We start from the raw sequence: 56,096 nt of genomic DNA on the forward strand, positions 1-56,096 counted from the left end.
CCATCATCACGTACGACCGGGCCACGAGGACGCCCTCGAGGCGGCGCCGGAACACCTCGAAGCCCGTCGGTACGGCGGAGCCGGCGCGCGTGACGAGCACGGCCTCAGACTCCAGGATCGTCTCGCCGAACACCTCGAGCCCGGCCTGCCGCAGCGTGCTGCCGGTCTCGACGACGTCGGCGATCACGTCGGCGACGCCGAGCTGGACCGACGTCTCGACCGCGCCGTCGAGCCGGGTGACGGTCGCGTCGATGCCGCGCTCCTCGAGGTAGCGCCGCACCACCCCGTCGTACGACGTGGCGATGCGCGTGCCCGCGAGGCCGTCGAGGTCACGGACGGTGCCGGCCGGGGCGGCGAAGCGGAAGCGCGAGCGGCCGAAGCCGAGCGGCAGCACCTCCTCGGCCTTCGCGCCGCTGTCGAGCAGCAGGTCGCGGCCGGTGATGCCGACGTCGAGCGTGCCCTCCCCGACGTACAGCGCGATGTCGCGCGGCCGCAGGTAGAAGAACTCGACCGCGTTGTCGGTGTCGGTGAGCGTGAGCTGCTTGCTGTCGGTGCGCTGCTTGTAGCCGGCCTCGCGCAGCATGTCGGAGGCGGACTGCGAGAGCGAGCCCTTGTTGGGGATCGCGATGCGGAGGGTGTCGCCTCCGTTGGTGATGCTCATGGGGTGTGGGTCCTCGGGATCAGAGGTGGGCGTAGACGTCGTCGAGCGACAAGCCGCTGGCCAGCATCAGCACCTGCGCGTGGTAGAGCAGCTGGCTGATCTCCTCGGCCGCGCGCTCCTTGCCCTCGTGCTCGGCGGCCATCCACGACTCGGCGGCCTCCTCGACCAGCTTCTTGCCGATGGCATGGACGCCGGCGTCGAGCGCGGCGACCGTGCCGCTGCCCTCCGGTCGCGTCTGTGCCTTCTCGGAGAGCTCGGTCCAGAGCTCGTCGAACGTCTTCACGGCATGAACCCTACGGCCACGGTCCGTTGGGCTAGCTCCGGACGTCCCGGAGCGTGGTCGCGGTCACCAGGGCGGCCGACGTGGCCTCGTAGCCCTTGTCCTCCGAGGACCCCTCGAGGCCGGCCCGGTCGAGCGCCTGCTGCTCGTCGTCGCACGTGAGCACGCCGAAGCCGACGGGGATGCCGGTGTCGAGGGTGACCCGGGTGAGCCCGTCGGTCGCGGCCTGGCAGACGTAGTCGAAGTGTGGGGTGCCGCCCCGGATGACCACGCCGAGCGCGACGACGGCGTCGTAGCCGCGCTCGGCCAGCGCCTTGGCGACGACGGGCAGCTCGAACGACCCGGGGACGCGCACGACCTCGGGTGCTTCGACCTCGTAGGCGTCGAGGGCGCGCTGCGCGCCGGCGAGGAGGCCGTCCATCACCTGCGTGTGCCAGCTCGACGCGACGACGGCGACGCGCAGGTCGCTGCAGTCGAAGGGCTGGTCGGTGGGGGCGCCGTGGCCGCTCATGCTGTCGCTCCGGGGGTCTGGTCGGTGAGGTCCGGCAGGTGGTGGCCCATCCGGTCCCGCTTGGTCAGGAGGTACCCGATGTTGTGGTCGTTCGGGTGCGGCGTCAACGGCACCCGCTCGGTGACGGGCACGCCGTAGTCCTGCAGGTTGGTGACCTTGTCGGGGTTGTTGGTCAGCAGCCGCACGGAGCCGACACCGAGGTCGCGCAGGATCTGCGTGGCGGTGCCGTAGTGCCGCGCGTCCGCAGGGAGGCCGAGCTCGAGGTTCGCGTCGACGGTGTCGCGACCGCCGTCCTGGAGCTGGTAGGCCTGCAGCTTGGCGACAAGCCCGATGCCGCGGCCCTCGTGGCCGCGCAGGTAGACGACGACACCGCGGCCCTCCGCCACGATCCGCTCCATCGCCTCCTCCAGCTGGGGCCCGCAGTCGCAGCGGTGGGACGCGAACACGTCCCCGGTCAGGCACTCGGAGTGCACCCGGGTGAGCACCGACTCGCCGTCGCCGAGGTCGCCGTGCACGAGCGCGACGTGCTCGGTGCCGTCGATGGTCATCCGGTAGCCGTACGCCGTGAAGTCGCCCGCCCGGGTCGGGAGGTGGGTCTCGGCGACGCGCCGTACGTGGCTCTCGTGCCGGCGGCGGTAGTGGATCAGGTCGTCGATCGAGATCATCGCCAGGTCGTGCTCGTCGGCGAAGTCGCGGAGGTCCTGGCCGCGCTTCATCGTGCCGTCGTCGTTGACGATCTCGGAGATCACGCCGGCCGGGGTGAGCCCGGCGAGCCGGGCCAGGTCGACGGCCGCCTCGGTGTGCCCGGGCCGCGCGAGGACACCGCCCTCGGCGTACCGCAGCGGGAACACGTGGCCGGGCTGGGTGATCTCGAACGGCTCGGTGGCCGAGTCGTTCAGGACCCGCACGGTGTGCGACCGGTCGGCGGCCGAGATCCCGGTGGTGACGCCGTCGCGGGCGTCGACGGAGACGGTGTACGCCGTCCGGTGCCGGTCGCGGTTGTGCGGGGTCATCAGCGGGATGCCGAGCCGGTCCAGGGTGGCAGCCTCCATCGGGGCGCAGATCACGCCCGAGCTGTAGCGGATCGTGAACGCCATCAGCGCCGGGGTCGAGCGGCTGGCGGCGAAGACCAGGTCGCCCTCGTTCTCGCGGTCCTCGTCGTCGACCACGACGACGGCCTTGCCGGCCGCGATGTCGGCGATCGCGCGCTCGACGGTGTCCAGCCGCACGCTCATGCCACGGTCTCCACGGTCGGCTCGTCGGGCTTCGGTACGGCGGCTGCGCGCGACGCCTTGAGCCAGACCACGAAGCCGAGGATGACGAACCCGCCGTACACGAGGTACATCGCCGCGGTCGGGTAGTAGCCGGCCTGCACCAGCGTGGTCACGCCGACCACGTCGACGAGGATCCAGACCAGCCAGAACTCCACCCAGCCGCGTGCCATGCCGTAGGTCGCGAGCATCGAGCCGGCCAGGATCCAGGCCTCGGTCGTCGGGCCCCAGGAGCCGATCCGGGTCAGCACGGCGTACGCGACGGCGTAGCCGACGACGCCGAGGCCGACGAGGAGCAGCCGCTCCCGGCCGGTCGCCCAGCGGGGCGTGATGGCGCGGCCGTCGGCCGAGCCGCCCTGGCGGCGCAGCTGCGACCAGCGCCACCAGCCGTAGATCGACACGGCGGCGAAGAACACCTGGCGGCCGGCCTGTCCCCACAGCGGCTCGGTGACGGCGCCGCTCAGCTCACCGGTGGCGAAGACGGTGAACAGCAGGACGTTGCCGACGAGACCGACCGGCCACGCCCAGACGACCCGGCGCATGCCGAGGACGGCGCTGGCGAGGCCGAACAGGTTGCCGACGACCTCGGGGACGCGCAGCTCGCCCCCGGGCACCGCGAAGGTGCCGTGGATCAGCCACTCGATGATGCTCATGCGTTCTCCTGGGGGTCCTGGGGGGACTGTCGGTGCTCGAGCAGGCGCTCGACGTACTTGGCGATCACGTCGACCTCGAGGTTGACGGGGTCGCCGGGCTGCTTGAAGCCGAGGGTGGTGCGGGCCAGCGTCTCGGGGATGAGGCTGACGGTGAACGAGGCGTCGTGGACGTCGACGACCGTGAGCGAGATGCCGTCGACGGTGATCGAGCCCTTCGGCACGAGGTAGCGGGCCAGGTCGGCGGGCAGCTCGACCTCGACGACCTCCCAGTGCTCGCTGGGGGTACGGCGCAGCACGGTGCCCGTGCCGTCGACGTGCCCCTGGACGACGTGTCCGCCGAGCCGGGTGGTGGGCGTGACGGCGCGCTCGAGGTTGACCTTCGACCCGATGTCGAGGACGCCGAGCGAGGTCTTGCTGAGGGTCTCGTGCATGACGTCGGCGGTGAACGTCTCGCCGTCCCGCTGTGCGACGGTGAGGCAGCAGCCGTTGACGGCGATCGAGTCGCCGAGCGAGGCGTCGGTGGTGACGAACGCGCCGCGCACGGTGAGCCGGATCGCGTCGTCCTGCTGCTCGATCCCCTCGACGACGCCGAGCTCCTCGACGATCCCGGTGAACATCAGTCGTTGTCTTCCTTCCGGTCCTGCGGCGTCATGGTGAGCCGGACGTTGGTCTCCTCGCCCTCGCCGAGCACGGTCACGTCGGTGACGGCGAGGTGCCAGGCGTCGGCGATCGTCGTGACCCCGAGGTCGCCGACGGCCGAGCGGCCGGTGCCCAGCAGCATCGGGGCGACGTAGGCGACGACCTCGTCGACCAGCCCGGCCCGGAGGAACGCCGCGGCCAGGGTGGGGCCGCCCTCCAGGAACACGTGCTGCCGGTCGCGCGCGAACAGCGCGCCCAGCGCCTCGTGCGGGTCGCGGGTGCGGAGATGGACGAAGTCGGCGGCGTCGTCGCGGACCCGTCGGTCGGCGGGCACGTCGCGCAGCCCCATCACCGCGCGGAGCAGCTGGCGCTCGCGCGGGAGGTTCTCGTCGGCCTCGTCCCTGACGGTGAGCTGCGGGTCGTCGACGAGCACGGTCTCGGTGCCGACCAGGATCGTGTCGCACCGGGCGCGCAGCCGGTGCGTGTCGATCCGCGCCGGCCGTGACGACACCCAGCGCGACGTACCGTCGGCGGCGGCGCTGCGACCGTCGAGCGTGGTGGCGAACTTCCAGGTCACGAAGGGGCGGCCGTGCTCGACGGCGAAGGTCCACTCGCGGTTGACCGCGCGCGCCTCGTCGGCGAGGAGCCCGCCGACCACCTCGACGCCGGCGCGCCGCAGTGTCGCGGCGCCGCCCTCGGCGACCGGGTTGGTGTCTGCCTGGGCGTACACCACCCGCGCGACCCCGGCCGCGACCAGCGCCTCGGCGCAGGGTCCGGTGCGGCCGGTGTGGTTGCACGGCTCGAGCGTCACGACGGCGGTGGCGCCACGGGCGCGGTCCCCGGCGCGAGCGAGCGCGTCGACCTCGGCGTGCGGCGAGCCCGCGCCACGATGGAAGCCCTCGGCCAGCGTCGTCCCCATCGGCGACAGCAGCACGCAGCCGACGCGCGGGTTCGGCCCGAGCGGGACGCCGGGCGAGGTGGCCAGCGCGAGCGCACGCGTCATCGCGGCCTGCTCGGCGGGGCTGGTGCCCGGCCCGCTCCCGGTGCTCAACATCTGACCTCTCGTCGCGTCTCGCGCGACCGGGTCGGCACTGCAGGGAAGACAGGGGCGGCACCGCAGGCGGACCGGGGAACGGTCGTCGTGCGGAACCGGCCGCGTGCGCTTCCCATCCGGACTCTCACCGTCGGTCCAGGAGTTCCACCTGGTCAACCGGCTGCTGGCTGCAGCCGGGTCGCGGACTTTCACCGCCGGCTCGGAATTTCACCGACCCCAGAGCACGCGAGCTGTTCACTCGTCGGCGACCAGCCTGCCACACCCCGAGGGACGAGCGCTGTGAGGTCCACCACCCGAGGTGGTCGTCACCGCCTATGCTGCGATGACCAGCTCGGCCACTCGGGAGGCCCACCACCGTGGGGGGACCCGGTATGGCCCGACCGACCATCGTCACCGTGGACGACGACCCGCAGGTGTCGTCCGCGATCACGCGCGACCTGCTGACGAGGTACGGCCAGGACTACCGGGTCGTGCGCACCACCTCGGGGCCTGAGGCCCTCGACGTGCTGGCCCAGCTCGCGCTCCGCGACGACCCGGTCGCGCTGATCCTGACCGACCAGCGGATGCCGGAGATGACCGGCACGGAGATGCTCGAGCAGGCGTCGACGCACGCGCCGCAGGCGAAGAAGGTCCTGCTCACGGCGTACGCCGACACCGAGGTCGCGATCACCGCGATCAACGAGATCGGGCTCGACCACTACCTGATGAAGCCCTGGGACCCGCCCGACGAGCGGCTCTACCCGGTCGTCGACGACCTGCTCGGCGACTGGCAGCGCGAGCACCCCGACCACACCGGCGACCTTCGGGTCGTGGGGCACCGGTGGTCCGAGCGCAGCCACGAGCTCAAGACGTTCCTGGCGCGCAACCACGTGCCCTACGTCTGGTACGACGTGGAGCGGGACGACGAGGGCGCCCGGCTCGCGGGTCTGGCCGGGGCCGGTCCGGACGAGCTGCCGCTGGTGCTGATGCCGTCGGGCAGCACGCTGCGCTCCCCCACCACCCTCGACCTGGCGGGCGCGCTGGGCCTGAACACGGCGGCCCAGCAGCCGCTCTACGACGTGTGCATCGTCGGCGGCGGGCCGGCCGGGCTGGCCGCGGCCGTCTACGCGGCGTCGGAGGGGCTCAGCACCGTCGTGGTGGAGCGCGAGGCGCCCGGCGGCCAGGCAGGGCAGAGCGCCGCGATCGAGAACTACCTCGGGTTCCCGCGCGGCCTGAGCGGCTCCGACCTGGCCCAGCGGGCGCTCGCCCAGGTGCGCCGCTTCGGCGCCGAGCTCGTCGTCGCCCGCGACGTGGTGGCGCTCGAGGAGCGGGGCCCGGTGCGGGCGGTGGTGCTCGACGGCCAGAGCGTCGTGGAGGCTCGCACGGTGATCGTGGCGACCGGCGTGTCCTACCGGCGGCTGCCGGCCGGCGGAACCGACGCGCTGACCGGCCGGGGCGTCTACTACGGCGCCAGCGCCTCGGAGGCGGCGCAGTGCCAGGACGACGTCGTGTACGTCGTCGGAGCGGCCAACTCGGCCGGCCAGGCGGTGCTGAACTTCGCCAAGTACGCCAAGCGGGTCGTTCTGCTGGTCCGCGGCGCTTCGCTGGAGGCGTCGATGTCGCGGTACCTCGTCGACCGGATCGAGGCGCACCCGGGCATCGACGTGCGGCTGCGGACTCAGGTCACCGAGTGCCGCGGCGACGGCCACCTCGAGTCGCTCGTGCTGCGCGACGAGGCGGCCGGGCTCGAGGAGCAGGTCGACACCGACTGGCTGTTCGTGTTCATCGGCGCGGCTCCGCGCACCGACTGGCTCGACGCGACGGTCGCCCGGGACGGCAACGGGTTCGTCGTGACCGGGCCCGACCTGGCCGCCGCCTGGCCGCTCCCCCGGGCGCCGTACGCCCTGGAGACGAGCCTGCCCGGCGTGTTCGCCGCGGGCGACGTGCGGCTCGACTCGATGAAGCGCGTGGCCTCGGCCGTCGGGGAGGGCGCGATGGCCGTGCACCTGGTCCACCGCTACCTGGCGACGGTCTGATGGGCACCCTGCTCACGGTCGACGAGCTCCGGCCGCTGCCGATCTTCGCCAAGCTCGGCGACGACCAGCTCGCCCAGCTCCTCGAGGCCGGCGAGGCGGTCGCGACCGAGCCCGGCACCGAGCTGTTCACCGAGGGCCTGCCGGCCGAGCAGTGGTGGGTGCTCGTCGAGGGCGCGATCGCGCTGTCGCGCCGCGTCGGGCAGCGCGAGGAGGTCGTCGCGCGGATGGACGTGCCGGGCCGCTGGGCGGGTGGGTTCCGGGCGTGGGACGACCACGGCACCTACCTCGCCACCGGACGCGTGGTGGAGCCGGGCCGCGTGCTCCGGGTGCCGTCCGAGTCGCTGCGCGCCCTGACCGACGAGTGGTTCCCGCTCGGCGGACACCTGATCACCGGCGTCTTCCACACCGCGCGCTCGATCGACGCCACCGCCCGTCAGCACGGCGCGCTGGTCACGCTCGGCACCCTCGCCGCCGGCCTCGCGCACGAGCTGAACAACCCCGCGGCCGCGGCCACCCGCTCGGTCGACGAGGTGCAGGTGCTGGCCGGCCAGGTCCTCGACTCGCTGCGGGACCTGGCCGTCGCCGGGATCACCGCCGACCAGTACACCGCCCTCGACGCCCTGCGCACCGACCTGCGCCCACCGGCCACGCCGCTGTCGGCGCTCGACCACGCCGACCTCGAGCAGGAGCTCGGGCTCTGGCTGAGCGGCCGCGACGTGGCCGACCCGTGGCGGCTCGCCTCGGCGCTGGTGCCGGCCGGCGCGGACGCCGCCTGGTGCGCGCGGGTCGCCGACGTGGTCGGGCCCGGCGCGGCGCTGACGCCGGCGTTCGCCTGGGTGGCCCGCACCGCGCAGGTCGGGCTGGTGCTGCGGGAGGCCGGCGAGGCCGTGCGCCGGATCTCGACGCTGGTCAACGCGGTCCGGTCCTACTCCCAGGTCGACCGTGCCGCCACGCAGGACGTCGATCTCGTCGACGGCATCGAGAGCACGCTGGTCGTGCTCGGCCACAAGCTGCGCGACGGCGTGACGGTGGTGCGCGACTACGCCGACGACGTACCGAAGATCGCGGCGTACCCGGGCGAGCTCAACCAGGTCTGGACGAACCTCGTCGACAACGCGGTCGACGCGATGGAGGGCGCCGGGACGCTGACGATCACGACCCGGCTCGACGGTGACCACGTGGTGGTGGCGGTCGCCGACACCGGCCCGGGAATCGCGCCGGAGGTGGCGGCGCGGGTGTTCGAGGCGTTCTTCACGACCAAGGACGTCGGCAAGGGCACCGGCCTGGGGCTCGACATCGCCCAGCGGATCGTCGTCGAGCGGCACCTGGGCACGATCGAGGTCGACAGCGGGCCCCGCGGCCGCGGCACCGTGATGCGGGTGCGGCTGCCGGTACGGCGCCCGGACTAGCTAGCGCGCCGCGGCCTCCGCCGTCGCCCGCAGCTGCCGCACCATCGCGTCGGGGTCGTCGGCGCCGAACACCGCCGAGCCGGCCACGAACATGTCGGCCCCGGCCTCCGCGCAGCGCTCGATCGTCTCCATCGAGACGCCTCCGTCGACCTGCAGCCAGAGGTCGAGGCCGTGCTTGTCGATCAGGTCGCGGGTGCGCCGGATCTTCGGCAGGCACACGTCGAGGAACTTCTGGCCGCCGAAGCCGGGCTCGACCGTCATCACCAGCAGCATGTCGAGCTCGGGCAGCAGGTCCTCGTACGGCTCGATCGGCGTCGCCGGCCGCAGCCCCATCCCAGCCCGGGCGCCCTTGGCCCGCAGCTCGCGCGCGAGGCGGACCGGCGCGGTCGCGGCCTCGACGTGGAAGGTGACGCTGCCGGCGCCGGCCTCGACGTACGCCGGGGCCCAGCGGTCGGGGTCCTCGATCATCAGGTGGCAGTCCATCGGGGTGGATGACGCCTTGCCGAGCGCCTCGACGACGGGCAGGCCGACGGTGAGGTTCGGGACGAAGTGGTTGTCCATCACGTCGACGTGCAGCCAGTCGGCGCTGGCGATGCGGCCGGCCTCGGCGCCGAGGTCGGCGAAGTCGGCGGACAGGAGGCTCGGGGAGATCTGGATGCCCATGATGCGGCCGAGCCTAGTGGCGTCGCAGGAGCGCCAGGAACATGGCGTCGGTGCCGTGCCGGTGCGGCCAGAGCTGGACGGTGCCGGGCAGCGGGCCGGCGGCGTCGGTGACACCGGGCAGGAGCGGCGCGGCGTCATCCAGGCGTACGTCGTCGCGCCGGGCCAGCACGGCCGCCACGACGCCCCGGGTCTCGGCGAGCACCGGGGAGCAGGTCACGTAGGCGACGACGCCGCCGGGCCGGGCCGCGTCGAGCGCGCGGTCCAGCAGGGTCTCCTGGAGCGGCACGAGCCCGTCGACGTCGGCGGCCTGCTTGCGCCAGCGCGCCTCAGGCCGGCGGCGCAGCGCGCCGAGCCCGGAGCAGGGCGCGTCGACCATGACCCGGTCGAAGGTGCCCGACCGCCAGGCCGGCCGCGTGCCGTCCACGGTGACCACGCGCGGGACGGCGGAGCGGACGAGCACCGCACGGTGGTGCTGCAGCTCGGCGGCGAGGAGCAGGCCGCCGCGCTCGGTAGCGAGGGCGGCGAGCAGGGCGGCCTTGCCGCCGGGCCCGGCACAGGTGTCGAGCCAGCGGGCGTCGGTGCCGTCGAGCGCAGCGTCGGCCAGCGCGGTGGCGACCAGCTGCGAGCCCTCGTCCTGCACGCCCGCGCGGCCCTCGGCCACGGCCGGCACCGCCGCCGGGTCGCCACCGGGCAGCGTGACGGCGTAGCGGGACTGCCGGGACGCCGTTCCCCCGGCCGCGACGAGCTCGTCGACGGTGGCGAGCCCGGGCCGGGCGACCAGGGTGACCCGCGGAGCGTCGTTGTCGGCGGCGAGCAGGGCGTCGAGCTCGTCGCGGCGGTCGCCGAGCGACTCGGCCAGCGCCTCGACGACCCAGCGCGGGTGGGCGTGCGCGACCTCGGCGTACCCGAGCGGGTCGCTGCCAGGGTCCGGGGCCACCCGGCGGACCCAGCCGTCGAGGTCGTGCCGCGCGACCTTGCGGAGCACGGCGTTGGCGAAGCCGGACGGCCGGTGGCCGACCTTGCGGCGGACGAGGTCGACGGTCGTGCCGACCGCGGCATGGGTCGGGACGCGCATCGCGAGCAGCTGGTGGGTGCCGAGCCGTAGCGCGTCGAGCACGCCCGGGTCGACCTTGGCGAGGGGGCGGTCGACGTTGGCGGCCAGGACGGCGTCGTACAGGCCCTGGCGGCGGATCGTGCCGGACACCAGCTCGGTGGCGAAGGCCGCGTCGCGACCGGTGATCTGCCGGGCGCGCAGGAGCGGCGGCAGCACGAGGTTGGTGTACGCATCCTGCTCGCGGACGGCGGTGAGGACGTCGTACGCCGCGCCGCGGACCCGGTCCGCCGGCACGTCAGCCGCCTTCGCCGAAGCGCGCCCCCGACTCGACGCGCACCCCGCGCGCCCAGTCGGCGGCCGGCATCTGCTTCTTGCCGAACGCCTTGACCTCGCCGAGCCGGACCGGCAGCGAGCCGGTGCCGACGAGGACGGCGTCCTTCTGCACCCGCAGCTCTCCGGGGGCGAGGGAGTCGACGTTGGCCTCGATCAGGACAGGGCCGACCTTGAACCGCGCGCCCTCGAAGGTCGTCCACGGGCCCGGACCGGGCGTGCAGGCGCGGATCCGCCGGTCGACGGCGGCCGCCGGCTCCGTCCAGTCGACCTCGGCGTCCTCGACCCGGATCTTGGGTGCTGTGCTCACGCCGTCCGTGGGTTGGGGGCGCGCCTCGATGCCGCCGCTGTCGATCCCGTCGAGGGTGGCGACGAGCAGCTGCGCGCCGCCGGTGGCGAGCCGGCCGAGCAGGTCGCCGGCCGTGTCGGTGGGCCGGACGCCCTCGGTCATCACGCCGTACGTCGGCCCGGCGTCCATCTGCTGGACGATCCGGAACGTCGTGGCGCCGGTGACCTCGTCGCCGTGCCAGATCGCGTGCTGCACCGGGGCGGCGCCGCGCCAGGCCGGGAGCAGCGAGAAGTGCAGGTTGACCCAGCCGTGGCGTGGGATGTCGAGCGCGGACTGCGGCAGCAGCGCCCCGTACGCGACGACGGGGCAGCAGTCAGGTGCGAGGTCGCGCAGCGCGGCCTGGAACTCCGGGTCGCGCGGGTGGTCCGGCTTGAGCACCGGGACACCGAGCTCCTCGGCGCGCTGCGCGACGGGCGAGGCGACGAGCTTCCGGCCGCGGCCCGCCGGGGCGTCGGGGCGGGTGACGACACCGACGAGGTCGTGCGGGCTGGCCGCGATGGCGTCGAGCGACGGCACGGCCACCTCGGGCGTGCCGGCGAACACGACCCGCATCAGAAGCCCAGACCTCGCGTCGCGTGCGGGGAGATCTTGACCGTCGGCGCCGGCTCGCCGAACCACTCGGCCTCGCGGATCGCCTTCATCGCCGCCTTACGCGCCTCGCGGTCCAGCCGGTCGACGAACAGGATGCCGTCGAGGTGGTCGGTCTCGTGCTGGATCGCGCGGGCGAGCAGCTCGGAGCCCTCGATCATCACCGGGTCGCCGTACATGTTGAAGCCCTTGGCCACCACCGACAGCGCGCGCCGGCAGTCGAAGGTCAGCCCGGGGATCGACAGGCAGCCCTCGTCGCCGTCCTGGGTGTCCTCGGAGAGGTCGAGGACCGGGTTCACCAGGTGGCCGGTCTCGTCCTCGACGTGCCAGGTGAACACGCGCAGGCCGACGCCGATCTGCGGCGCGGCGAGGCCGGCGCCGGGCGCGGCCATCATCGTGTCGGTGAGGTTCTCGACGAGCCGGCGCAGCTCCTTGTCGAAGTCGACGACGGGGGTCGCCGGGGTACGGAGGACGGGGTCGCCGAAGAGTCGGATGGGCTGGACGGGCACGGCGCGAGTCTACGGAGGGGTTACTGGTGACTCCCGGTGAGGTGCTCGACGACGAGTTCGGGCACGAGGTGGCTGTCGACACCGGTCGACCACTCGGGGAAGTCGAAGACGGCGACCATCATCTGCATCGGGTACGTCGGTGGGTCCGGGCAGGTGCGCACCTCCTGGCCGTCGACGGTGAACACGCAGCGCTCGGCGGTCCAGTCGACGGCGTAGTCGTGCATCTGTGTCACGTCGATGTCCAGGCGCGGCGCCGCGAAGTCCTCCTTGATGTCGGGGTCGCGGAACCGGTGCAGCCCCATCCCGACCTCCGCGGAGCGGCCGGGCTCGAGGGCGTTGCCGAACACCTCGACCACGCAGATCTCGGCGGACTGCTCGGGCGTCGTCTCGCGGCCGACCATCCAGAACGCCGCCATCGAGCGCGGCGAGATCCGCATCGCGCAGCGCATCTCGATGCGGCCGCCGGCGGGCGTCCAGCCCCAGTGGGCCGGCTGCTCCTCCTTGACGGTCTGGTCGGCGTAGATCTGCTGCTGGCCGACGGTGCTGCCGACCGGTCCGGAGAAGTTGCCGGACATGATGCCGCTGACCCGCAGCGGGGTCGGGTGGTCGTCGGGGCACCAGAGCGGGTGGTCGATGGGGACCCGGAGCGTGAGGCGGGAGTCGCGCACCTCGTAGGAGGCGGCGGTCGCGGCCCGGGAGCTCCAGGCCGGCAGGTAGTGCGGCACCCAGACGCCGAGGTCGAGGTCGGTGCCGCCGAAGTCGTCGCGGAAAGCGGTCACATGTCAAGGGTTACCCGTCGCGCGCGGGTCATTCGAGGGCGACCGGGTCGATCTGCACGCGGAGGGCGGGCAGCTTCTTGGCGTCGCGGACGCCCTGGAGCTCGACCAGGGCCCGCGACAGGGCGGGACCGGCAGCGCGGGGCACCCGGACGACGAGCCGGAGCTGGTCGTCGTCGGCCGGGACCGGGCCCAGCAGCTCGGCCCCCTCGGGCAGCGTCAGCGCCGCGGTGGCGGCCTCGAGGTCGTCCTCGGCACCGGTGAGCGTGGCCAGCCGGGAAGCGGGCGGCAGGTGGGCGGACTGCCGTTCCGCCATCTCCCGGCCGGCGAACCCGGACGGGTCCCAGCGCACCAGGGCCTGCAGCGCGGGGTCGGCGGGGTCCCCGACGACCACGACGCGTCCGTCCTGCTGCCCGGGACGAGCCAGGGCGGCCGCGTTGAGCCAGCGGCGCAGCGACTCCTCGGCCGTGCGCAGGTCGGGTCGGGACAGCATCAGCCAGGTGTCGAGCAGCACGACGCAGGCGTAGCCGCCCTCGGCCACCGGCTCTGCCCCCGGCGTGGCCACGACCAGCGACGGCTTCGCGTCGACCTGGGCGAGGACGTGGTCGCCGCCGGAGGTGCGGACCGGCACGCGCGGGAACGCCCGGCCGAGCTCCTCGGCGGTGCGCCGCTCCCCCAGCACGGGCGCCCGCAGGCCGCGGTTGCCGCACTCGCCGCACGCCCACTGCGGCTCCGGCGTCCCGCACCAGCGGCACGTCGGCGGCTCCGCCGGCCGGGGCAGGTGCAGCGGCCCCTGGCAGGTGCGGCAGCGCGCGGGTGTGCGGCACCGGTCGCAGGCGAGGCTGGCGGCGTACCCCTGGCGGGGGGTCTGCAGCAGCACCGGCCCGTGCTCGAGACCGGTGCGGATGGCGTCGTACGCCGTGCGGGGAAGGCGGGCGGTGCGCGCCCCGGGGTCGCGCTCGAGCTCGCGGTCGGTCGCGCCGGTGACGGCGACCTGGGGGGCGGTCGCGCGGACCACGGTGCGCGGGGCGGCGAGGTCGGCGGCCCAGCCGGTGCGGACGAGGTACTCCCCCTCGACCGTGCGCGCGAACCCGCCGACCACGGCCGCGGTGCCCTCCTCCTGGGCGCGGGTGAGGAGGACCTCGCGGGTGTGGGGGTACGGCGCGCGCGGCTCGGCGTAGAGGTCGTCGCCGTCGTCCCACAGCGCGACGAGGCCGAGGCGGTGGACGGGGGCGAAGGCCGCGGCGCGGGTGCCGAGCACGACCTGCACCGCCCCGCGGCTGACCGCGAGGAACGCCCGGTAGCGCTCAGCCGGTCCCGCGTCGGCCGTCAGCACGGCGTGCCGTCCCGCGCCGAGGACGGCGGTGAGGGCGGCGTCGACGCGCGCCACGTCGCGGTGGTCGGGCACGCACAGCAGCGAGCCGCGCCCGGACGTCAGCGTCGCGGCGGCGGCGTGGGCGAGCAGGGTCGGCCAGTCGGCGCCCGGCAGCGCGGTCCACACCACCCGCGGCGTGCCGCCCGTGGCGAGCGCGTCGACCAGCCCCCCGCCGTACGGCTGCCAGGCGCGCTCGGCCGCCTCGGTGTCCCCACACCCGGGAGCCGGCGCGGGTGCGGACTCCTGCTTCTCGGTGGTGGCGTGCCGGGGCGGGACCGCCAGCCGGAGCACGTCGGACCGGGTGCCGGCGTAGCGCGCGGCCACGAGCTTCGAGAGCCGCCCGACCGCCGGCGACAGCACCGGCTCGGCGCTGACCGCCCGGCGCAGCGGCGCGAGGCGCCCCGGGTGGTCGGACTCCGCGACGCGCTCGAGCACGAACCCGTCGACGTCCTGGCCCGCGAACCGCACCTTGACCCGCGCACCCGGCACCACATCGGCGTCGAGCTTGCGCGGCACGAGGTAGTCGAACGGCCGGTCGAGGTGCGCCAGCGGCACGTCGACGAGCACCCGCGCGACGGGCAGCGTCTCGGCCGGATCGACGGGCTTCGGGCCCTTCGTCTGCTTTGCGGCCTGCTTCTTGACCGCGCGGGCGGTGCCGCGGGCGGACGCGAGCCCGGGCAGCTCCAGCTGCGGCTCGTCGCCCTCGCCCCGCTTGTCCCGCTCGGTCACGGCCCCGATCCTCCCAGGCGCCACCGACCCCGCCGACCCGGCCCGAACCTCCCGCCGAAACCCGTCGAGTCGGCGCGTCCTGCCCTCGCAGACGGGTCGAGTCGGCGCGTCTTGCCCTCGCAGACGGGTCGAGTCGGCGCGTCTTGCCCTCGCAGACGGGTCGAGTCGGCGCGTCTTGCCCTCGCAACGCCAGGGCAGAGGGCGCCGTACGCGAGCACTTCCCGAGGCGTATGGACGCTTCCCACGCGGCATTCGCCTTGTGAAGCGTCCATAACCCCGCGTTACAGCAGGCTCCCGGCCGCGCAAAGGCGCGACCGGGAGCGAGCGAGGTGGGCTGGGGTCAGACGCCGGCAGCAGTCCTGAGCGCGTCGACGCGGTCGGTGCGCTCCCAGGTGAAGCTCGGCAGCTCGCGGCCGAAGTGGCCGTAGGCGGCGGTGTCGGCGTAGATCGGGCGGAGCAGGTCGAGGTCGCGGATGATCGCGGCCGGGCGCAGGTCGAAGACCTCCTCGACGGCCTTCTGGATCGTTGCGACCGAGACGGCCTCGGTGCCGAAGCAGTCGACGTAGAAGCCGACCGGCTGCGCCTTGCCGATGGCGTAGGCGACCTGGACCTCGCAGCGGCGGGCGAGACCCGCGGCGACGACGTTCTTGGCGACCCAGCGCATGGCGTAGGCGGCGGAGCGGTCGACCTTGGACGGGTCCTTGCCGGAGAAGGCGCCGCCGCCGTGACGGGCCATGCCGCCGTAGGTGTCGATGATGATCTTGCGGCCGGTGAGGCCGGCGTCGCCCATCGGGCCACCCACCTCGAAGCGGCCCGTCGGGTTCACCAGCAGGCGGTAGCCGTCGGACGGGATGTCGAAGTCGGCGAGGACCGCGTCGACGACGTGCTCGCGGATGTCGGGCGTGAGCATCGCCTCGAGGTCGATGTCGGCGGCGTGCTGGGTGGAGACCACGACGGTGTCGACGCGGACCGGGCGGTCCTCGTCGTCGTACTCGATCGTGACCTGGGTCTTGCCGTCGGGACGCAGGTAGGACAGCGTGCCGTTCTTGCGTACGGCGGTCAGCCGCTCGGCCAGGCGGTGCGCGATGGTGATGGGGAGCGGCATGAGCTCGGGGGTGTCGTCGCAGGCGTAGCCGAACATCAGGCCCTGGTCGCCGGCGCCCTGCTTGTCGAGCGGGTCGACGGAGGACTCGGTGCGCGACTCGTGGCCCGCGTCGACGCCCTGCGCGATGTCGCCGGACTGGCCGCCGATCGCGACCATGACGCCGCACGAGTGGCCGTCGAAGCCCTTGAGCGACGAGTCGTAGCCGATGTCGAGGATCCGCTTGCGGACGATGCCCTTGACGTCGACGTACCCGCTGGTGGTCACCTCGCCGGCGACGACCACGAGACCGGTGGTGAGCAGCGTCTCGACCGCGACCCGGCTGCCCGGGTCCTGGCGCAGCATCTCGTCGAGCACGGAGTCGCTGATCTGGTCGGCGATCTTGTCCGGGTGACCCTCGGTCACGGACTCGGAGGTGAAGAGACGTCCTGTCACGGTGCTGCTACCCCATTCATCAGAAAACCCTACTGAAACCGTCGAGAACCCTACCTGCTGTGCCGGAGCGTCAGGCGGGGGTCTCGAACCGCGCCGCGACGCGGTCCCAGATCGCGTGCGCCAGCACAGACTTGCTCGCCAGCGGCACCTCCTGGGCGCCGCCGTCGACGTCGAGGATGACCGCCTCGTTGTCGCTGGCCCCGAACACCTTGCCACCGCGCACGTCGTTGACGACGAGCAGGTCGCAGCCCTTGCGGGCGAGCTTGGCGCGGCCGTGGTCGAGCACGGAGCCGGCGTCGTCGCCGGTCTCGGCAGCGAAACCGACGATGACCGCGGCCGGGTTGGCCCGGTCGCGGGAGATCTCGGCCAGGACGTCGGGCGTCTGGGCGAGGTGGATCGTCGGCGCCGAGCCGTCGTCGGACTTCTTCATCTTCGACGTGGCCGTCTCGGTGGGCCGGTAGTCGGCCGGGGCGGCGGCCATCACGACCGCGTCGGCGGTCGCCGCGGCGGCCACGACCGCGTCGCGGAGCTGGCCGGTGGTCTCGACCGAGACCACCTTGACCCCGGCCGGGTCGGGCAGCGCCACGTTGGCGGCCACCAGGGTCACCTCGGCGCCGCGGGCAGCGGCCGCACGGGCGAGGGCGTAGCCCTGCCGGCCCGAGGAGCGGTTGCCGAGGAAGCGGACCGGGTCGAGGTACTCGCGGGTGCCGCCGGCGGAGACGACGACGTGGCGGCCGGCGAGGTCCAGCGGCGTGCCGCCGCCCAGCGTGCTCCGGGCGAGGACGTCGCGGGCGAGCTCGAAGATCTCGGCGGGGTCCGGGAACCGGCCCTTGCCCGTGTCGGCGCCGGTGAGCCGGCCCTCGGCAGGCTCGATCACGACGGCGCCGCGGCGGCGCAGGGTGGCGACGTTCTCCTGCGTGGCGGCGTGCTCCCACATCTCGGTGTGCATCGCCGGCGCGAACACCACCGGGCACCGCGCGGTGAGCAGGGTGTTGCTGAGCAGGTCGTCGGCCAGACCGTGCGCGGCCTTGGCCAGCACGTCGGCGGTGGCGGGCGCCACGACGACCAGGTCGGCGGCCTGGCCGATGCGGACGTGCGGGACCTCGTGGACCGAGTCCCACACGTCGGACGAAACGGGCTTACCGGACAGCGCCGCCCAGGTGGCGGCGCCGACGAACTCCAGGGCGGCCCGGGTCGGTACGACGGTGACGTCGTGGCCCGACTCGGTGAAGCGACGGAGCAGCTCGCAGGCCTTGTAGGCGGCGATGCCGCCACTCACCCCGAGCACGACGCGCGGCGCGCCGCCGTGCTCCTCCGGGCCCGACACGACGGAGGTCCCGTCAGTCCTCGGTGGTCGCGGCTGCCTCGGCGGCCTCGGCCTCGGGGTCGATGTCCTCGCAGGTCAGGAGGTCGTCGTTGATCTCGCGCATGGCGATCGACAGCGGCTTCTCCTGCACGTGGGTGTCCACGAGCGGGCCGACGTACTCGAGCAGGCCCTCGCCGAGCTGGGAGTAGTAGGCGTTGATCTGACGCGCGCGCTTGGCGCTGTAGAGGACCAGCTTGTACTTCGAGTCGGTCTTCGTCAGGAGCTCGTCGATCGGGGGGTTGGTGATGCCCTCGGCGAGTGGTGCGGTTCCGGACACGCGGTGACTACCTCACGATGGGGGTTGGGGTTACCGGACCGGCGACGGTCCTGGTGGTTCAACCATCAAGGTTACCAACTCCTCCGCCGCAGCGTGAACTTCGGTGTTGACCACCGTCACGTCGAACTCCGACTCGGCGGCCAGCTCCTCGCGAGCGGTCTCCAGGCGGCGGGTGCGCTCCTCCTCGTCCTCGGTGCCCCGCCCGACGAGCCGGCGGACCAGCTCCTCCCACGACGGTGGCTTCAGGAACACGAACAAGGCCTCCGGCATCGTCTCCCGCACCTGCCGGGCGCCCTGCAGGTCGATCTCCAGCAGCGCGGGCCGGCCCTCGGCGAGCGCCTGCTCGACCGGCTTGCGCGGAGTGCCGTAGCGCGCCGCCTTGTGCACGACCGCCCACTCCAGGAGCTGGCCATCGGCGACGAGCGCGTCGAACTCCGCGTCGGTCACGAAGTAGTAGTGCCGGCCGTGGATCTCCCCCGGCCGGGGCTTCCGCGTGGTGACCGAGACCGAGATCCACACCTCGGGGTGGTGCTCGCGGATCTGGGCCGCGACGGTGCCCTTGCCCACCGCGGTGGGTCCGGCGAGGACGGTCAGGCGGCTCGGGCGGGGCCGGTCAGCCACGCGAGCCGAACTCGCGCTCCAGCGCGGCGATCTGGTTGGCACCGAGGCCGCGCACGCGGCGGCTCTCCGAGATGCTGAGGCGCTCCATCATCTGCCGGGCGCGCACCTTGCCCAGGCCCGGCATCGAGGTGAGCAGGTCGAGCACCCGCATCTTGCCGATGACGTCGTTCTCCTGGCCCTGGTGCAGCACGTCGACGATCGAGGCGCCGGAGTGCTTGAGGCGGTTCTTCACCTCGGCCCGCTCGCGCCGCGAGGCTGCGGCCTTCTCCAGGTTGGCCTGGCGCTGCTCCGGCGTGAGTTCCGGCAAAGCCACGGTGCATCCTCGGGTCGGTCGGCGGGTGGGTGGTGGACAGGTCGCAATCTAGTGACCCCGGCCCCCGCGCTGCAACGCGGGCCGGGCGGCGTCAGCCGACGGCGCCGCCGAGGTCGACGTCGCACACGTCGGCGGCGTGCTGCTCGATGCCCGCGGACGCCTCCCGCACCGGTGTCGACGTCAGCTTGCCCGCCGCGTCCTGGATCGCGTCGTACGCCTCGGGGTCGACACCCTCCGGCCGCTTCCCGTCCCGGAACACCGACGCGTCCGCGCCCGCCGCGTCGAGGGCGTCGGTCAGACCGCGCCAGGCGTTGACGTACGTCGTCCACTCGTCGCGCAGGTCGGCCGGGGCGGCGTCGCGGAGCCGCTCGAAGACCTGCACGCTCTGCTCGATCGCGTCGCCGCCGGAGCCCCCGTCCCGGCCGGACAGCCGCTCGAGCGTGGCCTTCTCGTCACTGAGGGCGGCGCAGTAGTCGTCGGTCGAGCCTTCGTCGCTGCACGCGGCCGGAGCCACGAGCAGCAGGACGAGGGCCGCGACCGTGCCGACACGGGCCGCCGGCATCAGTCGAGCAGGCCGCGGCGGCGCAGCAGCGGCTCGGTGCTCGGCCCGCGGCCGCGGATCGACGCGAATGCCTCCATCGGGTCGACCGCACCGCCCCGGGACAGCAGCCCGGCGCGGAACGCGTCGCCGTTCACGCGGCGCAGCCCGCCGTTGTCGCGGAACCAGTCGACCATGTCGGCGTCGAGCACCTCGCTCCACAGGTAGGAGTAGTAGCCGGCGTCGTACCCGTTGGTGAACGCGTGCGCGAAGTAGCCGGTGCGGTACCGCGGCGGCACCAGCGGGGACGCGACGCCGTGCTTCTCCAGCGCGCCGCGCTCGAACGCCTCGACCTCGTCGACGGTGACCGGCTTCGCGTCGGGGACCAGCCGGTGCCACTCGTGGTCGAGCAGGGCGGCTCCGAGCATCGAGACGGTGTCGAAGCCCATGCCGGCCTCGCTGGAGGCGATCAGGCGGTCGGCGACGTCCTGGGGCAGCGGCTCCCCCGTGGCGTGGTGGCGTGCGTAGCTGGCCAGCACCGCCGGGTCCCACATCCACATCTCGTTGACCTGCGAGGGGAACTCCACGAAGTCGCGCGGGACCTCGGTGCCGGCCAGACGCGGGTAGGTGACGTCGGAGAACAGCCCGTGCAATGCGTGACCGAACTCGTGGAACGCCGTGCGCACCTCGTCGACGGTCATCAGCGCCGGCTGTCCCGCCGCAGGCTTCGGCACGTTGAGGCAGACCACGACCACCGGCTTCTCGTCGAGCAGGTGGGACTGCGTGACGAACTCGTCCATCCACGCGCCACCGCGCTTGGTGGGCCGGGCGAACCAGTCGCACACGAACAGGCCGAGCGTGCTGCCGTCGTGGTCGAAGACCTCGTAGGTGCGCACGTCGGGGGCGTAGCCGGGCAGGTCGGGCCGCTCGGTGAAGGTGAGGCCGTAGAGCCGCTCGGCGGCCAGGAACACGCCGTCGTGGAGCACGCGCTCCAGCGAGAAGTACGGGCGCAGCTCCTGCGGGTCGACGTCGAAGGTCGCCGCCTTGACCCGCCCCGCGTAGTAGGTCCAGTCCCACGGCTCGACGGGGCCGTCGATGCCGTCGGCCCGCATCGCCGCCTCGATCGCAGCGCGCTCGTCGTCGAGGTTGGCCATCGCCGGGGCGGCCATCGCGTCGAGCATGCCGGTGACGGCCGTGGTGGTGCCGGCGGTCTGGTCCTCGACGACGTACGACGCGTGGTCGGGGTGGCCGAACAGCCCGGCGCGCTCGGCCCGCAGGGCCGCGATCTCGACGATCAGGGAACGGGTGTCGTGGTCGCCGCCGCGCATGCCCCGCGTGGTGGCGGCCTGGTGCAGCCGGCGGCGGGTCTCGCGATTGCGCAGGGAGGCGAGCGCGGGCTGGATCGTGGGAGACAGCAGCGTCAGGACGTAGCCGTCGACCTCGCGCTCCTTGGCGGCCAGCGCCGCGGCCTCGACGGCGTCGTCGGACAGGCCGGCCAGCTCGGCCACGTCGGTGACGTGCACGGCCATCGAGTTGGCCTCGGCCAGCAGGGTGGACCCGAATGCCGTGGTGGCGCGGCTGATCTGCTCGTTGAGCTCGCGGAGCCGCTGCTGCTGGGCGGCCGGCAGGGCGGCGCCGGCACGGACGAAGTCGGTGTGGTGCCGCTCCACGAGGCGGACCTGCTCGGGCGTCAGGCCGCCATCGTGCCGGGCGGCGTGCACGGCGTCGATGCGCGCAAAGAGGGCCTGGTCCAGCAGGATCGCGTCGCGGTGTGCCGACCAGGCCGGCATCAGGTCGCCCTCGAGCTCCTGCATCTCGGGCGTGGCCATCGAGTTGGCCATCTCGTAGAAGACCCGCATGGTCCGGTCGAGCAGCCGTCCGGACCGCTCCAGCGGCACCAGGGTGTTGTCGAAGGTCGGCGGCGCGGGGTCGGCGGTGATCGCGTCGATCTCGGCGCGGTGCTCGGCGACGCCGGCGTCGAAGGCCGGCCGGTAGTGCTCGTGACGGATCGCGTCGAACGGAGGGAACGCGAACGGCAGGGTGCTGGCGGTCGCGAACGGGTTGTTCGGGTCCAGGGTGGTGTCTGGCATGGGGACTTTCTACCTCAGCGCCGATCGAGGCCGGCGACGTCGTCGGCCGCGCGCACCGCGGCGGCGTGCAGCGCCTCGCGGTCGGGCCCGGCCTGCAGGATCTCGCGGGAGCTGCTCGGGAGCAGCCAGGGGGACGCGTCGCCGAACAGCGCGCGCATGTCGTCGACGGTGCCGCCCTGGGCGCCGTACCCGGGCACCAGGATCGGCCCGTTGACGTCGAACGACGGGGTCACGCCCTCGCGTGGCACGGTCGCCCCGACGACCACACCGACGGAGCCGAGCGGCTCGGCTCCGGCGTTCTGGGAGGCAACCTCGTCGAGGACGGTGGCGGCGACGGTGCGGCCGTCGGCGGTGGCGGCCTGCTGGAACTGCGGCCCCTCGGGGTTGGACGTCATCGCGAGCACGAAGACGCCGCGGTCGTGGGCCAGCGCGGTGTCGATCATCGGCTGCACGGAGCCGAAGCCGAGGTAGGGGCTCACCGTGATGGCATCGACGGCCAGCGGGCTCGCCGGGTGCAGGTAGGCGTCGGCGTACGCCTGCGCCGTCGAGCCGATGTCGCCGCGCTTCACGTCGAGCAGGACGAGCGCGCCGAGCTCGCGGCAGGCCGCGATCGTCCGCTCCAGCACGGCGATGCCGGCCGAGCCGTGCCGCTCGAAGAACGCCGACTGGGGCTTGACGACCGGCACCGTGCCGGCGAGCACCTCGGCGGCGGTGAGCGCGAACTTCTCCAGCCCGAACGCCGAGTCGGTGAGGCCCCACGCGTCCAGCAGACCGGGGTGCGGGTCGATGCCGACGCACAGGCGTCCGCGGGTGTCGAAGGCGTCCGCGAGACGGCGGCCGAAGGTCATGGCGGGCTCCTGGTCCTCGTCGGTCATCGGCCGGCCAGCTCGCGCTGGACGCGGGCGGGCCAGCCGGCGCCCTCGTAGACGAACGCGGTGTAGGCCTGCAGCAGCGTCGCTCCGGCCTCCAGCCGTGCGCGAGCGTCGTGGGCGTCGCCGATGCCGCCGACGGCGATGATCGTCAGGTCGGGGCCGACCCGGTCGCGCAGCAGCTCGAGCACCACGAGCGCCCGCTCGCGCAACGGCCGCCCGGACAGACCGCCGGCGCCGGCCAGCTCCACCTCGGCGGGCGACGAGCGAAGACCCGCGCGGCTGATCGTGGTGTTGGTGGCGACGATCCCGTCGAGGCCGAGCTCGACGGCGAGGTCGGCGACCGCGAGCACGTCGTCGTCGGACAGGTCGGGCGCGATCTTGACCAGCAGCGGCACGTGCGCGCTCGTCACGGCGTCCGCCTGGCGTCGTACGGCGACCAGCAGCGGGCGCAGCCGCTCGACGGACTGGAGGTCGCGCAGCCCCGGTGTGTTGGGCGAGGAGACGTTGACGACCAGGTAGTCGGCGTACGGCGCGAGCAGGCGCGTGGACTTCTCGTAGTCGGCCGCCACGGCGTCCGCGTCGGCCTCGGGGACGACCTTGGTCTTGCCGATGTTGACCCCGAGCACCACGTGGTCGTGGCGGCGCTTCAGGCGGCGCCGGGCCAACCGCTCGGCGACCGCCTCGGCGCCGTCGTTGTTGAAGCCCATCCGGTTGACGACCGCGCGGTCCTCGGGCAGCCGGAACAGCCGCGGCCGGTCGTTGCCGGGCTGCGGCTCGGCGGTGACCGTGCCGACCTCCACGAACGAGAACCCGACGGCGGCGAGCGCGTCGATGCCCTCGGCGTTCTTGTCGAACCCGGCGGCCAGGCCGAGCGGGCCGGGGAACTCGATCCCCATCGCCTTCACGGGCCACCGGTCGTGGTGCAGGCGGCCGAGCACCGGCCGGGCGGCGCGGACGGCGCGGAACCCGGCCCGGTGCGCCTTCTCGGCGTCGAGCCGGACCAGGACCTTGTCGAAGAGCGCGCGGTAGCCGGTCACCGCCGGGCCGCCCACTCCTGCAGCGAGCGGACGCCGATGTCGCCGCTGCGGAGCGCCTCGATGCCCTGCACGGCCGCGCCGAGCCCCTGCACCGTGGTGATGCACGGGACGTTCGCCATCACGGCGGCGGTGCGGATCTCGTAGCCGTCGATCCGGGCGGAGCCGCCGCCGGACGAGCCGTGCGGGGTGTTGATGATCAGGTCGACCTCGCCGGCCTGGATCAGCTGCACGGTGGTCGGCTCGCCGTGGGGACCCGGCCCCTCGTAGTGCTTGCGGACGACCGTGACGTCGACGCCGTTGCGGCGCAGCACCTCGGCGGTGCCCTGGGTGGCGAGCACCTCGAAGCCGCGGTCGGCGAGCACCTTGATCGGGAAGATCATCGTGCGCTTGTCGCGGTTGGCCATCGACACGAAGACCTTGCCGCGCGTCGGCAGCGACCCGAAGGCAGCGGTCTGCGCCTTGGCGAACGCCGTGCCGAAGTCGGCGTCGAAGCCCATCACCTCGCCGGTCGACTTCATCTCCGGGCCGAGGACGGTGTCGACGTTCTTGCCGTCGGGCGTGCGGAACCGGTTGAAGGGCATCACGGCCTCCTTGACCGCGATGGGCGCGTCGGACGGGAGCATGCCGCCGTCGCCCTCGGCCGGCAGCACCCCGGCCTTCCGCAGGTCGGCGATCGACTCGCCGAGCATCACCCGGGCGGCGGCGCTGGCGAGCGGCGTCGCGGTGGCCTTGGAGACGAACGGGACCGTGCGGCTCGCCCGGGGGTTGGCCTCCAGGACGTACAGGACGTCGGAGCCGAGCGCGAACTGGATGTTGAGCAGCCCGCGCACCCCGATGCCCCGGGCGATGCCCTCGGTGGCCTCGCGGATGCGACCGATCTCCTGGTCGCCGAGCGTGATCGGAGGCAGCGCGCAGGAGGAGTCGCCGGAGTGGATGCCGGCCTCCTCGATGTGCTCCATCACGCCGCCGAGGAACAGCTCCTCGCCGTCGAACAGCGCGTCGACGTCGATCTCGACCGCATCGTCGATGAACCGGTCGACCAGCACGGGGTGCTCGGGGCTGATCTCGGTGGCGCGGGTGATGTAGCCCTCGAGCGACTCGTCGCTGTAGACGATCTCCATGCCCCGCCCGCCGAGGACGTACGACGGGCGCACCAGCACCGGGTAGCCGATGGCCTCGGCGATCTCCCGGGCCTCGGCGAACGACGCCGCCGTGCCGTGCATCGGCGCCGTCAGCCCGGCCTCGGCGAGCACCCGGCCGAACGCCCCGCGCTCCTCGGCGAGGTGGATCGCCTGCGGGGAGGTGCCGACGATCGGGACGCCGGCGTCCTGCAGGCCCTGGGCGAGGCCGAGCGGCGTCTGCCCACCGAGCTGGCAGATGACACCGGCCACCGGGCCGGCCTGCTGCTCGGCGTGCACGATCTCGAGGACGTCCTCCAGCGTGAGCGGCTCGAAGTACAGCCGGTCGGAGGTGTCGTAGTCGGTCGAGACCGTCTCGGGGTTGCAGTTGACCATGATCGTCTCGTAGCCGGCGCCGCCCTTCGACGCCGACAGCGCCAGGCTCGCGTGCACGCACGAGTAGTCGAACTCGATGCCCTGACCGATCCGGTTCGGCCCCGAGCCGAGGATGATCACGGCCTCGCGCTCACGCGGCTGCACCTCGGTCTCCTCGTCGTACGACGAGTAGTGGTACGGCGTGCGGGCGGCGAACTCGGCGGCGCACGTGTCGACGGTCTTGAACACGGGCCGGATGCCGAGCGCGTGCCGGACGCCGCGGACCACGGCCTCGGGCATGTCGCGGATCTTGCCGACCTGGGCGTCGGAGAAGCCGTGCCGCTTGGCCAGCCGCAGCACCTCGGGGGTGAGCTCCGGGCTGGCGGCGATCTGGCCGGCGACCTCGTTGATCAGGCTGAGCTGGTCGACGAACCAGGGGTCGATCTTGGTCGACTCGAAGATCTCCTCGGCGGTGGCGCCGGCGCGCATCGCGTCCATGACCTTCTTGAGCCGGCCGTCGTGCGGGGTGCGGATCTCGTCGAGCAGGGCCGCCTTGTCGAGGTCCTGCCACTCGTGGGTCCAGTCGAAGACGGCGGCCTTGTTCTCCAGGCTGCGCAAGGCCTTCTGCAGCGCCTCCGTGAAGTTGCGGCCGATCGCCATCGCCTCGCCCACGGACTTCATGTGGGTGGTCAGCGTCGGGTCGGCGGACGGGAACTTCTCGAACGCGAAGCGCGGCACCTTCACCACGACGTAGTCGAGGGTGGGCTCGAACGACGCCGGGGTCTCGGCGGTGATGTCGTTGGGGATCTCGTCGAGCGTGTAGCCGATCGCGACCTTGGCGGCGATCTTGGCGATCGGGAAGCCGGTCGCCTTCGACGCCAGCGCCGAGGAGCGGGAGACGCGGGGGTTCATCTCGATGACGACCACGCGGCCGTCGTCGGGGTTGACCGCGAACTGGATGTTGCAGCCGCCGGTGTCGACGCCGACCGACCGGATGATGCCGATCGAGAGGTCGCGCAGGTGCTGGTACTCACGGTCGGTGAGCGTCATCGCCGGCGCGACGGTGATCGAGTCGCCGGTGTGCACACCCATCGGGTCGAGGTTCTCGATGCTGCAGACGATGACCACGTTGTCGGCCTTGTCGCGCATGACCTCGAGCTCGTACTCCTTCCAGCCGAGGATCGACTCCTCCAGCAGCACCTCGGTGGTCGGGCTCGCGGCCAGGCCGGCACCGGCGATGCGACGCAGGTCGTCCTCGTCGTAGGCCATGCCCGAGCCGGTGCCGCCCATCGTGAACGACGGCCGCACGACCATGGGGTAGCCGAGCTGGTCGGCGGCGCCGAGGCAGTCGTCCATCGTGTGGCAGATGACCGAGCGGGCCACCTCTCCCCCGAGGTCCTCGACGATGTGCTTGAACGACTCGCGGTTCTCGCCGCGGTGGATCGCCTCGATGCTCGCGCCGATCAGCTCGACGCCGTACTTCTCGAGGATCCCGGCCTCGGCCAGCGCGATCGCGGCGTTGAGCGCGGTCTGCCCGCCGAGCGTGGCGAGCAGCGCGTCGGGCCGCTCCTTCTCGATGACCTTCTCGACGTACTCCGGGGTGATCGGCTCGACGTACGTCGCGTCGGCGAACTCCGGGTCGGTCATGATCGTCGCCGGGTTGGAGTTCACCAGCACGACGCGCAGGCCCTCCTGCTTGAGGACCCGGCACGCCTGGGTGCCGGAGTAGTCGAACTCGCAGGCCTGGCCGATGATGATCGGCCCGGAGCCGATGACCAGGACGCTCTGGATGTCGGTGCGCTTCGGCATCAGGCGTTGTCCCCCATCAGGTCGCAGAAACGGTCGAACAGGTACGCCGCGTCGTGCGGTCCGGCCGCGGCCTCCGGGTGGTACTGGACCGAGAACGCCTTGAGCTTCCCGGCCTCGTCACGGAGCTCGAGCCCCTCGACGACGTCGTCGTTGAGGCAGACGTGGCTGACCGAGGCGTCGCCGTACTGGGTGCGGGTCGACCCGTCGAGCGGCGCGTCGACGGCGAAGCCGTGGTTGTGCGCGGTGACCTCGACCTTGCCGGTGGTGCGGTCGATGACCGGCTGGTTGATGCCGCGGTGGCCGTACTTGAGCTTGTAGGTGCCGAAGCCGAGTGCGCGGCCGAAGAGCTGGTTGCCGAAGCAGATGCCGAAGTACGGCAGCCCCTGGCGCAGCAGGGCCTGCAGCAGCTCGACCTGCTGGGTGGTGGCCGCCGGGTCGCCGGGGCCGTTGCTGTAGAAGACGCCGTCGGGGTCCACCGCCAGCACCTCCTCGGCACTGACGGTCGCCGGCATCACGTGCACCTCGATGCCGCGCTCGGCCATCATGCGCGGCGTGTTGGCCTTGATGCCGAGGTCGACGGCGGCGACGGTGAACCGCTTCTCCCCCACCGCCGGGACCACGTAGGTCTCGGTCGTCGTCACCTGGTCGGAGAGCTCGGTGCCGGCCATCTCGTCGGCGTCGAGGACCCGCGCGAGCAGTGTCTGCGGGTCCGTCTCGGTCGTGGAGATGCCCACGCGCATCGCGCCGCGCTCGCGCAGGTGCCGGGTCAGCGCGCGGGTGTCGATGCCGCTGATCCCGACGACGCCCTGCTCGCGGAGCGCGTCGTCGAGGGAGCGCCGGGCCCGCCAGCTCGACGGCACGCGGGCGGGGTCGCGCACGACGTACCCGCTGACCCAGATCTTGCGGGACTCGGGGTCCTCGTCGTTCATCCCGGTGTTGCCGACGTGCGGCGCGGTCATCACGACGACCTGGCGGTGGTACGACGGGTCGGTGAGCGTCTCCTGGTAGCCGGTCATGCCGGTGGAGAACACCGCCTCGCCGAACGTCTCGCCCTCGGCGCCGTAGGACTCGCCGTGGAACGTGCGACCGTCCTCCAGGACGAGGATCGCGGGACTCACTGTGCGTTCTCCTTCGTCAGCTTGCTGATGGCGCGGACCCAGGCGTTGTGGGCCTCGGTCGTGCCCCTGTCGGCGACGGCCTCGTCGGTGAGGCGGAAGCCGGTGTCGAGCGTGAGGTCGCCGTGCTCCCAGGTGACGACGAGCAGGCCGTGCGGCGGCACGACCTTCCCGGCGATGCCCTGGTCGTGGCGGGCGCCGCGCACGGCCGCGGCGGGGATCCGGAACGACCCGGCGAGGCGGACCACGTCGAGCCCCTCGGCGGAGAGGTTCAGCCGGGCCTGGCTGCGAGCGCCGAGGCCCCGGGCGACCACCCGGTCGAGCCAGTCGCCGGCGACGGTGGTGCCGAAGTAGCGCGCTCCCCCGGTCAACCGCGCCTCGGGCAGCTCGGCGACGGGAGGGACCTCGACGAGCGGCGGCAGGTCGTGCCTGGTCGCCCGGCCCTTCCAGCCGCGCCACATGCCGAGGTAGGCGAGGACCAGCACCAGGCCGAGGAGCGCCACGGGCACCCAGGTGGGCGCTTCGGTCATCAGGCGAGCTTCCCGTCCAGCACGGTCGGCTTGCCTCTCAGGAACGTCGCGACCACGCGGCCGGGCAGCTCCATGCCGGCGTACGGCGTGTTGCGGCTCAGCGACGCGGTCTCGGTCGGGTCGACGACCCGGGTCGCGCCCGCGTCGTACAGCACGATGTTGGCGGGCTCACCGGCGGCGAGCGGGCGGCCGTGCCCGGAGAGGCGTCCGATCTCGGCGGGCTTGGTGGACATCCGCTCGGCGACGCCGGCCCAGTCGAGCAGGCCGGTGTCCACCATCGTCGCCTGGACGATCGACAGCGCGGTCTCGAGGCCGAGCATGCCGAAGGCGGCCGCCTGCCACTCGCAGTCCTTGTCCTCGTGGGGGTGCGGCGCGTGGTCGGTGGCGACCACGTCGATGGTGCCGTCAGCCAGGCCCGCGCGGAGCGCCTCGACGTCGGCGGCCGAGCGCAGCGGCGGGTTGACCTTGTAGATCGGGTCGTAGGTCAGCGCCTTCTCGTCCGTGAGCAGCAGGTGGTGCGGGCACGCCTCGGCGGTGACGTTCCAGCCCTTGCTCTTGGCCCAGCGGACGATCTCGACCGAGCCGGCGGTGGACACGTGGCAGACGTGCAGGCGGGAGTCGACGTGGGCGGCGAGCAGGCAGTCACGGGCGATGATCGCCTCCTCGGCGACGGCCGGCCAGCCGCGCAGGCCGAGGCGGCCGGAGAGCTCGCCCTCGTTCATCTGGGCGTCCTCGGTGAGCCGCGGCTCCTGCGCGTGCTGGGCGACGACGCCGTCGAACGCCTTGACGTACTCCAGCGCCCGGCGCATCAGCACCGCGTCGGAGACGCACTTGCCGTCGTCGGAGAACACCCGGACGCGGGCGGCGGAGTCGGCCATCGCACCGAGCTCGGCGAGCCGCTCGCCCTGGAGGCCGACGGTGACGGCGCCGACCGGGAAGACGTCGCAGTGGCCGGCCTCGCGGCCGAGCCGCCAGACCTGCTCGACGACGCCGGCGGTGTCGGCGACCGGGTCGGTGTTGGCCATCGCGTGCACGGCGGTGAACCCGCCGAGCGCGGCGGCCTGGGTGCCGGTGTCGACGGTCTCGGCGTCCTCGCGGCCAGGCTCGCGCAGGTGGGTGTGCAGGTCGACCAGGCCCGGGAGGGCGACCAGGCCCTCGCCGTCGACGATCTCGGCGCCGTCGGCGCTCAGACCCGCACCGACCTCGGTGATCCGGCCGTCCTCGACGAGGATGTCGGCGGCGTCGCCGCCGAGGATGCGGGCGTTGCGGATCAGGTAGGTGGTGCTCACTCGTCTCCCTCGGCGTTCTTCGACAGGGCCGGCTCGGAGCCGCCCAGCAGCAGGTACAGGACGGCCATCCGGACGGCGACACCGTTGGTGACCTGCTCGACGATCACCGAGCGGTCGGAGTCGGCGACGTCGGCGGTGATCTCCATGCCGCGGATCATCGGGCCGGGGTGCATCACGATCGTGTGGTCCTGGAGGTTCGCCATCCGGCGACCGTCGAGGCCGTAGCGACGGGAGTACTCGCGGACCGTCGGGAAGAACGCGGCGTTCATTCGCTCGCGCTGCACCCGCAGCATCATCACGACGTCGGCCTTGGGCAGGACGCCGTCGAGGTCGTACGACGTCTCGACGCCCCAGCCGTCGACACCGTACGGCAGCAGCGTCGGCGGGGCCACCAGCGTCACCTCGGCGCCGAGCGTGCGCAGCAGCAGCGCGTTGGAGCGGGCGACCCGGCTGTGCAGCACGTCGCCGACGATCGCGACCCGGCGGCCGTCGAGGTTGCCGAGGTGCCGCCACATGGTGAACGCGTCGAGCAGCGCCTGGGTCGGGTGCTCGTGGGTGCCGTCGCCGGCGTTGACCACCGAGCTCTTGGACCAGCCGGCGTTGGCCAGCAGGTGCGGCGCCCCGGACGCCCAGTGCCGGACGACGACCGCGTCGGCGCCCATCGCCTCCAGCGTCAGCGCGGTGTCCTTGAGCGACTCGCCCTTGCTCAGCGAGGAGCCCTTGGCGGAGAAGTTGATGACGTCGGCGGACAGCCGCTTGGCGGCGGCCTCGAACGAGATCCGGGTGCGGGTCGAGTCCTCGAAGAAGAGGTTCACGATCGTGCGGCCGCGCAGCGCTGGCAGCTTCTTGATCGGCCGGTCGGCCAGGGACCGGAGCTCCTCGGCGGTGGTGAGGATCAGCTCGGCGTCGTCGCGGGACAGGTCGCCGGCGCTCAGCAGGTGCTTCTTCATCGGGACTCCTCCTCGCGGCTCGGCGCGTCGTCGGCGGACGTGCCGGAGATGAGCACGGCGTCCTCGTCGTCGAACTCGGCGAGGTGCACGGAGACCTTCTCGACCAGGGAGGTCGGGAGGTTCTTGCCGACGAAGTCGGCGCGGATCGGCAGCTCGCGGTGGCCCCGGTCGACGAGGACCGCGAGCCGCACGGCCTGCGGGCGGCCGAGGTCGTTCATCGCGTCGAGCGCCGCCCGGATGGTGCGTCCGGAGAAGAGCACGTCGTCGACGAGGACGACGACCTTGCCGTCGATGCCGTCGGAGGGGATGTCGGTGCGCATGAGGGCGCGGGCCGGCTTCATCCGCAGGTCGTCGCGGTACATCGTCACGTCGAGCGACCCGACCTCGACGTCGTGACCCTCGACCGAGGCGATCTTGGCGGCGATCCGCTGCGCGAGCGGGACGCCGCGGGACGGGATGCCCAGGAGCAGGAGGTTCGAGGCGCCCTTGTTGCGCTCGAGGATCTCGTGGGCGATGCGGGTGAGAGCGCGGGAGACGTCACGCGCGTCCATCACGGTGCGGGCAGTGCTGCCGAGGTGAGCGGCTGGTGCGTTGGCTTGGGCACACACGAGCTCGTCGGACCTCCTTCTCCGCCTCACGGGACGGCTCGTTAAAGGATGTCGATCGCTGGTCACCCTAACAGCCGGGCGGGGTGCTTCTCACATCCGCCGCGGCGCGTCCCGAGGTGTGGGCGGCCGCACCACGCCGGCGGGTCAGCCGAGCGCCTTGAGGGCCTCCTCGACCGCCCGGTGGAAGGTCGGGTAGGCGTAGATCATCGAGCGCAGCGTCGTCACCGGCACCTCAGCGTGCACGGCGGTGGCCAGCATCGACAGGACCTCCCCGCCGGACGGCCCGACGACCGTGGCGCCGACGAGCACGCCGCGGTCGGCGTCGGCGACGACCTTGATCAGGCCCTCGGCCCGCGCGATCCAGCCACGGGTGGAAGCGCTGAGGTCGGTGGTGCCGACCTGGACGTCCAGGCCGGCGTCGCGGGCCTGCTTCTCGGTCAGACCGACGCTGCCGACCTCGGGATCGGTGAACGTCACGCGCGGGACGGCGTGGTACGCCGCCTCGGGCCCGTCCTGGCCGAGGATGTCGCGGACGGCGATCGCGGCCTGGTACATCGACACGTGCGTGAACGCGCCCTTGCCGGTGATGTCGCCGATCGCCCACAGCCCCTCGGCGCCCGTCACCCGCATCCGGCCGTCGGTGTCGAGGGCGCGCTGCTCGGGGTCGAGTCCCACCGTCTCCAGGCCGATGGCGGCGATGTTGGTGCGACGGCCGGTGGCCACGAGGAGCCGGTCGGCGGTGAGGCGCTGCCCGGCGGCCTCGACGGTGAAGGTGCCGTCGTCGTAGGACACCCGCTCGACCTGCGTGCCGGTCAGCACCTGGATGCCCTCGCGGGCGAACACCTGCCCCATGAGCGTGCCGGCCTCGGGCTCCTCCAGGGCCAGGATCCGGTCGAAGAGCTCGACCACGGTGACGCGGGTGCCGAAGCGGGCGAACGCCTGCGCCATCTCCGCGCCGATCGCTCCGACGCCGAGCACGATCATCGAGGCAGGCGCCTGCTCGGCTGGTACCGCGTCCCGGTTGGTCCAGTACGGCGTGTCGGCGAGGCCGTCGACCGGCGGGGCCGCCGGCTCGGTGCCCGTGTTGAGCACGACGCCCTTCCGCGCGGTCCAGGTCTCGCCCGCGACCTCGACCTGCCGGGGGCCGACCAGCCGGGCCTCGCCGTGCACGACGGTGGCGCCGGCCTTCTCCAGCCGCTCCACGGCGATCGTGTCGTCCCAGTCGGCCGTCGCCTCGTCCTTGATGCGCCGCGCCACGGCCGACCAGTCGGGGGTGACGGACGCCGTACCGGCGAGACCGTCGACCCGGCGGGCCTCCGCGAGCACGTCGGAGGCGCGCACCATCATCTTGCTCGGGATGCAGCCGTAGTAGGGACACTCGCCGCCGACCAGCCGCCGGTCGACGGCCAGCACGTCCAGGCCCGCCCGGGCGAGCTGGCTGGCAGCGGACTCGCCGCCGGGACCGAGCCCGACGACCACGACATCGACCTCACGGGCGCTCATGACGGTCAGACTACGGTCGGGGGATGACCCACGTCCCCCACGAGACCGTTCCCCTCGTCGCCGGTGCGATGCCGCTGCTCGGCTTCGGCACCTGGCAGATCACCGGTTCCGACGCCGTGACGGCGACCGCCGCCGCGCTCGAGTCCGGCTACCGGCACCTCGACACCGCGACCGTCTACGGCAACGAGGCCGAGGTCGGCCGGGCGCTGGCCGAGAGCGGGGTCGCCCGCGACGACGTGTTCGTCACGACCAAGTGCCCGCCCGACCGGGCCGGGCGCGAGCGGGAGACGCTGGAGCAGAGCCTGGAGGCGCTGCGCACCGACCACGTCGACCTGTGGCTGATCCACTGGACGACCGACTCCGCCGACGAGCGCCGCGCCGTCTGGGAGGCGTTCGTCGCCGCCCGCGAGGCGGGGCTGGTGCGCGACATCGGCGTCAGCAACTACTCCCCCGCCCAGATCGACGAGCTGGTCGACGCCACCGGCGTGAAGCCCGCGGTTAACCAGATCAAGTGGAGCCCGCTGCTGTACGACGCCGGCCTCGTCCGCGAGCTCGCCGACCGCGAGATCGTGCTCGAGGGCTACAGCGCGCTGCGCGGCGGCACCCTCACCGACGCGACCATCTCCGGCATCGCCGACCGGCTCGGGCGCACGCCCGCGCAGGTGATCGTGCGCTGGCACCTGCAGCACGGGTTCGTCGCGATCCCCAAGTCGACCAGGCCCGAGCGGATCGCGGCGAACGCCGACGTCGCCGGCTTCGAGCTGTCCGACGACGACATGGCCGCCCTCGACGGCCTGGGGTCATCACGGCGTCAGTGAGCGCGTGAGCTCCGCGGCCGGGCCGGGTCGCGCCTGCGTGTGCCCCGTCCCGGCCCACAGGTGCGCGACCTGCGGGTCACCGGCCGCGACGGCCGCCTTCCGCAGCGGCGAGGTCAGGTGGTGCAGCTGCGGGTACGCGGCCGGTGCGTCGGGGTGCTCGGCCATGAACCGGTTGGCCAGCCCGCGCGCCCACCGGCCGGTGTACGCCCGCGTCAGCGCGGTCGCCTCGAACGCCGGATCCGTGAGCGCGGCCCGGTGCACCGGGTTGGTGCCCGCCTCGTCGGCCAGCAGGTACGCCGTACCGCAGAGCGCGGCGACGGCCCCGGCCCGGACAAGGGCCTCGACGCCGGTCGCGTCCATGACCCCGCCGCCGGCGACCACGGGCACGTCGACGGCGGCCAGCACGTCGCGCAGCAGGTCGGGCAGCGGCTGCGCGGCCGGCACGGCCAGCAGGTCCCAGGTGCCGCGGTGCGCCCCGGCGTCCGGGCCCTGCACCAGCAGCGAACGCGCTCCCCGGGCGACGGCCTCGCGCGCCTCGTCGGCCGTCGTCACGGTCACCGCGGTGTGCACCCGTGCCTCGGCGAGCCTCCGGAGGACGTCGGCGTCGGGGCAGCCGAACGTGAACGACACCAGGTCCGGACGCACGTCGAGGACGAGGTCGAGCTTGCCCTGCCAGTCGTCGTCGTCCCAGGCGGGCTCGCCGAGCGTCGCGCCGAGCCGCGCGGCCTCGGGCTCCAGGTCGGCGCGGTAGCCGGCCAGCACGTCGGCACCCGGGTCGCACCGCTCGACGACGAACAGGTTCACGGCCAGCGGCCCGGACGTCGCTGCCCGCGCGGCGGCCAGGTCGTCGGCGACCGCGGCGGCGGTCTTGTAGCCGGCCGCGACGTACCCCAGTCCGCCGGATTCCGTCACCGCTGCCGCGAGTGCAGGCGTCGACGCGCCGCCGGCCATGGGGGCGGCGACGACCGGGCGGGACAGGTCGCGCAGGTCGAGCATCCCGCCAGGCTAGACCGATGAATCAGCGGCGGCCGGGCGGTCTCCTCTCGTGAAGGGACACACCGACCACACCGCGGAGGAGGTGACGACGATGACCACCGAACGCCACGCCTGGGCTTCCCTCCAGGCGCACCCGCCGGTCGTCAGCCGCGTCAGCGCGACCTGCGGCTGCGGCCAGGACCTGGACACCTGCACGGGACTCCATTGCCCGCGCTGCGGCACGTCGATCGCCGCCCATGCCGCGTGAGGACCCGCGCCGCCGCCCCTAGGGTGACGGCATGGCGCACGGAACCCACGACTTCGAGGACGACCCCCGCAACGAGCAGATCCTGATCTGGGTCAACGGCGACCTGCTCCCCCGCGACCGGGCCGTCGTGTCCGTCTTCGACTCCGGCTTCGTGCTCGGGGACGGCGTCTGGGAGGGCCTGCGCGTCAGCGGCGGGCACCCGGCGTTCCTCGACCTGCACCTCGACCGGCTCTACGAGGGCGCGACCGCGATCCTGCTCGACATCGGGCTCTCCCGCGAGGAGCTCACCGCCGCGATCTACGAGACGTTGCGAGCCAACGACATGGTCGACGGCGTGCACGTCCGGCTGATGGTGACGCGCGGCGTGAAGCGGACGCCGTACCAGGACCCGCGGGTCACCGTGGGCCCGGCGACCGTGGTGATCATCGCCGAGCACAAGGAGGTGATGCCGCGCACCGTGACCGAGGGCATCACGTTGTTCACCACGCACGTGCGCCGCGCGACGCCCGACACGCTCGACCCGAAGCTCAACGCGCACAGCAAGCTCAACGACATCACCGCGTGCATCCAGGCCTACACGGCCGGGGCCGACGAGGCGCTGATGCTCGACCCCCACGGTTTCGTCGCGACCTGCAACAGCACGCACTTCTTCGTCGTGAAGGGCACGCCGGCGGAGCCCGAGGTGTGGACGTCCGACGGGAGGTTTTGCCTGGGCGGGATCACCCGCGGCAACGTGCTGGCGATGTGCCGCGACGGCGGCATCACGGCCCGCGAGACGACGTTCAGCCTCACCGACGTCTACAGCGCCCAGGAGGCGTTCGTGACCGGCACCTTCGCCGGCGTCGTCCCGGTGCGAACCGTCGACGGTCGCATCATCGGCACCGGCGCGCGGGGTCCGGTCGTCGAGCGGCTGCAGGGGATGTACCGCGACCTCGTCGCCGCCGACGTCGCCGGGCGCACGGCGCCATGAGCGCGACCCGGCTGCACGTGTGGAGCGGCCCGCGGAACATCTCGACCGCGATGATGCGCTCCTGGGAGAACCGGCCCGACACCGTCGTGGTCGACGAGCCGTTCTACGCCGCCTACCTCGCCCGCACCGGCATCGACCACCCGGCGCGCGAGGAGGTGATCGCGAGCCAGCCCACCGACGAGGCCGCGATCCTCGCCTCGCTCGAGGCGCCGCTGCCGGACGGCCGGGACCTGCACTACGCCAAGCAGATGACGCTCCACCTCCGGCCCGACGACGACCTGCTCTGGACGCTGCGCTTCCGCAACGTGATGCTGATCCGGGACCCGGCCGAGGTGGTCGCGTCCTACGTGAAGTCGCGGGAGTCCTGCGAGCCCGACGACATCGGCCTGCCCCAGCAGCAACGCATGGTCGCGTTCTGGGACGCCCACGACGCCGCTCCGCCGGTCATCGACGCCGCGGACTTCCTCCGCGCGCCGGAGGGCTACCTGCGCTGGATCTGCGACTGGGTCGGCGTGCCGTTCACCGACCGGATGCTCTCCTGGCCCGCCGGTCCTCGGGACACCGACGGCGTCTGGGCACCGCACTGGTACGCCGCCGTGCAGGCCTCGACCGGCTTCGAGCCGTGGCGCCCGCGCCAGGTGCACCTGTCCGCGCACGACGCCGCCGTCGCCGCGACCTGCCGCCCGGCGTACGACGCCCTCCGCGCGCGCCGCCTGATCCTCTGAGGGTTTAGGACAGGAACTGACCTGAACCCGCTCTAGGGTCGAACCAGACCACCGAGGAAGGAACCACCATGGACTTCAGGATCGAGCTCGTCCCGCTGGCCGTCACCGACGTCGACCGTGCCAAGGCGTTCTACGGCGACAAGGTCGGCTGGAACGTCGACCACGACCAGGTCGTCTCCCCCGAGCTGCGCTTCGTGCAGGTCACGCCGCCCGGCTCGGCCTGCTCGTTCTGCTTCGGAGTGGGCCTGCAGATGCTGCCCGAGGGGTCGTCGCAGTTCATCCAGGTCGTCGTCGACGATGCCGACAAGGCGCTGGCCTACCTGCGCGAGCGCGACGTGGAGTGCGAGGGCGTCGACGAGCAGCCGTGGGGCCGCTTCGTGTACTTCCAGGACCCCGACGGCAACCGCTGGGCGCTGCAGCAGATCGTCGTACCGTCCTGAGCCCACCCCGATTCGTCCGCACCCGTCCCGCGGTGGAGACCCGCGGAACCGCGGACGAATCGGGTCTAGGCGGTCAGCGCCGGCTTGTCGCGCTGGATCGCGCCGAGCACGCCGTTGACGAACGCCGGCGACTCGTCGGTCGACAGGTCGCCCACCAGCGCCATCGCCTCGCTCACGGCGACGGCGTCGGGCACCTCGTCGACGTACAGCAGCTCGAGCACGCCGAGCCGCAGCACGTTGCGGTCGACCGCCGGCATCCGCCCGAGGCTCCAGCCCCGGGAGTACGTCGAGATCAGCTCGTCGAGCCTGGCCTGGTGCTCGGCGACGCCGCGGATCAGCGTGACGGTGTACTCGTTGACCGGCGGCTCACCGCTGATCACCCGCTCGTCGAGCGTCTCGCCGAGCGGCAGGCCGCGGACCTCGCACTCGAAGAGGATGTCCAGCGCCCGCTTGCGCGCCTTGGAGCGAGCCGCCATCAGGAGGAGACGCGACCGAGGTAGCTGCTGTCGCGGGTGTCGACCTTGACCTTCTCGCCGCTCGTGATGAACAGCGGGACGGCGATCTCGTGGCCGGTCTCGAGGCGGGCGGGCTTGGTGCCGCCGGTGGAGCGGTCGCCCTGGAGGCCGGGCTCGGTGTACTCGACCAGCAGCTCGACCGACGCGGGCAGCTCGATGTAGAGCACGCGGCCCTCGTTGGTCGCCACGATGGCGTCCTGGTTCTCCAGCATGAAGTTCTTGGCGTCGCCGACGATGTCGGGCGTGACCTCGATCTGGTCGTAGGTCGAGGTGTCCATGAAGACGTAGTTGGCGCCGTCGTTGTAGAGGTACTGCATCGTCCGCTTGTCGACGTTGGCCACGTCGACCTTGACGTCGGCGTTGAAGGTCTTGTCGACGGTCTTGCCGGACTCGATGTTCTTCAGCTTGGTGCGCACGACCGCGCCGCCCTTGCCGGGCTTGTGGTGCTGGAACCAGATGACGGACCAGAGCTGGCCGTCCAGGTTGAGCACCATGCCGTTCTTGAGGTCGTTGGTCGTTGCCATGTGCGCGCGTCAGCCTTTACGTGGTGTTGATCAGGGAACTGACGGAGTCTATCCGCGACCCCCGAGACTCTCCGAATCGACGGATCAGAGTTCGGCGAGGAACGCCAGCGCCTGCCGGTAGCCGTCGATGCCCTGCCCGGTCACGACGGAGGCGGCGTACGGCGACACGACGGAGGTGTGCCGGAACTCCTCCGGGCGGCTCGCGGGGTCGGAGATGTGCACCTCCACGAGCGGCGCCTCGAGCTGGGCGCAGGCGTCGAACAGCGCGTAGGAGTAGTGCGACCAGGCGGCGGCGTTGAGCACGACCGGGGTGCGGTCGTCGGCGGCCTGGTTGAGCCAGTCGAGCAGCTCGCCCTCGTGGTTGGTCTGGCGCACGTCGACGTCGAGCCCGAGGTCGCGGCCCCAGCCGGCGCAGAGGTCGGCGAGCTCGGCGTGGGTGGTGGTGCCGTAGATCTCCGGCTGGCGGCGCCCGAGTCGGCCGAGGTTGGGCCCGTTGAGGACCAGCACCTTCGTGCCGGTCACCGCGCGGCCTCCGCCGCGACCTCGGCGAACGCCGCGGTCAGCAGCTGCGGGTCCGGCCCGGCCATCACCGCGGGCTTGGCGAGCCCGTCGAGGACGACGAAACGCAGCTGGTCGCCGCGGGACTTCTTGTCGATCCGCATCGCCTCGTGGAGCTGGCCCCACGGCGCCTGGCCCTTGTACGACGTGGGCAGCCCGACGAGCTCGAGCACGGAGCGGTGCCGCTCGGCGGTGGCGTCGTCGAGACGGCCCGCCATGCGCGCGAGCTCGGCGACGAAGACCATGCCGATCGCGACCGCGGCGCCGTGCCGGAACTGGTACCGCTCGGCCTTCTCGATCGCGTGGCCGAGGGTGTGGCCGTAGTTGAGCGCCTCGCGGCCGGGGTGTCCGGCGGTCCCGCCGGTCTCCTTGAGGTCGTCGACAACGACGTCGACCTTGACCCGGACCGCCCGCTCGACCAGCTCGCGCAGCAGCGGCGACGTCGGGTCGACGGCGGCGATCGGGTCGCTCTCGACGAGGTCGAGGATGGCCGGGTCGGCGATGAAGCCGCACTTGACGACCTCCGCCAGCCCGCTGATCAGCTCGTTGCGCGGAAGCGTCTCGAGCGTCGCCAGGTCGCACAGCACACCGGCCGGCTCGTGGAACGCGCCGACGAGGTTCTTGCCCTCGGAGGTGTTCATGCCGGTCTTGCCGCCGACGGCCGCGTCGACCATGCCGAGCAGGGTCGTCGGGAGGTGCACGACCTTCACGCCGCGCAGCCAGGTGGCGGCGACGAACCCGCCCATGTCGGTGGTCGACCCACCGCCGACGGTGACGACGGCGTCCGAGCGGGTGAACCCGGTCTGCCCGAGCACCTGCCAGCAGAACGACGCGACCGGGGCGAGCTTCGCCTCCTCGCCGTCGGGGATCTCGATGCCGTGGGCCTCGTAGCCCTGGTCGGTGAGGTCCTGCCGGATCGCCTCGCCGGTCGCGGCCAGCGCCCGCGGGTGGATCACCGCGACCCGCTGCACGCCGCTGCCGAGCATGCCGGGCAGCTCGCCGAGCAGGTTGCTGCCCACCACGACGTCGTAGGGGGATGCTCCGCGCACGGGGATGGCCGTGCGCTCGGGCGACTCCGTCACGAGAGCTCCTTCGTCTCGATCGCGGCCGCCACGTCGTCGGCGACCTCCTCCGGGGTGCGCCCGTCGGTGTCGACCTGGACCGTGGCGACGGCCTGGTAGACCGGCAGCCGCTCGTCGAGCAGCGCCTTCACCCGCGACCGTACGTTGCCGAGCAGAAGCGGGCGGCCGACGCCGAGCCCGACCCGTTTGACGGCGTCGGAGAGCCCCACGTTGAGGAAGGCGACCGGGTGGCCGGCGAGCGCCTCGCGGGTGCCCGGGTCGAGCACGGCTCCCCCGCCGAGCGCGAGCACACCGTCGTGCTCGGCCAGCGCCGCCGCGACGGCGGCCCGCTCCAGTGCGCGGAAGTGCTGCTCACCGTCGTCGACGAAGATCTCGGAGATCTCGCGCCCCTCGGCGGCCACGATGTCGGCGTCGGTGTCGCGCACCGTGAGGTGCCAGCGCTCGGCCAGGATCGCGGCCACGGTGGACTTGCCGGCGCCCATCGGGCCGACCAGCACGACCCGGGGAGCCACTACCTGAACCTCAGGGTGTCCAGGTAGCTCTCGGCGTTGCGCCGGGTCTCCTGCACGGAGTCGCCGCCGAACTTCTCCAGCACGGCTTCGGCGAGCACCAGCGCGACCATGGCCTCGGCGACGATGCCGGCGGCCGGCACGGCGCAGACGTCGGAGCGCTGGTGGTGCGCGACCGTGGCCTCGCCGGTGGCGATGTCGACGGTGCGCAGCGCGCGCGGGACCGTGGCGATCGGCTTCATGGCGGCGCGGACGCGGAGCGCCTCGCCGGTGGTCATGCCGCCCTCGGTGCCGCCGGAGCGGCCCGAGGTACGGCGGATGCCCTCGTCGGTGGCGACGATCTCGTCGTGCGCGAGGGAGCCGGGGGTCGCGGCGAGGCCGAACCCGTCGCCGACCTCGACGCCCTTGATCGCCTGGATCCCCATGAGCGCACCGGCCAGGCGGGCGTCGAGCCGTCGGTCCCAGTGCACGTGCGAGCCGAGGCCCGGCGGCAGGCCGTGCACGACCACCTCGACCACGCCGCCGAGCGTGTCGCCGTCCTTGTGCGCCTCGTCGATGCGGGCGACCATCTGCTTGCTCGCGTCGGGGTCGAGGCAGCGCACCGGGTCGTCGTCGAGGTAGGCGACGTCGTCGGGCGTCGGGACAGAGCCCTCGGGTGCGTCGACGCCGCCGAGCTGGACGACGTGGGACACCACCCGGGCGCCGACGGACTGCTCGAGGAAGCGGGTCGCCACCGCCCCGAGGGCGACGCGCGCGGCCGTCTCGCGCGCCGACGCGCGCTCGAGGATCGGGCGGGCCTCGTCGAAGTCGTACTTCTGCATGCCCACGAGGTCGGCGTGGCCGGGCCGCGGACGGGTCAGCGCGGCGTTGCGGGCCAGCGCCTCCAGCTCGACCGGGTCGACGGGATCGGCGGACATCACCTTGTCCCACTTGGGCCACTCGGTGTTGCCGACCCGGATGGCGACCGGGCTGCCGAGCGTCCGGCCGTGGCGCAGGCCGCCGATGATCTCGACCTCGTCCTGCTCGAACTTCATCCGGGCGCCGCGGCCGTAGCCGAGCCGCCGCCGGGCCAGCGCGTCGACGATGTCGCCCGACGTCACGGAGACGTGGGCGGGCAGACCCTCGAGTACGGCGACCAGGGCGGGTCCGTGGGACTCGCCGGCCGTGAGCCAACGCAGCATGCGGTCAGTCTTTCACGCGTGGGAGGCGCCGCCGTCAGGCGTACCAGGCACCGACACCGGGCCCGATCACGATGCCGGCCAGGGCCCCGAGCAGCATGAACGGGCCGAACGGGTTCGCCTTGCGGTCCACGATGCGCAGCAGCGCGAGCAGCGCACCGCCGACGCCGCCGAGCAGGAAGCCGGCCCAGATCCCGATGAGCAGCTCGGGCCAGCCGAGCCAGCCCAGCGCGATGCCGAGGATGCCGCTGAGCCGGACGTCGCCGTACCCCATGCCGGCCGGGTAGATCAGCCACATCAGCAGGTAGAGCCCGCCGGCCACCGCCCAGCCGATCAGCGCACCGACCGCGCGGGACCAGTCGTCCGCCGCCCAGGCGGCGAGGACGGCGAGGGGCGCGACCACGAAGTACGTCGGCGCGACCACCTTCGTCGGCAGCCGCCGGGTCCGCCAGTCGACCACGGCGAGCGCGACCCCGACCGGCACCAGGAACAGCAGGAACGACAGGGCCGGCGTCCAGCCGGTGGCACCGCCGATGGCTCCGGCCGCGGCGGCGCAGGCGATGCTCGAACCGGCCCGCAGACCACGTGCGCGGGCGATGTCGGCGTAGGGCACCTTCTCGTCGGCGCGCGGAGGGTGGTCCTGCTCGTCGGTGCCGGGCACCTCGTCCTCGGGGTCCGGCTCCGGCTCGGGGATCCGCGCGATGATCGTGGGCACGGCCTGGCCGACGAGCAGGCCGTACAGCGCGCACGCCAGCGCGACCCCCGAGTCCCAGATCATGGCGTCGCTCCGAGGGCGTTGCGGAGGACGTCGACCGGGACCGGCCGCCCGGTCATCAGCTCCACCTGCAGCACGGCCTGGTGGACGAGCAGGTCGTGACCGCCCACCACCGGCACGAACCGGTCGGCGGCGGCCATCGCGAGGGGCGTCGGCCAGGGGTCGTAGATCACGTCGAACACCACGCCGGCGCCGGCGACCAGGCCGGTGAGGCCGGGCTGCGCCGACGCGGGCACGGTGGAGACCAGCACGTCCGGTGCGGGTACGGCGGAGCCGAGGGCGGCGACCTCGACCTCAGGCGGCGACGGGTGCCGCCCGACGGCGTCGAGGGTGTCCGCCGCGCGCGCCGGGTCGCGGACGAGCAGCACGGCCTCGCGGCAGCCGAGGTCCGCGAGCGCCAGCAGCACGGAGGCGGCCGTCGCGCCTCCGCCGAGCACGACGGCGCGGTCCACCGGGCCGTCGTGACGCTCCCGCAGCGCCGCCGCCGCACCGGGGATGTCGGTGTTGTGACCGACGAGCCGGCGCCGCTCCCCCGTGCCCTCGAGCACGACGGTGTTCGCGGCCTGGGCCTGCACGGCCCGGTCGCCCATCTCGTCGAGCAGCGGGACGACCGCGCGCTTGAGCGGCATGGTCAGCGACAGGCCCCGCCACGACGCGTCCAGCGACGCCACGAAGCCCGGCAGGTCCTCCTCGCGCACCTCGCGCGCGTCGTACTCCCATTCGAGGCCGAGGTAGGCGTACGCCGCCCGGTGCAGCAGCGGGGAGAGCGAGTGGGCGACGGGGCTGCCCAGCACCGCGCAGCGCGTGGTCAGCACCGGTCCGAGGAGTCGCAGTACTCCGCGAGCTCGACGTTCTTGAACTTCAGGAACTCGTCGTAGTCGTCGGTGAACTTGGTCTCGCCCGTGTCGAGGTCGACGGTCACGTAGTAGACCCAGTCGCCCTCCGTCGGGTGCGCGGCCGCCTCGATCGCCGCGTCGCCCGGAGCCTCGATCGGCCCCGGGGGCAGGCCCGGGTTGACCCTGGTGTTGTACGGCGAGTCGACCTGGAGGTCCTCCTCGGTCAGCCCGAGGCCGAGGTCGCGCCCGAGGGCGTAGTTGACCGTGGCGTCGATCTGGAGCAGGCCGTTGGTGGCGTCGGTCTCGAGCCGGTTGTAGATCACCCGGGCGACCTTGCCGCGGTCCTGGTCGCGGTTGGCCTCCGACTCGACGAGGCTGGCGATCGTCATCAGCTCGTGCGGCGTGTAACCGAGCTTCTCGGCGGCTCCCTCGAGGTCCGCGTCGTCGGCGGCCTGCTGCCAGCGGGCGACCATCTGGCTGAGCATGTCGACCGGCTTGTCGTTGGGCCCGAACGCGTAGGTGGCCGGGAACAGGTAGCCCTCGGCGTTGCCCTTGGCGTAGGCCGGCAACCCGATGGCGTCGGGTCGGTCGAGGACCCGGTCGAACTGCTTGGCGCTGAAGTCGGTCTGCTTCGCGAGGATCTCGACGATCTGCTCCAGACGCAGGCCCTCCGGGATGGTCACCGCGGTCTGGATCAGGTTGTCCGGGTCCACGAGCACGTCGAGGGCGTCCGCCGCGGGCATCTCCTTCTGCACCTCGTAGAAGCCGACCTGGATGCCGGTGGAGTCGGGGTTGGTGCGTGCGGCGTCGGTGAACGCCTCCAGGCTCGCCACGACGCCCTCGTCGACCAGCACCTGGCCGATGTCGGTGGCGTTGTCACCCTCCTTGACCTCGACCAGGACCGAGCCGTGGCCGGGGCCGGGGTAGTCCTCGGGGTCGCTGAACCGGTCGCGCACCGCCTCGATGCCGGTCGTCGCGCCCCAGTAGAGACCGCCGGCCAGGACCGCGAGCAGCACGAGCAGCGCCAGGCAGCCCAGTCCCCGGCGGGGGCGACGCGCCCGGTGGGACTTGAGTGGTAGTCCGATGTCGCTCAACGGCTTGGTTCACACCTATCTGTGGCCTGGCCCCGTACCTGCAACGTCACAGTCCTGCGTTCCTCACTGCGGACCCGGTCCGACGAGCTCCCCGGGCGCGGAGCCCGTGCTCCGCTCGGTCTCCAGCGCATTCTGCAGGATCACGACCGCAGCGGCCTGGTCGACCACCGCGCGTCGCTTCTTGCCCTTCTTACCCCGTTCACGCAGCGTTGCCTCAGCAGAGACCGTACTGAGCCGCTCGTCGCACAGCCGCACCGGCACCGGCGCGACCGCCGCCGCGACCTCCGCCGCGAAGGCGCGGACCTTGACGGCCGCGGGCCCCTCGCCGCCCGAGAGGCTGCGCGGGAGCCCCACGACCACCTCGACCGCGGACTCCTCGTCGACCAGTGCGCGCAGCCGCGTGAGGTCGCCGGGACCGCGCGGGACGGTCTCCACCGGCGTGGCGATCAGGCCCGAGGGGTCGGACCGCGCCACGCCGATGCGGACGTCCCCGACGTCCACACCCAGCCGCACACCCGGCCGGAAGCCGGGGCGCGGGTCACCGTCGCTCAACGCGCGGTGGCCGCGCGCCCGACGGCGTGCTCGACGTCGACGAGCGCCTGGTCGACGTGGGTGAGGTCGGCGCCGCCGCCCTGCGCCACGTCGTCCTTGCCGCCGCCGCTGCCGCCGAGCGCCTGGGCGGCGACCTTGACCAGCGCGTTGGCCGAGATGCCCCAGCTGCGGCCCTCGTCGTTGACGGTGACGACGACCGCGGGCTTGCCGTTGCTGGAGCCGATGATCGCGACGACGCCGGGCCTGCCGGCCGCCATCCGGCCGCGGATGTCGAGCGCGAGCTTGCGGACGTCGCCCGCGTTGGCGCCGTCGACCCGGTGGCCGACGAAGCCGACCCCGAAGACGTCCTTCGCGCCCGCGGCGAGCTCGCCGGCCGCGGACAGGATCTGCGCCATCCGGACCTTCTCGATCTCCTTCTCGGCCGCACGGAGCCGCTCGACGAGGTCGTTGACACGCTCGGGCAGCTCCTCGGGCCGCGCCTTGAGCGCCTCGCTGAGCTGGGCGACCAGGACGTGCTCGCGCGCGAGGAACCGGTAGGCGTCGCCGCCCACCAGCGCCTCGACCCGGCGCACGCCGGAGCCGATGGAGGACTCGCCGAGCAGCTTGATCACGCCGAGCTGGCCGGACCGGCCCGCGTGGGTGCCGCCGCAGAGCTCGCGCGCCCAGTCGCCGACGGAGATCACGCGGACCTGGTCGCCGTACTTCTCGCCGAACAGCGCCATCGCACCGCTCTTGCGCGCCTCGTCCTGGGTCATGATCTCCGCGTGGACCGCGAGGTCCGCGAGCACCAGGTCGTTGACCCGCGCCTCGACGTCGACCATGGCCGACTGGGGTACGGCGCCGGTGGCGGAGAAGTCGAAGCGGAACCGGCCCGGCGCGTTCTCGGAACCCGCCTGGGTCGCGGTCTCGCCGAGCGCCTCGCGGAACGCCTTGTGCACCATGTGGGTCGCGGTGTGCGCGCGGCTGATCGACCGGCGGCGCTCGATGTCGACCGACGCGTGCGCCGGCTCGCCGACGGTTACCTCGCCGGACAGCACCCGCGCCTGGTGGACGATCAACCCGGTGATCGGGGACTGCACGTCGAGGATCTCGACGCGCGCGCCGTTGCCGAGCTCGACGACACCCTGGTCGGCGAGCTGGCCGCCGCCCTCGGCGTAGAACGGGGTGCGGTCGAGGACGAGCTCGACCTCGCTGCCCTCGCCGACCGAGCGCACGGACGCGCCGCCGGCGTCGATGAGGCCGCCGACGCGCGCCTCGGTGACGACCTCGTCGTAGCCGGTGAACTGGACCGCGCGGCCGAGCTCGTCGGCGACGGTGCGGTAGGCCCCGCCCGACGCGTGCTGGCCCTTCTTGGCCCGCGCGTCGGCCTTGGCGCGCTCCCGCTGCTCGGTCATCAGCCGGCGGAACTCGCCCTCGTCGACCTGGAGGCCCTGCTCGGCCGCCATCTCGAGGGTGAGGTCGATCGGGAAGCCGTAGGTGTCGTGCAGCGCGAACGCCTTGGAGCCGGACAGCGAGGTCTGGCCCCCGGCCTTCGCCTCCTGCGCCGCGAGGTCGAAGATCGACGTCCCGGTGCGCAGGGTCTGGCGGAACGCGTCCTCCTCGGCGAACGCCACGGTGCTGATGCGCTCCCAGTCGGAGTGCAGCGCGGTGTACGACTCCCCCATCTTGTCGCGGCTGACCGGCATCAGCTCGGGCAGCACCCGGTCCTCGCACCCGAGCAGCCGCATCGAGCGGACCGCGCGGCGCAGCAGGCGGCGCAGCACGTAACCGCGCGCCTCGTTGCCGGGCGTCACGCCGTCGGCGATCAGCATCATCGACGAGCGGATGTGGTCGGCGACCACACGGAAGCGGACGTCGTCGTCGTGGTCCTTCCCGTAGCGGCGTCCGGTGAGCTCCTGGGCCTTCTCGATGACCGGGAACATGACGTCGATCTCGTACATGTTGTCCTTGCCCTGCAGGAGCAGGGCGACGCGCTCCAGGCCCATCCCGGTGTCGATGTTCTTCTTGGGCAGCGAGCCCGCGATGTCGAAGTCCTCCTTGGAACGCACCGCGCTCAGCTCGTCCTGCATGAACACGAGGTTCCAGAACTCCAGGTAGCGGTCCTCGGCACCGAAGTCGCCGTCGGCACCGTAGGCCGGGCCCCGGTCGATCAGGATCTCCGAGCACGGGCCGCCGGGACCGGGCACGCCCATGGACCAGTAGTTCTCCTTCTTCCCCAGTCGCACGATGCGCTCGTCGGGCAGGCCGGTGACCTTCCTCCAGAGCTCGACCGCCTCCGGGTCGTCCTCGTACACGCTGGGGTAGAGCTTGCTCTCCTCGAAGCCGAAGCCACCGCGGTCGACGGAGCCGGTGACCAGCTCCCAGGCGTACTCGATCGCGCCTTCCTTGAAGTAGTCACCGAACGAGAAGTTGCCGCACATCTCGAAGAACGTGCCGTGCCGGGTGGTCTTTCCGACGTCCTCGATGTCGGGCGTGCGCACGCACTTCTGGATGCTGACCGCCCGGTTGTACGACGGGGTCACCTGGCCGAGGAAGTACGGCTTGAAGGGCACCATGCCGGCGTTGACGAACAGCAGGTTCGGGTCGTCGAGCAGCAACGAGGCAGACGGCACCGCCTGGTGTCCTCGCGCCTCGAAGTGCGCGATGAACCGGCGGCGTACCTCCGCGGTGTCCATCAGTCGTTGCCCTCTCTCATCGGTTGGTCGGTGCTGTCGAGACCTGGTGCCTCGATCTCTCGTCCTGCGGTGCTGGTGTTCCCATGGAGCGCGACGGCCAGCCGGTCGCGCAACTCGGTTTCCTTCTCGTCCATGCCCGCGCGGACCTCCTCGCGGAACAGGTGCAGCCCGACGGACAGCCCGGCGAGCCGGTCGGCGAGCCCCTCGGGGGTGAGCGCCTCGGCCGCGCGGCGCGCCTTGGTCAGGCCGTAGACCCCCGCACCCGCGCCGGCCACGAACCAGAGCACCCGGCTCATCCGGGGCCCCCGCGGGCGTGCGAGCGCAGCAAGCAGGCTCGTGGGGTGGTCATGCGGCGTCCTCGGCGGTGTCGGTGACGAACGCTTCGGCCCGCAGGCGCCGCTTGGCCTCCTTCAGGTCGGCCTTGCGCTGCTTGCGGGCCCGGCGCACCTCGCGGCGCATCTCGAACGCGATCCGGTTGCGGTTCTCGGGCGACAGCGCCCGGCGGACGCCGTACCCGAACGACGCGATCGTCACCAGCGACTCCCCCAGCGCGACCGACACGAACTCCCTGGTGGTCAGCTGCCGGTCGGGTACGGCGGGCGGCGCGGCCTGCTCGCGGCGGGTGTCCGGCAGGCCGGCCGTGGTGATCACGAACTCCTGGGGAGTGGCCCGCGGCGGGGCCGGGTCGAGGCGCCGCGCGAGCCCGTCGAGGCGCTTCTGCACCGTGGCGAGCTCCTCGCGCGAGGCGGCCAGCTGGTCCTCGAGCCGGGCGCGGGCGCGGCGCGCGGACAGCGCGACCGCGACGCCGGCGAGCAGCGCCACGACGAGGGCCGACGCCCCCACGGCGAGCAGCCAGCCGAGCCCGGAATCCATGGTCCCCGACCCTACCCTGACGCCGGTCGGCCGGCGCCGCCCTGCCCGGCGTCCCCGGTGCCGCGGACGAGCCGCCGGACGCGCTGCCAGCGCTCCTTGAGCGCGCCCTCCGCGCCGAGGCTCGTCGGCTGGTAGTACTCGGCGTCGGCGACGACGCCGGGGGCGTACTGCTGCTCGGCGATGCCGAAGGGCTCGTCGTGGGCGTAGAGGTAGCCCCTGCCGTGGCCGATCTTCTTGGAGCCGGCGTAGTGGGCGTCGCGCAGGTGGCTGGGCACCGGGCCGACCTTGCCGGCGCGGACGTCGGCCGACGCGGCGCCGATCGCGGTGGTGACGGCGTTGGACTTGGGCGCGAGCGCCAGCGCGATGGTCGCCTGGGCCAGGTTGAGCCGGCCCTCGGGCATCCCGATCAGCTGGACGGCCTGGGCGGCGGCCACGGCGGTGGTCAGCGCGGTCGGGTCGGCCAGGCCGATGTCCTCCGACGCCAGGATCACCAGCCGACGGGCGATGAACCGCGGGTCCTCCCCCGCCTCGATCATCCGGGCCAGGTAGTGCAGGGCCGCGTCGGCGTCGGAGCCGCGCACGCTCTTGATGAACGCGCTGATCACGTCGTAGTGCTGATCGCCCTGCCGGTCGTAGCGGACGGCCGCGCGGTCGACGGCCTTCTCGGCGGTGGCCAGGTCGACACACTCCGCGCCGGTCGCGGTCGCGGCACCGGCCGCGGCCTCGAGGTAGGTCAGCGCCCGGCGGGCGTCGCCGCCCGCGAGCCGGACCAGGTGGTCACGGGCGTCGTCGTCGAGCGTCACCTCGCCGGCGAGCCCGCGCTCGTCGACGAGCGCCTGCTCGATCACGCCGCGGATGTCGTCGTCCGTGAGCGACTCCAGGGTCAGCAGCAGAGACCTCGAGAGCAGCGGTGAGATCACCGAGAAGAACGGGTTCTCCGTCGTCGCGGCGACGAGGGTGACCCAGCGGTTCTCGACGCCGGGCAGCAGGGCGTCCTGCTGTGCCTTGGTGAACCGGTGCACCTCGTCGACGAAGAGCACGGTCTCGCCGCCGCCACGGGTCAGGCGATGGCGGGCGGCGTCGATCGCGGCGCGGACCTCCTTGACGCCCGCCGCCACCGCCGAGACCTCCACGAACTGACGGTCGGTCTGCCCGGAGACGATCGAGGCGATCGTCGTCTTGCCGGTGCCGGGCGGTCCCCACAGCAGCAGCGACATCGGCTGGTCGCCCTCGACGAGCCGGCGCAACGGTGAGCCGGGCGCCTTGAGCTGCTCCTGGCCGACGAGCTCGTCCAGCGTCCGGGGCCGCATGCGTACGGCGAGCGGGGCGGACGCGTGGGTGTTGCCGGCGAGCGTGCCGCCGCCCGACGCCCCCGCGGTGGAAGGGGCGTCGGCGGCGTCGATGTCGAACAGGCCGTCCACGGGGACCACCCTAGGCGGCTGGTCCGACCGGCTCCGGACCGGTCAGCCGGCCACCTGCGCGGACGCCTGGCGGTGCTCCGCGAGGTCCGTCCAGGTGTCGTCGTACCCGGCCTTGTCGAGGCTTTCCACGTCGACCGTGGCGTCGGCGACCTTGTCGCCCGCGCGGTTCACGCCGAGCGCCGCCAGCGTCGAGGGAACCGGCTTCTCGCCGACCGCGTCGAACTCGCCGGCGAAGTGGCAGGCGACCTTGTGCTGCTTGCCGATCTGCAGCAGCGGCGGCTCGACCTTGGCGCAGAGGTCCTCAGCGCGCCAGCAGCGGGTGCGGAACCGGCAGCCGGACGGCGGGTTGATCGGGCTGGGCACGTCGCCCTCGAGCCGGATCCGGTCGCGGCGACCGCCGATGGCCGCCTGCTTCACGTCGGGAGCCGCGGAGAGCAGCGCCTGCGTGTAGGGATGGTGCGGCCGGTTGTAGAGGGTTTCGCGGTCGCCGATCTCGACGATCTTGCCGAGGTACATGACCGCGATCTCCGGGCAGAAGTGCCGGACGATCGCCAGGTCGTGGGCGATGAACAGGAACGCGATCCCGAACTCCTTCTGCACGTCCTGGAGCAGGTTGACGACCTGCGCCTGGATCGACACGTCGAGAGCGGAGACCGGCTCGTCGGCCACCAGCAGCTTCGGCTGCAGCGCGAGCGCCCGGGCGATGCCGATGCGCTGGCGCTGGCCGCCGGAGAACTCGTTGGGGTAGCGGTTGTAGTGCTCGGGGTTCAGGCCGACGACCTCGAGGAGCTCGCGCACCCGGTTGAGGACCTGCTTCTCCGGCACCACCTTGTGCACCCGCAGCGGGGTGCCGACGATCGTGCCGACGGTGTGCCGCGGGTTCAGCGAGCTGTAGGGATCCTGGAAGATCATCTGGATCTCGCTGCGCAGCGGGAGCATCTGCTTGTTGTTCAGGGTCGCGATCTCGCGGCCGTCGAACTTCATCGAGCCGGAGGTCGGGTCGTACAGCCGGGTGATGAGGCGCCCCGTCGTCGACTTGCCGCATCCGGACTCACCGACGAGCCCGAGGGACTGGCCGCGCTGGACCTGGAAGGAGACGCCGTCCACCGCCTGGACCTGACCGATGGTCCGGCGGATCAGGCCCGAGGACCGGACCGGGAAGTGCTTGGTCAGGTTCGAGACCTCGAGGATCGGTCCCGACGTGCCGCGCTCCGAGCCGGAGGCAGGCGTGACGTCCGTCTGTGTCATAGAGGTCATTGTGCTCTTACCGGCCTTCCGGCGCAGGCGGGGTGTCGTCCTCGCGCGCCTCGATGATGACGTCGACCAGGTCGGGGGCGATCTCCGGCAGCACCTCGGCCGCGTAGATGGAGTCGGGGTCGGCGAGGTGGCAGCGCTTGAGGTGGTGCGAACCCCGGTTGCCCGGCACGAGCTCGGGGAGCTCGGTGCGGCACAGGTCGCCCGGCACCTTGTCGCGGTGCGTGCAGCGCGGGTGGAAGGAGCAGCCCGACGGCGGGTCCAGCAGGCTCGGCGGGTTGCCCGGGATCGGGATCAGCCGGGCGTCGGTGTCGCCGGACACCTCCGGCACGCTCGAGAGCAGGCCCCACGTGTAGGGCATCTCCGGGTGCGTGAGGATCTCCTTCGTCGGCCCGTGCTCGACGCACCGGCCGCCGTACATCACCAGGGTGTCGTCGGCCATCTCGGCCACCACGCCCAGGTCGTGGGTGATGATGATGATCGCGGAGTTGAACTCGCGCTGGAGCTCCTGGAGCAGGTCGAGGATCTGGGCCTGCACCGTCACGTCGAGAGCCGTTGTCGGCTCGTCGGCGATGAGCAGCTTGGGGTCGTTGACCAGCGACATCGCGATCATCGCGCGCTGCCGCATGCCGCCCGAGAACTGGTGCGGGTAGTCGTCGACCCGGCTGCGGGCCTGCGGGATCCCGACCCGGTCGAGCATCTCGATCGCCTTCGCGCGCGCCGCCGACTTGGAGACGTCGTGGTGGGCGCGGTAGGCCTCGCTGATCTGCGCGCCGATCGAGTAGAACGGGTGCAGCGCGGTCAGCGGGTCCTGGAAGATCATCGCGACGTCGGCGCCGCGCACGGACTGCATCTGGTTGTTGGTCAGCCCGAGGATCTCGCGGCCGCCGACCCGGATCGAACCCGACATCTGCGTGCGCTTGTAGTCGTGCAGGCCCATGATCGCCATCGACGACACGCTCTTGCCGGAGCCGGACTCGCCGACGATGCCGAGCGTGCTGCCCTGCTCGAGGGTGTAGCTGAGGTCGGTGACAGCCTGGACGACGCCGTCCGCGGTCGGGAACTTGACGGTCAGGTTGTCGACCACGAGGTACGGCTCGGTGCCCGGGGTCTCCGTGCTGGAGCCGCTTGCCGTGGTGCGCTGCTGCTGGCTGAGGACGTTGTCGGTCATGTCAGGCGAACCCTCGGGTCGATCACGCTGTAGATCACGTCGACGATGATGTTCATGACCACGATGAAGAGGGCCGCGATCAGCACCGTCGCAGAGATGATGGGCAGGTCCTTGCCGTTGATCGCGTCGAGCGCGCTCAGGCCGATCCCCTGGATGTCGAAGATGCGCTCGGTGAAGATCGTGCCGGCGAGCAGGAACGCGAAGTCCAGGCCGAAGATCGTCACCACGGGCACGATGGCCGCACGCATCGCGTGGCGCATGGTGACCCGTCTCTCGGACAGTCCCTTGGCCCGGGCGGTCCGCACGTAGTCCTCGTTGAGCGACTCGATCATCGAACCACGACTGAAGCGGGCGTACGCCGTCGAGTAGGCCAGGCCGAGGATGACCCAGGCCAGGAGCATGCCCTTGACCCAGGCGACGGGACCCTCCTCGATCGGTCCGTAGTAGCCGCTCTCCGGGAAGATGCCCCACTGGCTGATCAGGAAGAGCCAGCCGAGCAGTGCGAGGAGGTAGTACGGGATCGCGTTGATGAACAGGCTGACGCCCACGATCCCCTTGTCGGCGAGGGTGCCTCGTCGTCGTGCCGCCAGGATGCCCATCGTCAGGCCGACCGTCAGGAAGATCGCGGCGCCACCGAGTGCGATCGACAGGGTCGCCTTGAACCGGTCGGCGAGATACTCCGTGACCGGGACCCTGAGCTTGAACGACACGCCGAGGCAGGGGGCCGGGCAGTCGATGCCGATGGCGCCGAGCTCGAACTCACCCCCGGTCACGATGTTCTTCATGTACGTGCCGTACTGCTCGGCGACGGGCTGGTCGAGCCCGAGCGAGTGCCGGATGTTCTCCAGCCGGGTCGGGGTGCACCGGGTCTCCGGGCAGTAGGCCAGTGCCGGGTCCGCCGGCCCGTAGAAGAACAGGGCGAAGACGGCCACGGACACCACCAGGAGCACCAGGACTCCCGAGATGATGCGCCGGACGATGTATCCGAACATTGAGCAGAAACTCCTCGACGATGAGGGCGGGGAACAGCGGTGGCGGCTGGCCGATGGGGGGCGGGTAACCCCACCCCCCATCGGGTCAGACTACGCCTCGGTGGTGCTGAGGCTCCTTCTCAGGAGTACGTCACTGGGTGATGTACATCCGGGAGAAGGTCGGCATGCCACGCACGTTGTCGTTGGCCATGCCGCCGACCTTCGAGCCGTGGATCATCGCCACGCCGCCGTAACCGGTGACGACGGCCGGGTAGACCTCTTCCTCCATCGACTGGTCGAAGTCGCCCCACGCCTTGGTGGCGTCCTCGGGGGACAGCTCGTCGAGGATGCGGTTCTGCTCGTCGTCGAACTTCTTCTCCTTGAAGTTCGCCGGGTTCGGCATACCCTCCAGGCCGACCAGGTCGCCGGACCACTGGGCCGGGAACCACGAGCCGCCGGACGGCCAGTCGGAGCACCAGCCGCTGGAGCGGACGTTGATCGGGCTGTTGTAGTCGGTCCGGTCCGTACGGATCGTCTCGACGGTCGACGCGATCGGGGTGGCCTTGAAGCCACCGGCCTCCAGGCCCTTCACGATGGCGTCCTTGGCGGCAACGGCCTGCTCGTCGTCGCTGGAGAAGAGGAACTTGATCTCGTAGCCCTCGGCTCCGGCCTCCTTCAGCAGCTCCTTCGACTTCTCCGGGTCGGTGTTCACGCCACCGATGCCCAGCGCGTCGTACTCCTTACGACCGGCGGTGCCGGGCGGGAGGATGGAGGTACCCGGGACGCGGGTGACGCCGACGATGTCGCCGCCGGCCTTCCACGCGTCCTCGTACGGGTAGGCGTAGCCGATGGCCTGGCGGACCTTGATGTCCTTGACCTTCGTCATGTCGATGTACCACATGAACGTGCACGGCTGGGTGCCCGTGACCAGGCGCTCCTTCTCGGCCTGGATCTGACGGTACGACGCCGCGGAGACGTTGTCGTAGGTCAGCGTCGTCTGGGCCGAGCCGTTGTCGTTGATGATGACGTTCTCGAGCTTGGCGGTGTCCTGGGCGAACTTGAAGTCCCAGCCGTCGACCATCTGGATACGACCCGGGTCGGTGTTCGGGTCCCACTGGTCGTTCTTGACCAGGGTCAGGCTCGAGCCCGCCTTGTAGTCCGCGAACTTGTACGGACCCGTGGCAAGCGGGTGCTGGCCGTAGGTCTCCGGGTTGTCCTTCGCCTCCGGGATGGCGGTGAAGGCCGGGAAGGACGCGTAGTAGTCCATGTCGGAGAACGGGCGACGCATCTTGATCGTGATGTCGTTGCCGTCCGTGGTGACACCGGCGTACTCGCCCTTGTCGGAGAACGGGCCCTTGTACTTGTCACCGTCGAGGAAGAAGGTGGTCTGGTACGTCGGGCCGTCGGGCAGCTCGGCGATCGCGAAGGAACGCTTGATGGCGTAGGCCACGTCCTCGGCGGTCACGTCGGTGCCGTCCTCGTACTTCAGGCCGTCACGCAGCGTGAAGGTCCACTCGGTGTTGTCCTCGTTGGGACGACCCAGGTCGGTGGCCATGTCCGGGATCAGCTGCATGTCGTTGGTCTCCTCGTTGTACGCGTACTGCGTCAACGAGCGGGTGACCAGGTCCGACAGGATCGCGGTCGAGTCCGTGTAGTAGGCCTGCGTCGGGTCGAGGGTCGACGGGGCGACCGCGGTCATGACCGTCAGCGTCCCACCCTCGGCGGCGTCGTCCGGGACCGGGGCCGGGGCCTCGCGCGACTCGTCCTTGAACGCGCCGGCGTTGCCACCCTCCTGGAAGGTCGCGTCGTCGCCGGGCTCGTCGCTCCCGGTGTCGCTGCTGCCACCACCACAGGCAGCGAGCGTCATCATCGCAGCAACGGCTAGGGCCGCTGCTGGCTTATTCATACGCATCTAGGTGTACCCACCTCTCTTGGCTGGTCGATGCATCCCTCCGGTGTCATGTTCACCGGCGAGTCTTGGGGTCGAAGGCGTCGCGCACGGCGTCTCCGAGAAGGTTCAACGCGACCACCAGCAAGAAGACCCCCACCAACGGTGCGTAGAGGTAGAGCGGGTAGGTGTTGAAGAACGGCACGGCGTTGTCGATCGTCTGGCCCCACGAGGGGATGCCGACGACACCGATGCCGAGGTAAGCCAGGCCTGCCTCGGCCGCAACGAAGGCGGGCAGGCCCAGCGAGATCGACACGATGATCGGTGCGATCAGGTTGGGAAGCAGCTCCTTGAACAGGATCCGGCGCGTGGGCACGCCGATCACGCGTGCCGCCTGGACGAACTCGCGCTCGCGCAGCGACAGCACCTCGCCGCGCACCAGGCGGGCGAGCGTCATCCACCCGAACAACGTCAGCACCAGGAGCAGTGCGGTGAACTGCCAGAACTTCAGGGCGTCGGGGCTGTTGCCGAACCGGCTCACGATGATCGGGGCCAGGGCCAGCGCGACCAGGAGGAACGGCAGCGACAGGAAGACGTCGATGATGAAGTTGATGACCTTGTCCATCCAGCCGCGGCTGAACCCGGCAAGGAGGCCGATCGAGACGCCGATGAGCGTCGCCAACAGGGTCGAGACGGTGGCGATGGTCAGCGAGGTGCGCGCGCCGTAGAGCCAGTCGGCCAGGTTGTCGTGGCCGGTGTTGGGCGCCAGGCCCAGCGGGGCCTCCCAGGTGAAGCCGTGGTCGGGCGGGCCGATGAGCGGGAAGTTGAACTGGTCGAGGTCCTCGGAGGGGCTGCCGGCCCGCAGCTCGACGCCGAAGAGGCGGGTGAGCAGCGGCGCGAAGACGGCGATGAGGATGAAGAAGACCACGATCACCACGCACGCGACGGCGATCTTGTCGGAGCGGAGACGACCGAGAGCGATCTGGACGGGTGAGCGTCCGGCGATCTCCTGCTTGACGACCTCCGGCTCTGCCGGCACGTCCTGCTGCGACAACTCCGTGGGTGAGATACCCATGGTCACCTTTCTGGGTCGAGGCCGGTCCCGAGAGATCCCTGGGCCGACCGGGTGAGGCGCGCCACAGTCACGGACCGCGAAACCGAAGTGACTGTAGACGACCGTTGGACTCCGTTTGGGTCACAAGCGGTAACG

Annotated in this window: 56 protein-coding genes and 1 riboswitch (1 of these 57 cut by a window edge); of the genes, 7 read left to right on the forward strand and 49 right to left on the reverse strand. The window is 72.4% G+C overall.

The window, feature by feature from the left end:
* The 7 genes in view from hisG to ribD are tightly spaced (at most 31 nt apart) and all read right to left on the reverse strand, a layout consistent with a single transcriptional unit that may run on beyond the window.
* Nucleotides 1-661, reverse strand: partial view of an ATP phosphoribosyltransferase gene (gene hisG, locus ETU37_RS14180; RefSeq protein WP_129988001.1) — the 5' portion only. The gene continues 209 nt to the left of window position 1, outside the view; the window shows 661 of its 870 coding nt (coding positions 1-661); it begins with the start codon at nt 659-661; its stop codon lies beyond the left edge, outside the window.
* 19 nt (nt 662-680) lie between these two features.
* Nucleotides 681-944: a phosphoribosyl-ATP diphosphatase gene (locus ETU37_RS14185; RefSeq protein WP_129988002.1), complete on the reverse strand. Its 264-nt coding sequence runs from the start codon at nt 942-944 to the stop codon at nt 681-683.
* 31 nt (nt 945-975) lie between these two features.
* Nucleotides 976-1,452 carry a 6,7-dimethyl-8-ribityllumazine synthase gene (gene ribH / locus ETU37_RS14190; protein ID WP_129988003.1) on the reverse strand — a complete coding sequence of 159 codons (477 nt, stop codon included), beginning with the start codon at nt 1,450-1,452 and terminating at the stop codon, nt 976-978.
* The gene (locus tag ETU37_RS14195; RefSeq protein WP_129988004.1) at nt 1,449-2,687 is read right to left on the reverse strand and encodes a bifunctional 3,4-dihydroxy-2-butanone-4-phosphate synthase/GTP cyclohydrolase II; all 1,239 of its coding nucleotides are present in this window, start codon (nt 2,685-2,687) and stop codon (nt 1,449-1,451) included. The genes ribH and ETU37_RS14195 overlap by 4 nt, the downstream gene beginning before the upstream one ends.
* Nucleotides 2,684-3,376 carry a nicotinamide riboside transporter PnuC gene (gene pnuC / locus ETU37_RS14200; protein WP_129988005.1) on the reverse strand — a complete coding sequence of 231 codons (693 nt, stop codon included), beginning with the start codon at nt 3,374-3,376 and terminating at the stop codon, nt 2,684-2,686. The genes ETU37_RS14195 and pnuC overlap by 4 nt, the downstream gene beginning before the upstream one ends.
* Complete coding sequence (locus tag ETU37_RS14205; RefSeq protein ID WP_129988006.1) at nt 3,373-3,993, reverse strand: riboflavin synthase; 621 nt, start codon at nt 3,991-3,993, stop codon at nt 3,373-3,375. Before ETU37_RS14205 ends, pnuC begins: the two co-directional genes overlap by 4 nt.
* Nucleotides 3,993-5,069 carry a bifunctional diaminohydroxyphosphoribosylaminopyrimidine deaminase/5-amino-6-(5-phosphoribosylamino)uracil reductase RibD gene (ribD, locus tag ETU37_RS14210; protein ID WP_240755741.1) on the reverse strand — a complete coding sequence of 359 codons (1,077 nt, stop codon included), beginning with the start codon at nt 5,067-5,069 and terminating at the stop codon, nt 3,993-3,995. The genes ETU37_RS14205 and ribD overlap by 1 nt, the downstream gene beginning before the upstream one ends.
* Before the next feature lie 99 nt (nt 5,070-5,168).
* A riboswitch (FMN riboswitch) is annotated at nt 5,169-5,298 on the reverse strand.
* A 142-nt stretch (nt 5,299-5,440) separates the two neighbouring features.
* Here ribD and ETU37_RS14215 point away from each other — a divergent pair.
* Together ETU37_RS14215 and ETU37_RS14220 are read left to right on the forward strand one after the other, a co-directional pair.
* On the forward strand, nt 5,441-7,084 hold the full coding sequence (locus ETU37_RS14215) for an NAD(P)/FAD-dependent oxidoreductase (protein WP_129988007.1): 1,644 nt from the start codon (nt 5,441-5,443) through the stop codon (nt 7,082-7,084).
* On the forward strand, nt 7,084-8,493 hold the full coding sequence (locus tag ETU37_RS14220; RefSeq protein WP_129988008.1) for a sensor histidine kinase: 1,410 nt from the start codon (nt 7,084-7,086) through the stop codon (nt 8,491-8,493). Before ETU37_RS14215 ends, ETU37_RS14220 begins: the two co-directional genes overlap by 1 nt.
* Here ETU37_RS14220 and rpe read toward each other — a convergent pair whose 3' ends face one another.
* The 22 genes from rpe to ETU37_RS14330 form a co-directional block, all read right to left on the reverse strand.
* Nucleotides 8,494-9,156 carry a ribulose-phosphate 3-epimerase gene (gene rpe, locus ETU37_RS14225; RefSeq protein WP_129988009.1) on the reverse strand — a complete coding sequence of 221 codons (663 nt, stop codon included), beginning with the start codon at nt 9,154-9,156 and terminating at the stop codon, nt 8,494-8,496.
* 13 nt (nt 9,157-9,169) lie between these two features.
* Entirely contained in the window at nt 9,170-10,504 is a 1,335-nt protein-coding gene (locus ETU37_RS14230) for an RsmB/NOP family class I SAM-dependent RNA methyltransferase (RefSeq protein ID WP_129988010.1), read from the reverse strand.
* A gap of 1 nt (nt 10,505) precedes the next feature.
* On the reverse strand, nt 10,506-11,441 hold the full coding sequence (fmt, locus tag ETU37_RS14235) for a methionyl-tRNA formyltransferase (RefSeq protein ID WP_129988011.1): 936 nt from the start codon (nt 11,439-11,441) through the stop codon (nt 10,506-10,508).
* Nucleotides 11,441-11,986: a peptide deformylase gene (gene def / locus ETU37_RS14240; protein WP_129988012.1), complete on the reverse strand. Its 546-nt coding sequence runs from the start codon at nt 11,984-11,986 to the stop codon at nt 11,441-11,443. The genes fmt and def overlap by 1 nt, the downstream gene beginning before the upstream one ends.
* Nucleotides 11,987-12,006: 20 nt before the next feature.
* Nucleotides 12,007-12,765, reverse strand: a complete 759-nt coding sequence (locus tag ETU37_RS14245) for a glycoside hydrolase family 16 protein (RefSeq protein ID WP_129988013.1) — start codon at nt 12,763-12,765, stop codon at nt 12,007-12,009.
* A 28-nt stretch (nt 12,766-12,793) separates the two neighbouring features.
* Nucleotides 12,794-14,866 (reverse strand): primosomal protein N', encoded by a 2,073-nt coding sequence (locus tag ETU37_RS14250; protein WP_240755742.1) that lies wholly within the window; start codon nt 14,864-14,866, stop codon nt 12,794-12,796.
* A 340-nt stretch (nt 14,867-15,206) separates the two neighbouring features.
* Complete coding sequence (gene metK / locus ETU37_RS14255; RefSeq protein WP_129988014.1) at nt 15,207-16,403, reverse strand: methionine adenosyltransferase; 1,197 nt, start codon at nt 16,401-16,403, stop codon at nt 15,207-15,209.
* 70 nt (nt 16,404-16,473) lie between these two features.
* Entirely contained in the window at nt 16,474-17,730 is a 1,257-nt protein-coding gene (gene coaBC, locus ETU37_RS14260; protein WP_129988015.1) for a bifunctional phosphopantothenoylcysteine decarboxylase/phosphopantothenate--cysteine ligase CoaBC, read from the reverse strand.
* Between the two features lie 13 nt (nt 17,731-17,743).
* Entirely contained in the window at nt 17,744-18,046 is a 303-nt protein-coding gene (gene rpoZ, locus ETU37_RS14265; protein ID WP_129988016.1) for a DNA-directed RNA polymerase subunit omega, read from the reverse strand.
* 30 nt (nt 18,047-18,076) lie between these two features.
* A complete protein-coding gene (gene gmk, locus ETU37_RS14270) occupies nt 18,077-18,667 on the reverse strand; it encodes a guanylate kinase (RefSeq protein WP_129988017.1) in 591 nt (196 codons plus the stop codon).
* A complete protein-coding gene (gene mihF, locus ETU37_RS14275; protein ID WP_129988018.1) occupies nt 18,660-18,980 on the reverse strand; it encodes an integration host factor, actinobacterial type in 321 nt (106 codons plus the stop codon). The genes gmk and mihF overlap by 8 nt, the downstream gene beginning before the upstream one ends.
* 91 nt (nt 18,981-19,071) lie before the next feature.
* Entirely contained in the window at nt 19,072-19,542 is a 471-nt protein-coding gene (locus ETU37_RS14280) for a hypothetical protein (RefSeq protein ID WP_129988019.1), read from the reverse strand.
* Nucleotides 19,542-21,608 (reverse strand): M3 family metallopeptidase, encoded by a 2,067-nt coding sequence (locus ETU37_RS14285; RefSeq protein WP_129988020.1) that lies wholly within the window; start codon nt 21,606-21,608, stop codon nt 19,542-19,544. The genes ETU37_RS14280 and ETU37_RS14285 overlap by 1 nt, the downstream gene beginning before the upstream one ends.
* 14 nt (nt 21,609-21,622) lie before the next feature.
* Nucleotides 21,623-22,483 carry an orotidine-5'-phosphate decarboxylase gene (gene pyrF, locus ETU37_RS14290; RefSeq protein WP_240755743.1) on the reverse strand — a complete coding sequence of 287 codons (861 nt, stop codon included), beginning with the start codon at nt 22,481-22,483 and terminating at the stop codon, nt 21,623-21,625.
* The gene (locus ETU37_RS14295; protein WP_129988021.1) at nt 22,480-23,517 is read right to left on the reverse strand and encodes a quinone-dependent dihydroorotate dehydrogenase; all 1,038 of its coding nucleotides are present in this window, start codon (nt 23,515-23,517) and stop codon (nt 22,480-22,482) included. Before ETU37_RS14295 ends, pyrF begins: the two co-directional genes overlap by 4 nt.
* On the reverse strand, nt 23,514-26,819 hold the full coding sequence (gene carB / locus ETU37_RS14300) for a carbamoyl-phosphate synthase large subunit (protein ID WP_129988022.1): 3,306 nt from the start codon (nt 26,817-26,819) through the stop codon (nt 23,514-23,516). Before carB ends, ETU37_RS14295 begins: the two co-directional genes overlap by 4 nt.
* Entirely contained in the window at nt 26,819-27,937 is a 1,119-nt protein-coding gene (gene carA / locus ETU37_RS14305) for a glutamine-hydrolyzing carbamoyl-phosphate synthase small subunit (RefSeq protein ID WP_129988023.1), read from the reverse strand. Before carA ends, carB begins: the two co-directional genes overlap by 1 nt.
* Nucleotides 27,934-28,464, reverse strand: a complete 531-nt coding sequence (locus tag ETU37_RS14310) for a PH-like domain-containing protein (RefSeq protein ID WP_129988024.1) — start codon at nt 28,462-28,464, stop codon at nt 27,934-27,936. Before ETU37_RS14310 ends, carA begins: the two co-directional genes overlap by 4 nt.
* Nucleotides 28,464-29,753: a dihydroorotase gene (locus ETU37_RS14315; protein ID WP_129988025.1), complete on the reverse strand. Its 1,290-nt coding sequence runs from the start codon at nt 29,751-29,753 to the stop codon at nt 28,464-28,466. Before ETU37_RS14315 ends, ETU37_RS14310 begins: the two co-directional genes overlap by 1 nt.
* Nucleotides 29,750-30,703 carry an aspartate carbamoyltransferase catalytic subunit gene (locus ETU37_RS14320; protein WP_129988026.1) on the reverse strand — a complete coding sequence of 318 codons (954 nt, stop codon included), beginning with the start codon at nt 30,701-30,703 and terminating at the stop codon, nt 29,750-29,752. Before ETU37_RS14320 ends, ETU37_RS14315 begins: the two co-directional genes overlap by 4 nt.
* Nucleotides 30,700-31,311: a bifunctional pyr operon transcriptional regulator/uracil phosphoribosyltransferase PyrR gene (pyrR, locus tag ETU37_RS14325; protein WP_276319690.1), complete on the reverse strand. Its 612-nt coding sequence runs from the start codon at nt 31,309-31,311 to the stop codon at nt 30,700-30,702. Before pyrR ends, ETU37_RS14320 begins: the two co-directional genes overlap by 4 nt.
* Nucleotides 31,312-31,455: 144 nt before the next feature.
* Nucleotides 31,456-32,814: a dihydrolipoyl dehydrogenase family protein gene (locus ETU37_RS14330; protein ID WP_129988028.1), complete on the reverse strand. Its 1,359-nt coding sequence runs from the start codon at nt 32,812-32,814 to the stop codon at nt 31,456-31,458.
* A gap of 23 nt (nt 32,815-32,837) precedes the next feature.
* Between ETU37_RS14330 and ETU37_RS14335 the strand changes: the two genes are divergently transcribed.
* Nucleotides 32,838-33,632, forward strand: a complete 795-nt coding sequence (locus ETU37_RS14335) for an aldo/keto reductase (RefSeq protein ID WP_206053946.1) — start codon at nt 32,838-32,840, stop codon at nt 33,630-33,632.
* On the opposite strand, the gene ETU37_RS14340 is transcribed toward ETU37_RS14335, so the two are convergent.
* Nucleotides 33,618-34,628: a nitronate monooxygenase gene (locus ETU37_RS14340; RefSeq protein ID WP_129988029.1), complete on the reverse strand. Its 1,011-nt coding sequence runs from the start codon at nt 34,626-34,628 to the stop codon at nt 33,618-33,620. The genes ETU37_RS14335 and ETU37_RS14340 overlap by 15 nt on opposite strands.
* Nucleotides 34,629-34,719: 91 nt before the next feature.
* Between ETU37_RS14340 and ETU37_RS23235 the strand changes: the two genes are divergently transcribed.
* The 4 genes from ETU37_RS23235 to ETU37_RS14355 all read left to right on the forward strand — a co-directional run bounded on the left by ETU37_RS23235 (nt 34,720) and on the right by ETU37_RS14355 (nt 37,010).
* A complete protein-coding gene (locus tag ETU37_RS23235) occupies nt 34,720-34,875 on the forward strand; it encodes a DUF2089 domain-containing protein (RefSeq protein ID WP_165372530.1) in 156 nt (51 codons plus the stop codon).
* A 31-nt stretch (nt 34,876-34,906) separates the two neighbouring features.
* Nucleotides 34,907-35,845, forward strand: a complete 939-nt coding sequence (locus ETU37_RS14345; RefSeq protein ID WP_129988030.1) for an aminotransferase class IV — start codon at nt 34,907-34,909, stop codon at nt 35,843-35,845.
* Complete coding sequence (locus ETU37_RS14350) at nt 35,842-36,570, forward strand: sulfotransferase-like domain-containing protein (protein WP_129988031.1); 729 nt, start codon at nt 35,842-35,844, stop codon at nt 36,568-36,570. Before ETU37_RS14345 ends, ETU37_RS14350 begins: the two co-directional genes overlap by 4 nt.
* A 68-nt stretch (nt 36,571-36,638) precedes the next feature.
* Nucleotides 36,639-37,010 (forward strand): VOC family protein, encoded by a 372-nt coding sequence (locus ETU37_RS14355; RefSeq protein ID WP_129988032.1) that lies wholly within the window; start codon nt 36,639-36,641, stop codon nt 37,008-37,010.
* 65 nt (nt 37,011-37,075) lie between these two features.
* Here the strand turns inward: ETU37_RS14355 and nusB are convergent, their stop codons facing one another.
* From nusB to ETU37_RS14450, 19 genes are all read right to left on the reverse strand, one after another.
* Entirely contained in the window at nt 37,076-37,486 is a 411-nt protein-coding gene (gene nusB / locus ETU37_RS14360) for a transcription antitermination factor NusB (protein WP_129988033.1), read from the reverse strand.
* Nucleotides 37,486-38,049 (reverse strand): elongation factor P, encoded by a 564-nt coding sequence (efp, locus tag ETU37_RS14365; RefSeq protein WP_129988034.1) that lies wholly within the window; start codon nt 38,047-38,049, stop codon nt 37,486-37,488. Before efp ends, nusB begins: the two co-directional genes overlap by 1 nt.
* 84 nt (nt 38,050-38,133) lie before the next feature.
* The gene (locus tag ETU37_RS14370) at nt 38,134-38,571 is read right to left on the reverse strand and encodes a type II 3-dehydroquinate dehydratase (RefSeq protein WP_129988035.1); all 438 of its coding nucleotides are present in this window, start codon (nt 38,569-38,571) and stop codon (nt 38,134-38,136) included.
* A complete protein-coding gene (aroB, locus tag ETU37_RS14375; RefSeq protein ID WP_129988036.1) occupies nt 38,568-39,689 on the reverse strand; it encodes a 3-dehydroquinate synthase in 1,122 nt (373 codons plus the stop codon). The genes ETU37_RS14370 and aroB overlap by 4 nt, the downstream gene beginning before the upstream one ends.
* Nucleotides 39,686-40,201 (reverse strand): shikimate kinase, encoded by a 516-nt coding sequence (locus ETU37_RS14380; RefSeq protein WP_240755744.1) that lies wholly within the window; start codon nt 40,199-40,201, stop codon nt 39,686-39,688. Before ETU37_RS14380 ends, aroB begins: the two co-directional genes overlap by 4 nt.
* Nucleotides 40,201-41,379 carry a chorismate synthase gene (aroC, locus tag ETU37_RS14385; protein WP_129988037.1) on the reverse strand — a complete coding sequence of 393 codons (1,179 nt, stop codon included), beginning with the start codon at nt 41,377-41,379 and terminating at the stop codon, nt 40,201-40,203. The genes ETU37_RS14380 and aroC overlap by 1 nt, the downstream gene beginning before the upstream one ends.
* 34 nt (nt 41,380-41,413) lie before the next feature.
* The gene (locus ETU37_RS14390; protein ID WP_129988038.1) at nt 41,414-42,154 is read right to left on the reverse strand and encodes a prepilin peptidase; all 741 of its coding nucleotides are present in this window, start codon (nt 42,152-42,154) and stop codon (nt 41,414-41,416) included.
* Nucleotides 42,151-42,966: a shikimate dehydrogenase gene (locus tag ETU37_RS14395; protein ID WP_129988039.1), complete on the reverse strand. Its 816-nt coding sequence runs from the start codon at nt 42,964-42,966 to the stop codon at nt 42,151-42,153. Before ETU37_RS14395 ends, ETU37_RS14390 begins: the two co-directional genes overlap by 4 nt.
* Nucleotides 42,960-44,081, reverse strand: a complete 1,122-nt coding sequence (gene mltG / locus ETU37_RS14400; protein ID WP_129988040.1) for an endolytic transglycosylase MltG — start codon at nt 44,079-44,081, stop codon at nt 42,960-42,962. Before mltG ends, ETU37_RS14395 begins: the two co-directional genes overlap by 7 nt.
* Before the next feature lie 63 nt (nt 44,082-44,144).
* Nucleotides 44,145-44,633, reverse strand: a complete 489-nt coding sequence (gene ruvX / locus ETU37_RS14405) for a Holliday junction resolvase RuvX (RefSeq protein ID WP_129988041.1) — start codon at nt 44,631-44,633, stop codon at nt 44,145-44,147.
* Nucleotides 44,630-47,308, reverse strand: a complete 2,679-nt coding sequence (gene alaS / locus ETU37_RS14410; RefSeq protein WP_129988042.1) for an alanine--tRNA ligase — start codon at nt 47,306-47,308, stop codon at nt 44,630-44,632. Before alaS ends, ruvX begins: the two co-directional genes overlap by 4 nt.
* The gene (locus ETU37_RS14415) at nt 47,308-47,604 is read right to left on the reverse strand and encodes a DUF6167 family protein (RefSeq protein WP_129988043.1); all 297 of its coding nucleotides are present in this window, start codon (nt 47,602-47,604) and stop codon (nt 47,308-47,310) included. Before ETU37_RS14415 ends, alaS begins: the two co-directional genes overlap by 1 nt.
* A gap of 49 nt (nt 47,605-47,653) precedes the next feature.
* Nucleotides 47,654-48,181, reverse strand: a complete 528-nt coding sequence (locus tag ETU37_RS14420; RefSeq protein ID WP_129988044.1) for a hypothetical protein — start codon at nt 48,179-48,181, stop codon at nt 47,654-47,656.
* An 11-nt stretch (nt 48,182-48,192) separates the two neighbouring features.
* Complete coding sequence (locus tag ETU37_RS14425; protein WP_129988045.1) at nt 48,193-49,602, reverse strand: replication-associated recombination protein A; 1,410 nt, start codon at nt 49,600-49,602, stop codon at nt 48,193-48,195.
* 42 nt (nt 49,603-49,644) lie between these two features.
* A complete protein-coding gene (locus ETU37_RS14430) occupies nt 49,645-50,850 on the reverse strand; it encodes an ABC transporter ATP-binding protein (RefSeq protein ID WP_129988046.1) in 1,206 nt (401 codons plus the stop codon).
* A gap of 16 nt (nt 50,851-50,866) precedes the next feature.
* Entirely contained in the window at nt 50,867-52,027 is a 1,161-nt protein-coding gene (locus tag ETU37_RS14435) for an ABC transporter ATP-binding protein (protein ID WP_129988047.1), read from the reverse strand.
* The gene (locus ETU37_RS14440) at nt 52,024-53,019 is read right to left on the reverse strand and encodes an ABC transporter permease (RefSeq protein ID WP_129988048.1); all 996 of its coding nucleotides are present in this window, start codon (nt 53,017-53,019) and stop codon (nt 52,024-52,026) included. The genes ETU37_RS14435 and ETU37_RS14440 overlap by 4 nt, the downstream gene beginning before the upstream one ends.
* 130 nt (nt 53,020-53,149) lie before the next feature.
* Nucleotides 53,150-54,868, reverse strand: coding sequence for an ABC transporter substrate-binding protein (locus ETU37_RS14445; protein ID WP_165372531.1), 1,719 nt, complete (start codon nt 54,866-54,868; stop codon nt 53,150-53,152).
* Between the two features lie 94 nt (nt 54,869-54,962).
* Nucleotides 54,963-55,961, reverse strand: a complete 999-nt coding sequence (locus ETU37_RS14450; RefSeq protein ID WP_129988050.1) for an ABC transporter permease — start codon at nt 55,959-55,961, stop codon at nt 54,963-54,965.
* Between the last annotated feature and the right edge of the window lie 135 nt (nt 55,962-56,096).

Source organism: Nocardioides iriomotensis, from assembly GCF_004168035.1.
Lineage (GTDB): Bacteria > Actinomycetota > Actinomycetes > Propionibacteriales > Nocardioidaceae > Nocardioides_B > Nocardioides_B iriomotensis.

Coding starts and splice junctions, on each gene's coding strand:
- ribH (WP_129988003.1), bottom strand. CDS start 1,452: ATGAGCGGCCACGGCGCCCCCACCGACCAGCCCTTCGACTGCAGCGAC.
- ETU37_RS14195 (WP_129988004.1), bottom strand. CDS start 2,687: ATGAGCGTGCGGCTGGACACCGTCGAGCGCGCGATCGCCGACATCGCG.
- pnuC (WP_129988005.1), bottom strand. CDS start 3,376: ATGAGCATCATCGAGTGGCTGATCCACGGCACCTTCGCGGTGCCCGGG.
- ETU37_RS14205 (WP_129988006.1), bottom strand. CDS start 3,993: ATGTTCACCGGGATCGTCGAGGAGCTCGGCGTCGTCGAGGGGATCGAG.
- ribD (WP_240755741.1), bottom strand. CDS start 5,069: ATGTTGAGCACCGGGAGCGGGCCGGGCACCAGCCCCGCCGAGCAGGCC.
- ETU37_RS14215 (WP_129988007.1), top strand. CDS start 5,441: ATGGCCCGACCGACCATCGTCACCGTGGACGACGACCCGCAGGTGTCG.
- ETU37_RS14220 (WP_129988008.1), top strand. CDS start 7,084: ATGGGCACCCTGCTCACGGTCGACGAGCTCCGGCCGCTGCCGATCTTC.
- rpe (WP_129988009.1), bottom strand. CDS start 9,156: ATGGGCATCCAGATCTCCCCGAGCCTCCTGTCCGCCGACTTCGCCGAC.
- fmt (WP_129988011.1), bottom strand. CDS start 11,441: ATGCGGGTCGTGTTCGCCGGCACGCCCGAGGTGGCCGTGCCGTCGCTC.
- ETU37_RS14280 (WP_129988019.1), bottom strand. CDS start 19,542: ATGCCGGCGGCCCGTGTCGGCACGGTCGCGGCCCTCGTCCTGCTGCTC.
- ETU37_RS14285 (WP_129988020.1), bottom strand. CDS start 21,608: ATGCCAGACACCACCCTGGACCCGAACAACCCGTTCGCGACCGCCAGC.
- pyrF (WP_240755743.1), bottom strand. CDS start 22,483: ATGACCGACGAGGACCAGGAGCCCGCCATGACCTTCGGCCGCCGTCTC.
- carB (WP_129988022.1), bottom strand. CDS start 26,819: ATGCCGAAGCGCACCGACATCCAGAGCGTCCTGGTCATCGGCTCCGGG.
- ETU37_RS14310 (WP_129988024.1), bottom strand. CDS start 28,464: ATGACCGAAGCGCCCACCTGGGTGCCCGTGGCGCTCCTCGGCCTGGTG.
- ETU37_RS14320 (WP_129988026.1), bottom strand. CDS start 30,703: ATGAAGAAGCACCTGCTGAGCGCCGGCGACCTGTCCCGCGACGACGCC.
- ETU37_RS14330 (WP_129988028.1), bottom strand. CDS start 32,814: ATGAGCGCCCGTGAGGTCGATGTCGTGGTCGTCGGGCTCGGTCCCGGC.
- ETU37_RS14335 (WP_206053946.1), top strand. CDS start 32,838: ATGACCCACGTCCCCCACGAGACCGTTCCCCTCGTCGCCGGTGCGATG.
- ETU37_RS14340 (WP_129988029.1), bottom strand. CDS start 34,628: ATGCTCGACCTGCGCGACCTGTCCCGCCCGGTCGTCGCCGCCCCCATG.
- ETU37_RS23235 (WP_165372530.1), top strand. CDS start 34,720: ATGACCACCGAACGCCACGCCTGGGCTTCCCTCCAGGCGCACCCGCCG.
- ETU37_RS14345 (WP_129988030.1), top strand. CDS start 34,907: ATGGCGCACGGAACCCACGACTTCGAGGACGACCCCCGCAACGAGCAG.
- ETU37_RS14350 (WP_129988031.1), top strand. CDS start 35,842: ATGAGCGCGACCCGGCTGCACGTGTGGAGCGGCCCGCGGAACATCTCG.
- ETU37_RS14355 (WP_129988032.1), top strand. CDS start 36,639: ATGGACTTCAGGATCGAGCTCGTCCCGCTGGCCGTCACCGACGTCGAC.
- nusB (WP_129988033.1), bottom strand. CDS start 37,486: ATGGCGGCTCGCTCCAAGGCGCGCAAGCGGGCGCTGGACATCCTCTTC.
- efp (WP_129988034.1), bottom strand. CDS start 38,049: ATGGCAACGACCAACGACCTCAAGAACGGCATGGTGCTCAACCTGGAC.
- aroC (WP_129988037.1), bottom strand. CDS start 41,379: ATGCTGCGTTGGCTCACGGCCGGCGAGTCCCACGGACCCGCCCTGGTC.
- ETU37_RS14390 (WP_129988038.1), bottom strand. CDS start 42,154: ATGATCTGGGACTCGGGGGTCGCGCTGGCGTGCGCGCTGTACGGCCTG.
- alaS (WP_129988042.1), bottom strand. CDS start 47,308: ATGGACACCGCGGAGGTACGCCGCCGGTTCATCGCGCACTTCGAGGCG.
- ETU37_RS14415 (WP_129988043.1), bottom strand. CDS start 47,604: ATGAGCCGGGTGCTCTGGTTCGTGGCCGGCGCGGGTGCGGGGGTCTAC.
- ETU37_RS14420 (WP_129988044.1), bottom strand. CDS start 48,181: ATGGATTCCGGGCTCGGCTGGCTGCTCGCCGTGGGGGCGTCGGCCCTC.
- ETU37_RS14430 (WP_129988046.1), bottom strand. CDS start 50,850: ATGACACAGACGGACGTCACGCCTGCCTCCGGCTCGGAGCGCGGCACG.
- ETU37_RS14435 (WP_129988047.1), bottom strand. CDS start 52,027: ATGACCGACAACGTCCTCAGCCAGCAGCAGCGCACCACGGCAAGCGGC.
- ETU37_RS14440 (WP_129988048.1), bottom strand. CDS start 53,019: ATGTTCGGATACATCGTCCGGCGCATCATCTCGGGAGTCCTGGTGCTC.
- ETU37_RS14445 (WP_165372531.1), bottom strand. CDS start 54,868: ATGATGACGCTCGCTGCCTGTGGTGGTGGCAGCAGCGACACCGGGAGC.
- ETU37_RS14450 (WP_129988050.1), bottom strand. CDS start 55,961: ATGGGTATCTCACCCACGGAGTTGTCGCAGCAGGACGTGCCGGCAGAG.